This window comes from Pseudoalteromonas spongiae UST010723-006 (assembly GCF_000238255.3).
GTDB classification, from domain to species: Bacteria; Pseudomonadota; Gammaproteobacteria; order Enterobacterales; family Alteromonadaceae; genus Pseudoalteromonas; species Pseudoalteromonas spongiae.
The window spans coordinates 2,253,496-2,311,166 of sequence record NZ_CP011039.1 but is presented as its reverse complement, the minus strand read 5'-3'; the positions used below and the strand labels follow the sequence as shown (position 1 = coordinate 2,311,166).

Genomic DNA, 57,671 nt, shown 5'->3' with positions numbered 1-57,671 from the left:
TGTGCGTCGTTATTTCGATGCGGCAAAACAAGGTGTACTAGAAGCAAAACAAGCGGGTGCAACAAATCCTGCAATTTTAGTACTAGGCCAATTAGATAAGCGTTATCAGCAAGCGACAACAGTAGCGTATTTAGGTGCTTGCCAAGCATTATGGCAACCGCTAGAAGCACGTGAATTCCACGGTGCGGCAATTGAACCAATTCAATCTATTACTGTTATTGGCGAATTTGATAGCCATTATGCAAATGCTATTGCACAAGGTCAGTACGCTGCGCGCGACCTTTGCGGTACTGAGCCTGAGCGTATGGCACCTCCTAAATTTGCAGAATACTGTGAAAGCTTATTCGCTAACAGCGCAGTATCGGTAGAGGTGATTTCCGATACTCAATTTATTGATAAAAATTACCCGATGCTTAGCACTGTAGCGCGCGCATCATACGCGGTAGAGCGTCATCACCCGCGTGTTGTTAAGCTTGAATATGTGCCTGAAGGCGATATTGAACGTACGCTATTATTTGTTGGTAAAGGCCTTGTTTACGATACAGGTGGTGCAGACTTAAAAGTAGGTGGTGCAATGGCGGGCATGAGCCGTGATAAAGGTGGCGCTGCATCAGTTGCTGGCTTTATGAAGAGTATTGCAGAGCATCAACCTAAAGGGGTTAAAGTAGTAGCCTACTTAGCAGTTGTTCGTAATTCAATTGGCTCTGACTGTTTTGTACCAGATGAAATTATCACAAGCCGTGAAGGCGTGCGCGTACGTATTGGTAATACTGATGCGGAAGGGCGCTTGGCAATGGGCGATCTCTTAAGTGAAATTAAAGATGTCGCTAAGGGTGAAGTTAACCCTGTTGTATTTACCGTTGCAACATTAACAGGACACGCTGCACGAGCAATGGGCCCTTATACTGCGCTTGTTGAAAATGGTGCATCAAGAGCGCTTAACTTATCGCACAATATCGCAATGCAAGGTGACTTATGGGCTGATGGTTCTGAAGTATCGCGCGAACGCCGCGAAGACTATAGCTTTATCGCACCTAAAACGTTAGCAGACGATGTATTGTCGAGTAACAATGCGCCATCAGCAATTACCGCCCGTGGTCACCAGTTCCCAATGGCATTTTTGGCTGTGGCATCAGGCCTTGATAAGCACGGCGCAAACTCAGAGCTGCCAATTCCGTACATTCATGTTGACATTGCTGGTAGTGGTGTTGAGGGCGGCGACTGGCAACACGGCAAACCAACTGCAGCATCACTTGCAAGTATTTACGCGACATTTTGTAAATAATCTTAGATGTAAAGTTACTGCTTGTCAGAGCCTGAGGTTAACCTATCTCAACTCGTGGTAAGACGGTAGCAATTGCACTTAGCGATAAAAAGGCCGAACACCTGTTCGGCCTTTTTCGTTGTATCAATAAACTCTAGGGTCTGTTGATCTTTGCTGTTCTATTTTTGTTCTGTTTGGGCGTGCTTTTATCGCGGCGCTCGATGTATGGCCTAGTAATCTAAGCGAATATCGAGCAAAGCTTCCGCGTCCTGCTCACGCCCCTTACCTACATCCATGTAGGCAACAATGAGAAAAGTGCGCTCAAAAGAACCGTTCGGCAGCGCTTGATTGGCTTTTCTACTGTGTTATCGGCTGGCTCACATAGAATAACTATGCCAAGCAGCCTCTGCCTTGTATAAAACCCCAATCAAACTGCTGCAAAAACGAACTTGAAAGGTCAACAGACCCTAGTATTACTCCAATTTAAAACGATTCACTACGGCATTCATTTGTTCACTGCTGGCTATCAGCTCATTGCTTGCGCTATTTAATTGATGGGTATTATTTAGTGACTCATCTGCCATGCCTGCTAATTCATTGATGCGCATATTTGCTTCGCTAGCTGCTTGGCTTTGCTCTTCTGTTGCACGGGCAATTTGGCTATTCATTTCAGAAATCACATTCATTAACTCATCGATTTGATTGAGCACCTCATCGGCTTGACTGGCCTGAGTGACAGTGTCGCGAGAGGTTGACTGCGACGCACTTACCGCAGACACCGCTTCTTGTGCGCCTTGTTGTAACTTTTGGATCATTTGTTGAATTTCTTCCGTGCTTTGCCCTGTACGACTAGCAAGTGTTCTTACTTCATCTGCAACTACTGCAAAACCACGCCCTTGTTCACCTGCGCGTGCGGCTTCAATAGCTGCATTTAATGCAAGTAAGTTGGTTTGTTCTGCAATGCCTCTAATTACATCCAGTACAGCGCCAATATTGTCACTTTCCGCGGCAAGTGACGCAACGACGTCACTTACATGGTCAATGTTATTAGATAGCGACTCTATTTGACTGATCGTTTTAGTGACGACTTCTTTACCTGCTTGCGTGTTTTCTCTAGCCTGATTTGCCGCTTGCTCTGCAGCATTTGCGTTATCACTTACTTCTCTTATTTGCGCGGTCATTTGCTCCATTGCTGTTGCCACTTGCGTAGTGTTATCAGACTGCATTTGAATATATTCTTGGCTGTTATCACTGGTCTTTGATACTGTGTTTGCTTGCACCAGAACTTGCTCTGAGGCACTTGCGACTTGTTTTAATGAATCGCGTATTTTGTCTGAGTATTGATTGAAGTAGCCAGAAAGTCGCGCAATTTCGTCATTACCATCGGTGGTGAGTTTTCGCGTCAAGTCGCCTTCTCCTTGCGCAACATCTTTCATAAGTTTCGTTGCTTCAATAGTTGGAGAGATAATACTTTTACCAATTAAATACGCCGCTGCGCCGACAACAAAAATAATCAATAATGTTTTAATTAATAACGCAGTTGCCTGTTGCACAAATAATTTGTTGAGATTATCTAGATAAATGCCAGAACCGATAACCCAACCCCATGGCTTAAAGCCTTTTACATACGAAATTTTATCAACCGGTTCATCTGCACCTGGCATTGGCCACTGATAAGGCACAAAGCCCTCACCTTGTTGTCTGACGATATTGGCCATATCGACAAATAATCGCACGCCATTGGGATCTTTCACGTTACTGAGTGATTTGCCATTAAGCTCAGGTTTAATCGGGTGCATGATCATGTTTGGTGTTGTGTCGTTGATCCAATAGTAATTATTGCCCTCGTATCGTAATTTACTAATGGTTGCTTTGGCTGCGTCTTTTGCTTGCTGCTCGCTTAGCTCACCGCTAATTTGTTTTGTGTGGTATGCTGTGATTACGCTATGGGCGGCTTCAACGACGCTTTTGGTTTTTTGGTAGGATTCGTTTTTAAGTAGATTGTATTGGGAATTTAATGTAGCGGCACTTAGCAAGGCAAGGCCGAGTACGATTAGGCCCACCAATATGGCCAATCTTTGTTGGATGCTTATGCGGCGAAGTGTTGTCATAATGCCACCTTCAGATTAAGTTTATTGTTTTAATATTAGACTATAAATTTCGAAATATAATTTGACCTAAGACATTATTTTTATAAAAGAAATAGAAAAAGCGGGCAAGCCCGCTTTTCGTTTATAAGACTAATTGTGTAGCCGTTACTGTTTGAAGTGACGGTTAAAAAAGTCGGTGATCGTTTGATGTAGGTGAGTTTGTACTTTCTTACCTCGCAAGCTGTGCTTTGAGCCAGGGTAAGTCATCATTTCAAACTGCTGTGCATTGTCTTGTAGCTGCTTAAATAACTTAGTTGCGTGAGTAAATAGTACGTTGTCGTCGGCCATGCCGTGATAGATCATCAGTGGGCCAGAGAGTCCTTCGGCATACGGGAAAACTGCACTTTGTTCATAACCTTTAGCATTGGTTTGTGGGTGACCTAAATAACGCTCTGTGTAGTGAGTATCGTAAAGCGCCCAGTCGGTTACCGGTGCACCTGATACGCCAGCTTTAAAGTAGTCGCCCGCTTTAAACATTGTCATTAACGCCATATAACCGCCGTAACTGTGGCCATAAATACCAATCCTCTCAGGGTCAACAAAATCTAAAGTACGTAAGAACTCGACACCTTTGATCTGATCTTGTACTTCAATTTCACCTAAGTGTTTGTAGATTGGATCTTCAAACTTTTTACCCCGGTTATATGAACCACGGTTATCCAATTGGAACACAATGTAACCTTGCTGCACCATGTATTGGAAGTAGAGGTTTTTACTGCGCCAACTATTAGTAACACGCTGCGCATGTGGACCACCATAAACGTTAACCATTACAGGGTATTTCTTACCAGCCTCAAGCGCTTTTGGCTTAAACAAACGATAATGCATTTGTTGGCCGTCATCAGCTTTTAATGTGCCGTATTCTGGTTCAACTAGGTCGTTTAAATACGGTGTAAGAGGGTGGTTGTTATCAAGGCGATTCGGTTCTAACCAAGTAATAAAATTACCTAGGTTGTCACGTAGCGATACTTGTGCTGGTTGGTTTACACTTGAGCTACGGTCAATAAAGGTTTTGTTATCTTTCGCCATAACGACCGAGTGGAATTTACCTGTGTCGGTTAAACGGCGAGGTTTTGATTTTTCAAATAGCTTTGCCGAGTAAAGGTGGCTCTCAAGTGGGGTGTCAGCACGGCCTGAAAAGTAAATAAGGCCATTTTTTTCGTCAATGCTCTTAATGCTTTCAACAATCCAATCACCTTGTGTGATTTGACGCACTAAGGTGCCATCTACTTTATAAAGATATAGATGTTTAAAACCATCGCGCTCAGATGCCCAAACAAAATGCTTTTTATCGTTTAAAAAACGTAAATCGAAATGCAAGTTAATCCAAGTATCGCTGGTTTCAGTGAGTGCAACGTTTTGTTTTTTGCTTTCACTGTTATAAAAACGCAATTCTAAACGTTGTTGAGAGCGGTTTTGCCATTGGTATGAGAGTGTCTTGTCGTCATTTAACCATTTAGCGCGTGCAAGATAGATATCTTTATCTTCGCCCATATCAACCCAGTCAATCTGCTGCGAGTTAAGGCTAACTACACCTAGTTGAATATCGACGTTATTAGTACCTGTAAATGGGTAACGTTGGTTAAATAGTTTTACTTCATCAGCGTAAATTTCGTTACGAATAGCTTCAGCAACAGGTGATTCATCAATACGGGTGAATGCGATTTTCGCTTCATCGCCGCTCCACCAATAACCTGTCATTCGGCTCATTTCTTCTTGTGCAACAAACTCGGCCATACCGTTTTTAATGGTATCTGCACCGTCGGTTGTTAGCTGAACTTCTTTACCCGTTGTTAGGTTTTGTACATATAAATTCTGTGCACGAATATAAGATACAAAATTGCCTTTTGGTGAAATTTTTGCATCGGTTTCGAACTCGGGTGTATCGGTAAGTTTGCGTGATTGCTGTTTAGCTAAATCGTAATAATAAATATCACCATTTAGTGGAAATAAAAGCGCTTTGCCGTCTTTAGACCAAATGTACTCCATAATGCCTTTACCGAATACGCGCATACGTTCACGACGTGCTTTTTCTTCATCTGATAAAGTTTCTGGACCTGAAAAAATACTGTTTGAATCAACTAATAGTCGATTGGTTTTATCTTTTAGGTTGTATTCCCATAAGTCGTAACGGTTGTAGTCTTCTTTTTTGCCTTGCAGATAGGTTACACGGCTACCATCAGGTGAAAATTTTAATTTTACCGGTGCTTTTCCTGCCAAACTTGGATCAGAAAAAATGCGCTCAAGAGACAGTGGCTGAGCCAGTGCACTCGTGCTGATTAAGCTTGCACTTGCCAAAGCAATCAATCTTTTATTCATTATTTACTCTTAGTTGCTGTTATGTGTGATAACCAGATGGTATGAAGATATAGAATTAATGGCAACAAATTGCTATAAACGACGTAAACAAATTATAAGGTAATGTGATGTTTGAATTAGCAAAAGAGCTAAAACGCGATTGTATAGAGATTGCCGATTGGTCACTTTGTAAAGTGCTGTTGATGAATGATAGCCAATACCCTTGGTTTATTTTGGTACCTAAAGTAGAGGGTGCGCGGGATATTATTGATTTAACAGAGCAGCAGCAGAATCAATTACAACTTGAGTCACGTCAATTACAGCACTTAATTCGTGAGGTATTCTCGCCTTATAAATTAAATGTGGCAGCGCTTGGTAATGTAGTGGAGCAATTACATATTCATCACATTGCGCGTTACCAAAACGATATTGCATGGCCACAACCTGTATGGGGAGCTTTCCCAGTGAAACCATATAGTAACGAACAATTACTACAATTAATTGAGCAATTTAACTTAACTGAATAAATTGTTTAGCGCAGCAAAATTTATAGGCTAAGCTTAGTTTAAAGCGCTTTGAAATATAACATAAAACTACTTGAATATGCTGGTAAAGACCTGTTGGTTAATCGGTGCAACGAGTTCGCTCGAGCAAATAGAAAACTATAAAAAGGACGATCTTTATATGTCGACAGAAAACGCATTACTTACCATTTTGGTTGAAAAAATTAATAATGATACCCTGGTATTACCAACCCTTCCGGAAGTTGCAGTAAAGGTAAGAGAAGCTGCTGACAATCCAGAGGTTAATTTAATGGACATGGGAGATGTTATTGCTCATGATCCGGCACTTTCTGCGCGTATGATTAAAGTAGCCAATAGTGCATTTTTAGGACGTGCCGTTAAAGTATCAACACTTAATCAAGCTGTAACACGAATTGGTTTAAGGCAAATTAAAAACATTGCTACAGCAATGGCAATGGAACAACTGTTTGTTTCAAAAAACAAAGTGGTAAAAGAGTATTTATCCAAAAGTTGGCAAAAAACAGTTGATGTCGCGTCATCGGCAATTACGCTGTTAAGTCTGCATTTAAAAGACAACAAGCACAGCTCGCTTAACATCGACACCATTACCTTGGCATCATTAGTTTATAATATTGGAATTTTACCAATTTTAACTGAAGCAGAGCGCCACCAAGAAGTATTTGCTAATCCGCAGTTTTTAGCGCAAGCGATTCAAAAACTCGGTGGTCGTATCGGTGGTCATATTATGCGTGCGTGGGATTTTACTGACGAATTTGTGGAAGTGGCAGAACTTTGGGCAAACCCAGAATATAAGCCTGAAAACCCATGCTATGTTGATTTTATTCGCATGGCGGCGATTAGTGAAGGTCTGCTTAATGTTGCAGACAAAGAAAAGTCGTTGCAAGCCTATGTAGATAAAGGTGTGCTTAGTGATGTAAGTGTTTTAGAGAGTGATGAATACTCAGAACTACTCAATGATGTAAAATCAATGTTTGCCTAACAACTAACAACTAACAACTAACAACTAACAACATCACATAGTATTTTATGTGGTGTTGCTATTCCGCCGTAGTTTGATTTGCGAGTTGCATCGGCTTATCACCGATTAGCTCTGACACAGGCACCAGTTCAATACCTTGTTCTTTTAATGCAGTAATCGCATTGGGTAGGAATTTAATGGTTTCAGGGTAGGGGTGAGCAATTGCGATACCGCTTCCTGACTTTTTAGCAATATGAATTAATTGCTTTAAGCGAAACATCATCTGTTTTTCATTCGGAATATTATCTAAAAATACCTGACGCGATGCATTAGCAACGCCAAACAGCTTAGCCATATTCTGCGCTTGACTGTCTTTGGTGGTTTTACTATCAATAAAAAACAGTGAGCGCTCACGAAGGACCTCCATGGTCCACGCCATAGGCACTACCTTTTGCGTTAAAAATGAGCCCATATGATTATTAATGCCGATCACATCGGGGTAATCATTTAACGCCTCTACCAATTGGGTTTGCAGTGCCTGTTTGTCCATATCTGACGTAAGCGCGCCAGGTCCTAGTGCTTTGCCACTAATTGCTTCCATTGGCACATGCAGAATTACATCGCGCGATAATTGTGATGCTCTGGTTGAAAAAGGCTTAGCGTAAGGGGTATAAGGCAAAATTGCGTATGACAATTCACCTGAGATATCTAATGCCGTTAAGTCGTTAGCGTGGTTACCAATGTCATCAATTAAAATCGCCACACGAGCGGCTAAACAATTGCTGCTGAAAAAGGTTGCTGCTAGTAGAAACAAACAAGTAATTGAACGCACAGGTATTCTTATTATTCTTTTTAATTATTATACCAATTCACCTAAGTGGCTAAATATCTTAGCGGATATCTTCGAAACTCAGACGCTTAACAAACGGGTATTTAGTCAAGGCTCATCCTGAACCTTTCTCGAAACTCTACTAATAATGACCTATTTTTCTAGTAATTGCCACGCTTTTTCAAGTTGTAGATCATGGACTTTGGCATTAATGAATGTCTCTGTTTGTGGCTGTGTAAAATCGCCATTATGGGCAAAGTTATGCTGTAAAACAGGGTAGTCAGGTAGTATGCCAGAACCTTCGATTGAGCGACCGCTAGGGGTGTAATATTTAGCTGTCGTAAGCTTTAAAGCAGTTTGCCCATCGCCTAGTGGAATCAGTGATTGCACAGAGCCTTTGCCATATGAACGTGTGCCAACTAATTGTGCACGTTGATTATCTTGCAGCGCACCGGCAAGAATTTCTGCAGCAGATGCAGACCCTTCGTTAATTAACACAATAATCGGCGCGCCGCCTAGTACGTCACCCTCTTGTGCATAATATTCTTGATTGGCTTCAGCAAAGCGCCCTTTAGTGCTTACTATGACGCCGCTTTCTAAAAATAAATCAGAGACTTCAATTGCACTATCAAGAATGCCACCAGGGTTGTCTCGTAAATCGATAATTAGTCCGTTAATTTCACCGGCGACAATTTGCGAAAGATGGGCAAGCTCTTTGGCAACATCATACAAAGTATGATTGTTGAAATTGATAATGCGTAAGTAGGCGATACCTTGGCTGTTAATATTACCTTTTACGCTTTTGAGGTCGATTTTTTTACGTTCCACCTCGAAAAGTAATGGTTGTTCATGGCCATTTCGTGCAATGGTGAGTTTAACGTGTGGTTTTTGCTGTTGGTTAATTAATTTAGAGACTTGCTTGATTGGTTGGTTGATAACTGAAATATCGTTTACTTTCAGTAGAATATCACCTTTTGTTAAGCCCGCTGTTTGAGCTGGTGAGTTTTCAATCGCAGCAACAATTACAATGTGCTTCTCACGCTGCTCTACCTCTATACCTAATCCGGTGTAGCGGCCATTTGCAACATTAAACAAGGCTTCAAGTTCAGTTTGGTCAAGAAACTCAGAATGGGGATCGAGTTGTTTGAAAATGGATTCGATAGCATATTGGTTAAGTTTGTTTGCGTCGATATCATCAACGTAAAAATGCTCGATATTGGCGAGCACTTCAGCCATCGAAATATGAGATGTAGTCTTCGCGTCAGCTGATACAGCTGACACCCAGAATAAACATGCTAAAGCACAGATTTTTAAACTATTAAGAAAAAAAGTCATTGGCTCACTCCTCAAATGAGGTGTAGCCAATTATGAATCCTAAATTCGTCTACACCATTTAATAGGGTTTACCGCTCTTCCCTTATGCCGTATTTCAAAGTATAGACTAGGATTTGATTGTCCACCGCTTTGTCCCACTAAAGCAATTTGTTCTCCGGCTCTTACTTTATCGCCAACTTCCTTCAAAAGCGCTTGGCTATGGCCGTACAGGCTCATAAACCCTTTACCGTGATCAATTACAATTACCCAGCCAAATCCTTTTAACCAATCGGCAAATAATACTTGTCCGTCGGCAATTGTTTTTACCGGCGCACCTTCTTTACCGTTCATTAAAACGCCTTTCCAGCGCAGGCTACCGTGTTTTTTCTGGCCGAACCTATGAGCTAATTTTCCGTGTGACGGCCAATCGAGTTTGCCTTTTTGTTTTTGTAGACCAACTAGCTTAACTTCGCTTTCTATGAGTTCTTGATTGAGTTGTTCAAGGGTTTGCTTTAATACTTGTTCGTTTTGCTTTAAATACACAAGTTGAGATTGGGTTTTTTGTAAGGTGCTTTTCAGCGATTGGTAATTCGCTTTTTGCTCTTTTTTTGCAACCACTAGTTTTTCTTGCTGCTGCTGTTGCGTATTTAGCAGCTCTTCAAGTTGGGTTTGGTTTTGTGCCAGTAATTGTCGGCTATTTTCTAATTCAATTAGTGTTGTTTTTAATTTTTCGAGTTCTTTTATGCGCGCGTTATTTAAATATTGATAGTAATTTAATGTGCGCTCAACATTCTGAACCTGATCTTGGCTTAAGAGCAACTTGCCATAATCATGGTTGCCGGTCATAAAAGCACTGCGCAGTTGCGCGGCAAGTGCTGATTGCTGATTTTTCTTGTCGATTTCGAGCGATTTTATTTTATCTTTCAGCGTTGCCTGTTCCGTTAGATTTAATTCAACATCAAACTTTAGCTGTTTTAGTTTTTTAGAGCTTTCGGCAATGGCAAGATCGGCTTTTTTAAGGTCTTTTTCAGTTTTATCTAGCAGTGCTTGCTGCTCTTTAAAGGTTTTATTAGTGTTCTTAAGTTGTTCTTGAACTTGGTTAAGATCATCTTTAGTACGTTCGGTATTAGCTTGCGAAGCGCAAGCTAATACTAATAAAACAACAAATAAATAACAGCGACGCATGGCTTAGTTTAACTTCATAATTGTTTCGCCAGTCATTTCGCTTGGCTGCTCCATGCCCATCAAGTGAAGCATTGTAGGTGCTACATCGCTTAACTTTTTACCTTGTAACGGTGTTGCATTGCGGCCAACATAAATAAATGGCACTGGCTCACTGGTGTGTGCCGTGTGTGCTTGACCCGTTGTTGGGTTAACCATTTGCTCGGCGTTACCGTGGTCGGCTGTAATAAGTGCTTCTGCCCCTGTTTTTTCTAACGCTTCGACAACACGACCGATGCAGCTATCAACCGCTTCGCACGCTTTTACCGCGGCATCAAATACCCCAGAGTGGCCAACCATATCGCCGTTCGGGTAGTTACAAATAATTGCATCGTATTTGCCGGATTCAATGGCTTCAACTAATTTGTCGGTTAGCATTGCTGAATTCATTTCTGGTTGAAGGTCATACGTTGCTACTTGCGGTGATGGAATTAGTATGCGCTCTTCGCCTTCAAACTCGGCTTCACGGCCGCCACTAAAGAAGAAAGTTACGTGCGCATATTTCTCTGTTTCAGAAATACGAAGTTGGGTTTTGTTGTGTTTTTCTAACCATTCACCAAACACGTTTGCTAGTTTCTCTGGTGGGAAAGCCACGGTCGTTTTGATGTCTGCTGCGTACTCAGTCAACATCACAAAATCAGCAAGTTGTGGTGATTTTTGTTTAGTAAACCCAGTGAAATCAGCATCCACAAATGCACGTGTCATTTGACGCGCGCGGTCAGCACGGAAGTTCATAAATAACACAGCATCGCCATCATTAATGGTAGCGGGGCTGTTGTTATCAAGAATTGCGGATGCTGAAATAAATTCATCATTTTCGTCGCGTGAATAGGCTGCATTTAGCGCCTCTAACGGACACGTATAAGAATGTTCTGCAGTACCTAATGTCATTAGGTTATATGCGCTTTCTACGCGTTCCCAGCGGTTATCGCGGTCCATTGCAAAGTAACGGCCAACTAGGCTTGCAATACGGCCTACACCGAGCTCTTCGCACTTTTGTAAAACATCTTTAATTGGTTGTTCTGCGCTTCTTGGTGCGGTATCACGACCATCTAAAAAGCCGTGTACATAGATTTTTTTCGCGCCACGTTTTGCAGCTACTTCAATGGCAGCGATAATATGTTCATGGTGAGAATGTACGCCGCCTGGACTTAAAAGACCCATTAAGTGAACGGCTTTATCGTAGGCAATCGCTTTATCAATTGCGTTTACAATTGCTGGGTTTTCAGCAAATTCACCGTCATCAATCGCTTTGGTAATGCGTGTGAAATCTTGGTATACGATGCGGCCAGCGCCTAAATTAACGTGACCTACTTCAGAGTTGCCCATTTGGCCATGAGGTAAGCCAACATCTAAACCTGAACCTGAAATAAGGGTACTTGGGTATTCTTGCCACAAACGGTCCATAACCGGTGTGTTAGCCGCTAAAATAGCATTGCTTTCTGTTTTTTCACTGTATCCCCAACCATCTAAGATAATCAGTACCAAAGGTTTTTTCTGTAACGACATTCTCATTCCTCATCCAAATAGAATTGCGCGTATCAGCACGGCGCACAAAATAGCGCGACATTTATACCATTTTTTAACCACAGATTCAGCAGTTAAGGTATTCACATTTAAAATTTTCAACTGAAACTCTAGCAGAGCTAGAATTTATTCATATCATCCGTGTATACTTGGCCACTTTTAATGTAAAGAAAAATTGAGAAAGTGATGGCACAATTTGTCGAATTTGTAACTAACAACCTGATTTTATGTTTAATTTGGGTTGGCTTATTAGGCGCCATTGTACTTGGGTGGTTTAAATCTCGCTTTTCAGCGGTAAAACAGGTTAATCCTCAACAATTGACACATTTAGTCAACCGTGAGAACGGTTTAGTTGTTGATATTCGTGCCTTAAAAGACTTTAATCAAGGTCATATTGCAGGCAGCATTCACTTAGCTGCTGAAAAAGCCAAGCAAGGTGAATTTGTAGGCCTTGAAAAGTCAAAGAACGACCCAATTATCTTGGTATGTGTTTCAGGCATGACTGCGCAGTCTATTGCAAATGGGCTGGTTAAAGCAGGCTATGAACAGGTTAATGTACTATCGGGTGGTATTACTGCGTGGCAAAACGCTAACTTACCGCTGACTACAGGAAAATAATCATGGCAAATATTGTTATTTATACGAAACCAACATGTCCTTTTTGTGTGCGAGCAAAAATGCTGTTAGCGCAAAAAGGTGTTGAGTACACGGAAATTGATATTGCCGCTCAGCCTGAACTTCGCGATGAAATGATTGCTAAAGCAAACGGTGGATACACAGTGCCGCAAATTTTTATTAACGACCAACATATTGGTGGTTGTGATGATATGTTTGCACTAGAACAGTCTGGTCGTTTAGACAGTTTGCTTGTTTAAAACAAAATTTAGGAAAATAAAATGACAGAAGAGAATCAAAACTTAGGCGCAGAACAACAAGCAGAAGGTCCTCAGTTTGCAGTTCAACGTATTTACGTGAAAGACGTTTCTTTCGAAACACCAAACTCACCAACTATTTTCCAAAAGGAATGGACACCAGAAGTTAAACTTGACTTAGATACACGTTCTAACAAGTTAGAAGACGGCGTATTTGAAGTAGTACTTTCAGTAACAGTTCATGCGACACTTGGTGAAGAAACAGCATTTTTATGTGAAGTTCAACAAGCTGGTATTTTTGCAATTGGTGTTGCAAACGAAGGTCAACTAGCGCATATGCTAGGTGCTTTCTGCCCGAACGTATTATTCCCATATGCACGTGAAACTGTTTCAAACATGGTTAACCGTGGTACTTTCCCACAGTTAAACCTAGCGCCAGTTAACTTTGATGCGCTATTTGCACAATACGTGCAACAACAAGCCGCTCAAGCTGCTGACGCTTAATTAATTATGACTACTTCAGCAGATAATGCTGTTGCAGTACTAGGGGCGGGCTCTTACGGGACCGCCCTTGCTATTTGTTTTGCACGAAATGGTCACAATGTCGTCCTGTGGGGTCGCAATAAAGATCATATTGAAGCATTAGCAACAGCACGTGAAAACCAGCAATACTTGCCTGGTGCACAGTTTCCTGAATCACTGTCATTAAATGATGATTTAGCTGCGACAGTGGCATCGTCTGATGTAGTGCTGGTGGTTGTGCCAAGTCACGCATTTTCCGAAACGCTTAAAGCAATCAAACCGCACTTAACAGCGGGAGCAAGAGTGCTATGGGCAACCAAAGGGCTGGAGCCAAATACTGGGCGCTTGTTACAGCAACTTGCTGCCGAAGTGTTAGGTGATGATGTGAGCCTAGGTGTGTTATCGGGGCCTACATTTGCGAAAGAAATGGCTATTGGTTTACCGACCGCTATTTCACTGTCATCAACGGATACCAAATTAGTTGATGATGTATCTGAGATGCTTCACTGTGGCCGTTCATTCCGTGTTTATTCGAACGATGACTTGGTTGGTGTGCAGCTTGGTGGTGCGATTAAAAATGTGATCGCAATCGGAGCAGGTATTTCTGACGGTTTTGGTTTTGGTGCGAATGCACGTACTGCGTTAATCACCCGTGGATTGGCTGAAATGTCGCGCTTAGGCGTTGCTCTTGGTGCTAAACCAGAGACTTTCATGGGAATGGCTGGTTTAGGTGACTTAATCTTAACCTGTACCGACAATCAATCGCGTAATCGCCGTTTTGGTTTAGCGCTTGGTAAAGGTCAGTCAGTTGAGCAAGCACAACAAGAAATTGGCCAAGTGGTTGAAGGTTATCGCAATACTAAAGAAGTGTTTTTACTTGCTGAGCGCAGTGGTATTGAAATGCCAATTTGTGAGCAAATTTACAATGTGCTTTATAAAGGGCAAGACGTAAAGCTTGCTGCAATGAACTTACTTGGCAGGCAGAAAAAAGCGGAAGCTTAGTTCTAATTTCAAAAATAGCTATATCTGTTTAAAAAGGCTTTACCGCTTAAGTGTGGTAAAGCCTTTATTCTTATTAGCCTTGTATATCTTTTGATAAAGTAGCTCTATTCAATTGGTTTACACAGCGCCTTCAAAATCAAACTGACGCCACGCTTCGTAAATAAATACGGCAACGGCATTGGATAAATTCATGCTGCGGCTATCTGGCATCATTGGAATACGCAGCCTTTGCTCTGTTGGCAGTGACTCAATCACTTCATTTGGTAAGCCACGAGTTTCAGGACCAAACATTAAACAGTCGCCGCGTTCGAATTTAGCTTTATGGTAATGGCCTGAGCCTTTTGTAGTGCATGCAAAAACGCGCTTTGGTTGTACTTTAGCAAAAAAGGCATCTAAATTTGCGTGACGTTCAACGTGGCTAAACTCATGGTAATCTAGTCCAGCTCTACGCACTCTTTTGTCGTCCCATTCAAAGCCTAATGGCTCAATAAGGTGAAGGTTAAAACCAGAATTAGCGCACAGGCGAATAATATTTCCGGTGTTGGGTGGGATTTCTGGTTGATAGAGTACAATGTCTAACATGGGAAGTCTCAAATTTATAGTTTCTCTTAGTTTAACAAAGCTTTCAGGTTAGATACTATATGTTTTGAGCGTGATGTAGGTAAGGTTTGCCATTTTAGAAATGAAAGAAAAAGATTATGCATATTGGGTTAAGCTATCGAGCAGTTTAACCCTTGTTTTAGCAAGCACCATGGTTGCAGCAAAGTTTTGGGCGTGGATGAGCACCGGCTCTACCACTATGTTGGGTTCGTTAACTGATTCTTTGCTTGATATTACGGCATCTGCTATTAATTTTTGGGTGCTTCGAATTGCACTTGTACCAGCAGATGATGACCACCGCTTTGGTCACGGTAAAGCTGAATCGTTAGTAGGGCTTGGGCAAGCAGCATTTATTGCTGGTAGCGCGTGCTTGCTGGCGTTTTATGGTGTAGAGCGATTATTTAACCCGGTAAAAAGCGAAGCCGTATTTACCGGCGTTGTTGTTAGTATTTATGCTGTGGTGTGTACCTTGTTAATTATCGCAATTCAGCATTGGGCATTAAAGCAAACTAAATCGGTAGCGATAAAGGCTGATTCAGTGCATTACAAAGGCGATTTACTGCTAAATTTAAGCGTTATTGTTGCCCTTGTACTGGCGAACATTGGTTGGGTATACAGTGATGGTGTATTTACCTTGCTGATTGCGGGTTATTTATTTTACAACGCTTATGATGTTGCAAAAGAATCAACTGATTATTTAATGGATAAAGAGTTAGCTGACGACATTAAGTTGCAAATTGAACAGGCGGTGTTATCTCACTCTGAGGTGCTTGGTTTTCATGAGTTACGCACTCGTCAAAGCGGGCCTACCAAATTTATTCAATTACATTTAGAGCTTGATAGTAACCTTACTTTAGCAAATGCTCACCGTATTTCGGTTGAGGTGGAAGAGGCCATTCACAGTATCATGGATGGCGAAGTGGATGTGCTTATTCACAAAGATCCGTTTTAAAAAATTGAAAAATATCATTTAGAGCAAGATCGCGAATAGCATCTTGCTCAAATAAAATCTCATGCAAACTGCCGTGATAACATTTCTTTTGCATTGTTTTATTGCGTGCTACAACCTGATCTTGCCACGCGTTGGCAACTATCGTATCGCGCTCAGCCTGCATCAATAAAATAGGTAATTCTGTCGAGGTGGATTGGATCTGGTCAATTGCCTGAAATGCTTGTTTGAGCCAACCTACAGTTACCCCGCCGAGCTGCAGTGTTGGGTTCTCTTTATACAAAGTGCGAAATGCATTGTAGCGCGTTTCACATTGCATCAGTGGATTGTCCTGAAATGGCTTTTCTAGGTATCCAGATTGGCCAAAAAAGTAATGTGTATTTAAGCCAAGTAAACTGAGTATAATTACGATTAATTTTGCTACAGGGTATGGAAAGCCAGGTGTTGGAATGCCGAACATAGGGGCACTGAGCACAGCTTTTTCAAATGGGTGTGTACGATTTGCCAAGTACAAATAGCTAATTGCAGCGCCCATCGAGTGCGCCAGTAAATAGTGCTCACCTTGCCAATTTTGCTTTACTACCTGCTCAACAAAGAGTGAGAGCCCTTGTATATAGTCTTCGAAGCTATGAATGTAGCCCTTATCTGCAACGGGTAATAAACGGCTCGACACACCTTGCCCAAGATGGTCGCACATAAAAACGGCAAATCCTTTGCTATAAAAATCATAGGCGAGCTCTTGGTATTTTAAATAGCTTTCACAGCGACCATTTACTATGGTCACAGCCGCTTTGGCGTTATTCGGTATTATAAACGCGTAGCCAAGTTGATTGCCATGAAACGCTAATTTAGCGTGAGTGACGGTTGACCAAAATTGTTCGATGTTATGTTGTTTAGTCATGATTTAGTGTAATGGTTACTTTTAAGCCTGAATTGTGTTGATTTTCGAGTGTAATGGTACCTTTGTGTATTTCTACAGCATGTTTAGTTATTGCTAGGCCTAATCCAGTGCCGCCGCTATTGCGCTCTCGCGATTGTGAAATGCGGTAAAAAGGTTCAAGTAGCATAGGTAGTTCTGACGCTTCTACACCTTCACCATCATCGCTAATTGTTACAATTACGGCTTTATCGCAATCTGTAATATCGCAGTGAATCGTTGTTTTGGCATATCTAATGGCGTTACGCAAAATATTTTCAAATGCGCTGGCGATAAGTGCAGCATCTAACTCGAGTTGTTTGTTGGTAGAGCCTGTTACCTTGAGCTGTTTATGCTGTTGCTCCGATTCAAATTCCGCATCTTTGAGCACTTGCTGCAGAATTGATTGCAATGGCTGAAGGTCTTTTTGAATATATTGATTATTCGCTTCTAACCTAGATAGCTTTAATACATCAGAGATCATTTGATCAAGATTGTTTGCCTCTTTTTCGATGCGTGATAAATAACTTTCTTGCTCGCTTGATTGTTTAAGTTGTGCAAGCCCTGTCGCCATTTGTAAGCGTGTTAAGGGAGAGCGTAACTCGTGTGATACATCGGCCATTAGGCGCTTTTGGCTGGTGACTAAAGATTCTAGGCGCTGCGCCATAACATTAAAGTCGCTTGCTAGCATTGTGAGCTCATCGCCTGATTTACGATTCATTTCAATACGGGTATCAAGTTGTCCATTGGCAAGTTGTGTTGTTGCGCGTTTAATTTTATTTATCGGTTTTATTAGTGTTCGACTAAACAATAAACTTAACAGTAAGGTTGCACCAATCACGACCAGCGTTTTTAGCCATGCTGGCATTAAAATAATACGCAAACCAAGTGGTGGAGTACGCCAAGGTTCAATTTCATACATTAGGAATGTTTGTTGTTGATACGATACTTTAACTGGCCCTAACGCGCGATATTTATCTGTGGTGATAATTTGTGGCTCTAGCTGTTGGGTAAATGCGAGTAAACTTACATCAGGCTGTTGCGTATTTTGCTGGTTAAAAAACGCCAGATTGGAATCGCTTTGCGTAAAATACAACAAACGATGACGGGCAATGCGTGGATGTGACGCCAGTTGCTCCAGCGTTTTATCGGGCTTTTTATGTTGTGCACGTTCGAGACTATTTGCTAAACGTTTTAGGTTGATAAGCTTTGGGCCATGAAGTTTATGACTATCAACATTAGACTCAGTAAGCTGACTAAAAACAAAAAGCACAGTTAAAGTGAATAAAATGGTTAACCAAAACCAACTAAACACTTTAAAAAATAGGTAATTTCTTGGGTTAAATTTATTTAGCATCAGTTAATTTCCAAGCAAAATATAGCCTGCACCACGCACGGTTTTAATTTTTTCTTGCTCGATGTGCTCTGCTATTTTTTTACGAATATTACTGACATGCATGTCGATAGAGCGGTCAAAGGCGGCAAGCTTTCGACCTAGCACTTGCTCGCTAATTGTCTCTTTGCTAACGATTTCACCTTGGTTATTTAACAGTAAAAACAAAATTTCAAATTCAGTACCAGTAAGCTCAATTTTTTGCTCTGCAGCAAATGCTTCGCGGGTATGCGGCGTTAGCCTAATGCCATTTTCTTCAATAATGGCGTTGCTGTGCATTTGCTGAATATTTTCGATTCGGCGTGTGATTGCTTTCACCCTGGCTAATAATTCGCGGTGATTAAATGGCTTAGCTAAATAATCATCAGCGCCAAGTTCTAAGCCAAATATACGGTCAAAATCTTCACCTTTTGCGGTTAGCATAATAACAGGAGTAAGTTTGCTTTGGCGCAGCTGTTTTAATACTTCGAACCCGTCAAGGCCAGGTAGCATCACATCAAGTAAAATAACATCATAGTTTTGTGCAAGCGCTTGCTCTAAGCCCGTATCCCCGCGGTGACACGCTGTGATATTAAACTCATGGGAAGAAAGGTACTCGGTAAGTAACTCGCTAAGTTCTATGTCATCATCAATTAGAAGTACGTTCATTTCTTTGCCTTGCAATACAACTGATACGCTTATTTTAAGGAGAATTTATGCAGCCAAAAAGCAATTTACACAACCTTTACATTGCTTTGCGTTGCTTTTCATTGAGCTTGCTAAAGTAACCATAACACCAAATAAGACCCAACTGGAGAATGTTATGAAATTTAAAATGTTAGTTTCGGCAGCAGTATTATCAATTGCAGCACTTTCAAGCAGCGTAGTTATGGCAAAACCTCATAAAGAGGGCTTTAACATGTACCGAATGTTACTTTCAGAGCGCGGTATTTCACGTTTAGATTTAACTAAGGTGCAACAAGATAAAATAAAAAGTATTGCTGATGCAGAAAAAGCGGCGCTAAAAGCATTTAAAGAGCGCAATCCGAATTCGCGCGCCGATGTTAAGGCACTTGTGCATGCTGAAGTATTTGACGAAGTGGCATTTAGGCAAATGCTTGCCAAACAGCAAACTGAACGCACCGAGCTTGCTGTTATGAAAGCGAAAAATAAAAATGCAGTTTGGAATACGTTAACGGCGGAGCAGCAGGAAAAGCTTAAAAAAGTAATGAAACGTAAAAATAAGCAAAAGCGCTCAAAGCAACATGCAGAAAAGTAGCTAACAGATAGTGTAACTAACCAAATATACTGTTTGTGTTTGGTTAGTGCATCTTTTTATTTATGTTTGTGAATTTTTGTACAGTTTTTATTGTTTGAGGTGTACGAATTTTATTCATTTAATCACAAAGTTAAACACTTTTTTCTAGCCCAAGGCGCTAATGTAATTTCAGGTCAATAAGGAAATTACATTATGAATAATATAAAGAACAAAATAGGAACGGCATTTGTTGTGCCAGCATTATGTGTACTGTCTGTTGCGTGTGATAGTGACTCGCATCAATATCGAGATACATCTCAACCGGTCGTTATTGACTTTAATGCCGACCATCATGATTTTTCAGCGTTATTCTCGGACTACCCGCAAGGGCAGGAGGATTTTTTCGAACTGGCATCGTCTTATCAACAGCTACCAACACCTTATGAAGATAAGCATGGCTATCGTCTGTATGGCAGTAACCGTTCAGATGATTTATTTATGGGGCTTTATGGCAAAATTGATAATTTAAGGCCAGCAAAGCGCTATAACCTGTCGTTTAAAGCCACTATAGTTACTAATATTCAATCAAATTGTGCAGGCATTGGCGGGCCACCAGGTGAATCTGTTTATATCAAAGTCGCAACTCATTCAGAACAGCCTAAAAATAGCCTTAAAGATGGAATGTATCGCCTTAATTGGGATGTAGGCACACAAGGCGAACGGGGGGAGCATAGTCAGGTAGTAGGGGATATTAGTAATGGTATCGATTGTATGGCTGAAAATCGTTATATTGCGAAAGAGATGACCTCCGAGGTAAGTATTCCTGTAACGGCTAATGATAATGGCGATGTATGGATTATGGTTGGCAGCGATTCGGGTTTTGAAGGGCCATCTGAATTACTTATTTCACATATTTCAGTGGCCTTTACTAATTAACCCGAGTTCAGGCTAATTAATCTTTAAAAAAGCCTTCTTGGTTTGCAGCAAGCATTGCTTCGATGTCTTCGATAGACTCAGGAGTAAATGCTTGCTCAGGCGTTAGAGGTGTGGAAATCGTGTGATTTTCTTCTGACCATTCGCCTAGATCAATAAGTTGACAGCGTTTAGAACAAAAAGGGCGAAATTTTGCGCTTTCTTGCCAGATAACCTCGTTTTGGCAAGTAGGGCACTTTACTGTTGTTGGCATAAAAATAACTTCAATTACGTTGATTGTGCAAATGTTAGAGAATAACTATGTTTGAGTAAAGCGCTTGGTTTAAATCAGTCGTTCAATACTGCCTAGGCAATGCGGATATGGTTCATAGTTATTCAACCCAAAGTTCATTGCGTAACGTAAACCCTTAATTCAAGCGTTTAGTAACTGGTAACACGGTTTATCTCGGCAAGACTAGTCACCCCTGACGCAGCTTTTTCTAGCCCTGAAAGTCGCAAACTATTAAATCCACTCGCTAATGATGCTTTGGCGATATCCAAAGAATTTCCGCCCGACATAATGATTTGTGATATTTCAGAGGTAATTCGCATTACTTCATAGATACCGACTCGACCTTTATAACCTTCTGTACAATGTTCGCACCCAACGGCTTTAAATAACGTAATATTGCCAATTTGCTGGTCAGAGAAGCCCTGCGACTTGAGTTCCTCGATCGGTAAGGTTTCAGGTGTTTTACAATTATTGCAAAGGCGTCGAGCAAGGCGTTGTGCAATGATTAAGCTAATAGAACTTGCAACATTGTACGCGGGTACGCCCATATTGAGTAAGCGAGTAAGAGTTTCGGGTGCTGAGTTTGTGTGTAGCGTACTTAACACCAAGTGACCTGTTTGCGCTGCTTTTATTGCGATTTCAGCGGTCTCCAAATCACGTATCTCACCAACCATAACAATGTCGGGATCTTGGCGAAGGAAAGCGCGTAATGCGTTTGCAAATGTCATATCTGCTTTGGGGTTTATTTGTACTTGGTTAACACCGACAAGGTTTATCTCGACTGGGTCTTCGGCTGTGGAAATATTAACCTCAGCTTTGTTTAAAATATTTAAGCCGGTGTAGAGTGATACTGTTTTACCTGAGCCGGTGGGGCCTGTAACTAAAATCATACCTTGAGGTTGTGAAAGTGCATCTAAATACATGGCTTTTTGTGCAGGCTCATAACCAAGCACATCAATACCGAGCATAGCACTACTCGAATCCAAAATACGCATTACAATTTTTTCTCCCCACAAGGTAGGTAGGGTGGAGACACGAAAATCGATACTTTTCTTTGCTGTAATTTTTAATTTGATACGACCATCTTGTGGTTTACGTTTTTCTGCAATATCTAAACGAGACATTACTTTGACACGGGCTGAAATGCGTGACGATAGCATTTGTGGCGGTGATGCTACCTCATGCAAAATACCATCAATGCGAAAACGGATACGATAGGACTTTTCATAAGGTTCAAAATGTAAATCTGATGCGCCTTTACGTATCGCGTCCATCAAAATTTTATTGATATAGACAATGATAGGGGCATCGTCTTTATCTGGTGCGCTGTCTTCAGATAAGTTAGCTTCTGTATCAGTTACTTCAATATCGCCAAATTGCTCAAACTCTTCATCTGATATTGCCAAGTCATCAGTTTTATTAAATATTGTTTCAATAAGTTGCTCGAGCGCATTGAAGTCAACAACTATAGCTTCAGTTTGAAGGCCTGTGTTGAATTCGAAGTCTTCGAAGGCATCAAAATTAGTTGGGTCAGATGTGGCTAAGAATAAAGTTCTTCCACACTTTGATAAGGGTAACAAATGGTGTTTTTTAACTAGCTCTTCGCTGATATCATCAAGCGGTATACTGCTAGGCTCTACCGTGGCAATATCTAGGACGGGTAAGTTAAACCAAGAAGAACAGTATCCTGCTAATTGCTTTGATGAAAGTTTACTGTTGTTTAAGATAAACTCGCTAATATGTGTGGTTGAACTCGCGGCTGAGATTACTTGTTCATGCGCGATAAACCCCATTGCAACACATTTACGAATAAGCGGAGAGTTTACATTCATCACTTGCCTCCAAATCAATCTACTTTAAGTGTTGTTGAGATTACTTGGATTGCAAGTTTTACGAAAAATCAGGAAATTATAATGTTTTAGGGTGTGAAGTTTTACTTTGCGAGCAAACTATGAATTCGCTACTGATTGTTTACGATATGAATACAGAGATTTTATCTGTTTGATAGCTTTTGATGAATTGCCATTACTTGAGCATATGTGTTATCCAATGATAATGCGTTATCAATAACGTAATCTGCTTTTTTTAATTTTATACTCCTAGGCATTTGAGCTGCAATAATCTGTTTTATTTGTTCTTGATTGACACCGTCACGCTCACTACCTCGTATAATTTGCAGTTCCTCGGGAATGTCCACTACTAGTGTTTTTTCACATAACTTATCAAGGTTATTTTCGAATAACAGAGGCGCGTCCAAAATAACGTAGGGCCCTCTTGCTGCATTTAATTGTTTTAAGATTTCTTGGCGAATAATTGGGTGCAGTAAGTTATTAAGCCATAGTTTTTCGGATTCGTTGGCGAAGATAAGCTTTCTGAGTTCGGCTCGATTGAGTTCGCCATTATTTAAAAGAATCCGAGAACCAAAGTGTACTTTAATTTTTTCAAGGCTGGATGAGTTCGGTGCAACAACTTGCTTTGCTATCGCATCCGCATCAACAATAGTGATACCGAGTTTTTTGAAATAGTTTGATACAGTGGACTTTCCGGTGGAAATGCCACCGGTTAATCCGATTACTGGAACTGGCATATTATAATGTTAAGAAATTAAAATAAGCGGTTTGGATTTGTTCACCCCAAATCAGGGAAATCCAGCCAGCTATTGCAATATAAGGCCCAAATGGAATCGGTGTTGCTTTGTCTTTCCCTTGAATCGAAAGAAGCGTAACCCCAATTACCGCGCCCACAAGGCTCGACATTAACACTATCATGGGTAAATACTGCCAGCCTAAAAGAGCACCAAAAACAGCCATTAGCTTAAAGTCACCATAGCCCATACCCTCTTTGCCGGTAAGTAATTTAAATACCCAATATACTGACCAAAAAACGAGGTAGCCTGCAGCTGCACCAATAATAGCTTGTGATGGTTCAATCGTAAGTCCCATAACTGACGCTATTAATACCAACCACAGTAATGGCAAAGTAATTTGGTCTGGCAATAACATATGGTCTATATCAATGAAAATAAGTGATATTAGTGCGTATGTCAGTATTAAGTACAAAGCGGCTTGCTCAGTTATGCCAAAATAATACGCTATCACAAGGCCAGACAGACCAGTTAAAAGCTCAATGCTTGGGTAGCGAACTGAAATCTTGTTACCACAGCAGGCCGCTTTACCACGCAAAAATAACCAACCAAATACCGGCAAATTAAACCAAGGTTTAATTTGTGTATTACAGTGAGGACAGGTTGAACTAGGCGTAATTAAATTGAATGCCTTTGTGCTTGCCTCGTAAGGTGTTTTGAGATTGTCAGCAAGTAGCAAACTGCATTCAGCCTTCCACTCATTTTCCATCATTTTTGGTAAACGATAGATAACAACGTTCAGAAAGCTGCCGATGCATATGCTTACTAGAAAAACAGTTACGCAGTATAGCCAAGGTGCTAATGTAAATGCTTCAACAATATAATTCATTAATATTTAACCAATTACTTGACCTAATTGGAAGATAGGTAAGTACATACCGACAATTAAACCACCAACTAGTACACCTAAAACAACCATAATGAGGGGTTCAAGAAGGCTAGAAAGTGCATCTACAGCATCATCTACTTCCTGTTCATAAATACTAGCAACTTTTCCAAGCATATCGTCGATTGCGCCAGACTCTTCACCAATTGCTACCATTTGGATAACCATATCAGGAAAGACGCCGGTGTTCTTCATGGCGAAGTTCATTTGGTTACCAGAGCTGACTTCATTTTTAATTTCTAGTATTGCATCTCGATATACAGCATTTCCTGAAGCTCCGGCTGCAGATTGCAGCGCGTCAACCAATGGGACACCTGCCGCAAATGTGGTTGATAAAGTGCGCGCATAACGCGCTACTGCAGCTTTGTTTAGGATCATGCCAACAATTGGAAGCTTCAATATTGCTCTATCTGTATTGTCTCGAACTTGTTTGTTTGATTGATGGGCTTTTTTAAACAGAAAAAAGCTTATTCCAATAATGCCAAACACCACCCACCAATAGGCCTGCATAAACTCAGATATACTCACAATCATTTGTGTAAAAGCTGGTAATTCAGCTCCGAAACCGGCAAATACTTGCTCAAATTGTGGTACAACGAATATTAATAAAATCACCGTTACGATAAATGCAACCGTAAGAACCGCTATTGGATAAAACATTGCCTTTTTTATTTTTGACTTAAGGGCTTCTGCTTTTTCTTTATATAGCGCTACCCTATCGAATATATGATCTAGTGCACCTGATTGTTCGCCTGATTCAACAAGGTCGCAGTAAAGTTCATCAAAATACTTAGGGTTGGCTCGTAGTGCTTTACTTAAAGGATCACCGGCTTTAACTTCATCAGCTATTTTAACTACTAACTTTTGTAAAGATTTATTTTCGGACCCATTAGCTATCATATCCAAGGCCTGAATTAGTGATACGCCTGCGGTTAACATTGTTGCTATCTGTCTTGTTAATACAGCGATGTCTCTAGGGGTTATCTTAGGAGCAGAGCTCATTCCAAAGGTTTGAGATTTTCTCTTAACTTTGGACGGGGTGATTCCTTGTTTACGGAGTTGAGCCTTTACGATTGCGATACTGGGGCCATTTAATTCTCCCTCCATGCGCTTTCCGCGTGCGTTGACCCCTACCCATGAAAATGTAGTTAGGCCTTTATTGTTCTCTTTTTTTGCCATTTTTTATCCTTAATCTCAAATCATTAAAGGCTCTATTAGTTTAGTGTTATCTAGTTTATCTTTCTAGGCTTTAATAGCTCGTTACGCGATTTATCTCTGTAATACTTGTCACACCTGAAGCTGCTTTCACTAATCCAGATTTTCGCAAATTATTAATACCTTCTTGCTCTGCAATTGCTGCAATTTCCAAAGAGTTACCACCTCGCATAATAATCTCTGCAATTTTTGGTGTAATTGGCATTACTTCATATATACCAACACGGCCCTTATAACCTTCTGTGCATTTATCGCAACCTACAGCCTTAAATAGTTGTAGGTTAGATATTTGTTCACTTGTGAATCCAAGTTTTAATAGCTCTTCTTCAGGAAGAGTTTCAGGTTCTTTACAAACTGGACAAAGACGCCTTGCTAGACGCTGAGCAATGATTAAGCTTACAGAGCTTGCGATATTGTATGAGGGGACCCCCATATTCATTAAACGCGTTAGCGTTTCAGGTGCGGAGTTAGTATGTAAAGTACTTAAAACTAAGTGACCAGTTTGTGCTGCTTTGATAGATATTTCAGCGGTTTCTAAATCACGGATCTCACCTACCATTACGATATCCGGATCTTGACGCAGGAAGGCCCTAAGCGCATTGGCAAAGGTCATGTCTGCCTTAGCATTTATTTGAACCTGGTTAATACCAACTAAATTTATTTCTACAGGATCTTCTGCGGTACTAATATTCCTTTCCGGTTTGTTAAGAATGTTTAGACCTGTATAAAGAGAAACTGTTTTACCTGAGCCTGTAGGGCCTGTAACAAGAATCATGCCTTGTGGTTGTGCAAGTGCATTTAAATAAAGCTCTTTTTGTTCGGGTTCGTACCCTAATACATCAATGCCAAGCATAGCACTCGATGAATCAAGAATACGCATTACAATTTTTTCACCCCAAAGCGTTGGTAAAGTCGATACACGAAAATCAATGCTTTTTTTAGCCGTTATTTTTAATTTAATACGGCCATCTTGTGGCTTTCGCTTTTCTGCTAAATCAAGTTGAGACATTACTTTGATACGTGCTGAAATTCGACTCTCTAAGCCTATAGGAGGATTAGCAACTTCATGTAACACGCCGTCAACACGAAATCGAATTCTGTAAACGTGTTCATAGGGCTCAAAGTGTAAATCTGAAGCTCCGCGCTTAATTGCATCCATTAAAATTTTGTTAATGTAAACAATAATTGGAGCGTCATCTTCTTTTGCATTTACATCACTTTCTTCGTCAGCTTTGTTATCTATATCCGAAGTTACGCCACTCAACTCATTGAGCTGATCATCGCTTAGCTCTATTCCATCACTCTTTTCAAACAATGAATCTATTGCGGTGTTGAGTTCATCGTATGCAACCACCACCACTTCAGTTTGTAAACCTGTATTAAACTCATAGTCTTCAAACGCATCAAAATTTGTAGGGTCCGCACTAGCTAAATAGAGAGTTTTGCCTTTTAATGCGATTGGGAGCACTTTATGCTTTTTTATAAGCTTTTCGTTTCTTTCTTTCCCGTCAGGAACAAAATCGAGGTCAAAATTATTCAACTCAAGTAAAGGTGCTGAAAACAAGCTAGCAGCTTTAAACGCCAGTTCTTTCGCTGATAACTGTGTCGCATTACAAAGGCGTTCAATAAGAGGGGTATCGGGATGATTATTTGCTAAAGTTGAGCGGTCAAGATACCCAAAGCTTTCAAGTTTTCGAATTAGAGGAGAAGATAGTTGCATTGAGTTATTTTTTTAGCTGCATATTGCGATTATTTCACAAAATAATTACTTCTTAGTCAAGGAGTAAATAAATTAATAGACATTATCATTAGAAATGAGTTTTAACTCACTGTATATTTTTTTCAGAATGATCAAAAAGCTAGATGTGCTAAATAATCGATGGTTATGTGGGTGGTTTAAATGCAGAAGAATGATTAAGTGATTTTTCGGGTCAATTAAAAGTAATGTTTCTAAACCTGGTAGATTTCCTTTGTGTTGAAAAACTTTATTGTTAAATACGTTTTGAACATAAAAACCATTGCAGTATGTATCAAAAACACAGTCGTCGAAATCAACAGGATACTCTTTGCACTCTTTATTGGCACACTTTATAAAATTTTCAGCAAAACGAAATAGGCCTACAGGCGAAGTAAGCATATTTCCAACAGAATCAAACGATGGAGGTAAAGGGTATTTAGACGCACGACTCGGCAAGATTTTTGTCTTTGTCCAGTTTGACCAAGCGCTTTGACGTAAATATTTAAAGTCTTTACCAGTTACACATTCCATCTCTTTACCAATTAGTAAATAATTCAAGTTTGAATAATTAACTCGATAGGTATTAAAAGGCTTACTAACTAGTGCTTTCTTATATTGGGCTTCTATGGCTTGCTCATCAAATATATTATTAGTCAATTGTGGATATTGAGATGTGTGATCAAGCAATATGAGAGGGTTATAGCTTTGCTTATACAGGCAGCTTCTGAAAGCTGCTAGAGAGACTGTATCTTTAGTTATATGATAGGTAAACAATCTATAAGTAATTGGCTTTGCAATGGAAGCCCATTGGTAAACATTATTTATCGATTCACCATTAATTTTATCATCGTTAAATTTGTACCAAATTTTAAGTTGATGTTCCGCAAGCACTGAAATTGGAGATAAAAGTAATGCAAAGGCTACATATTTTATAAGCATTTTATTGGCACTTTCTTTAGGTATTGGCGATAGGCTGGGTATTGTGCTAAATGCATTTCCTCCGTTTTCGCTCGCAAGTAATATATACCATTCCAGAATAGAATAACTAAAACTGCGATTATGGTATCTAGGATACTGGTTGTAACAACAAAAGGAACTGACATTAACCACCAGTAAATATTTTTAGCCAAGTAAGCTGGATGAGCGCAATAGCGATATGGCCCCCAGTGAATAAGTCGCCGATAAGTTAAATTAGAAAATGTATTGCCGAATGAAATAGTAGCCCAAAAATAAATGGTCCAAGTAACAGTTATTAAACATCCCCAAAACCAATACAAAAGCGTGTTTTTTTCGAGCCAGTGTGTCCATACAAACTTATCAGGGGCTTTCACAAAATCTGAAACTAAATCATTTATAGGGGGGTAGCATAAAAAACAAACAACAATACCCGTTAAATAAGGATTAAAACTCTTTATGCTATTTTTAAAGTATTTAGCAGCGAATATATATCCGATCAACGCAATACTGACATCAATAAGTAAGCCTAATTGAATTAGGGAGTTAAACCAATTTACGTTACTTTTATTTAATATATCAGTTAAAGAAAGTGCTTGTATAAGTTCTACTTGTATGTCGAATAAAAAACACGCAAAAAATACTTTGATGAAGAGTGATAAAACAAAATATCGCCAATTAATATCGCTTGATTTATCAGCAATGAGCTTTTCACCAAACTTTTCTAAATAAGTATCACGAGATAAGCCTTCAAATAATAGTAGAGAAATTAGAAATAAGGGAATGTAATAGGTTCGATTTTCAAGAAAGTAATAACCACTTGAGTTTATTAAAAAGATTATATTAACAACAACAATAACCCCTACACTTACAAAGAAAATACCTATTAGTTTCTTAGTATCTATATTGAATCTTTTTATCTTAAAAAAATTTAAACTTAGAATAAAAGCGATGCAAAAATTAAAAATAACAGCTATAAATTCAGCATTGATTACTGGCGTTTCACTTTTGGGAATAGTTATTAATAATAGCCAAACGACACTGATAAAAAGAGCGGCGCTAACACCTGAAAAATATAATTTGTTCATAAATAAAAAAGAGGAGCGATAAAGCTCCTCTCAACATAATTTAATTTTGATTAAACTATTATAAAGAACCACCACCAGTAGAACCACCACCGCTTGATGATGATGCAGCTTGTTCAGTTACAGTACCAGCTGTCATATCGATTACATAAGTTTTATCACCAGGGCTTACAGCGACCATTGTAACGCCTGTGCTTGAAAGTGTTAGTGGAGTTGTGATGCTCGGTGTACACGCATTACCAGCGTAAGCACGTGCAGCTTCTGCTGCGTGTAGCTTGATTGCGCTTTCTGTCATCCATTGCTTTGCGTCAGTAGAACAAGCGTTGTTTGCACCACGGATAGTGTAGTTTTGATACTGTGGAATCGCTACTGCTGCAAGAATACCGATGATTGCAACAACGATCATTAATTCGATTAGTGTGAAACCCTTTTGGGCTGTTTGTTTCATGTTTTTCATAATGTACCTCTAACGAGTGTTTATGGGGCTAAGTTATTAAAAAGAGCTGCCTGTTAAACAGAGCATACTCATTCCATTAATTAGTATAGTTAAACTTCTCTAATGAGAAAGTAAGTATTAGTAACTTTTCCCTAAGCGATTAATACCAAACCATAAAAAATTATTAATTTGTCTCTAAAAACCACCTAAAGGTACTACTAAGTTGGCTTACTAGGAACAAAACTAATTCCTTATTACTAGCCTGTACTTCCTGTACTCGCTATTTCTAATGAGATGCTAGCACGACATTTATGACTTGTGTAGCATCTTTTTTTACAATTAGCTTACATGTTCCTAAATTAATACAAAAGGATTACTCTTTCTGTATGAAAAAAGTTAAAGTTCACTAATTAGTCGCCATTATTTTCAAAACGCATTGATAAATCAAGCGCTTTTACATGTTTTGTTAAAGCACCTGAAGAAATAAAGTCGACACCTGCTTGAGAATAGGTGCGTAAAGTCTCTAATGTCATATTCCCCGACACTTCCAGTTTGGCGCGTTTGTTAGTGATTGTTACCGCCTTGTTAATCATCTCAACTGTGAAATTATCAAGCATGATAATGTCTGCACCAGCATCAAGAGCCAACTGTAGTTCTGCTAAGTTTTCTACTTCTACTTCTACTTTTTTGTCTGGATGATTTGTTTTCGCTTGTGCTACCGCATTCTCAATGCCACCACAGGCAGCAATGTGGTTTTCTTTAATTAGAAAGGCGTCAAATAATCCGATGCGATGATTTTCGCCACCACCGCATTTCACTGCGTATTTTTGTAATAAGCGTAATCCCGGAATTGTTTTTCGAGTGTCGAGCAGTTGTGTTCCTGTACCAACTAACTCTTTTACATAGTGGGCGGTAATCGTTGCTGTGCCTGAAAGTGTTTGAACAAAGTTAAGCGCGGTGCGCTCAGCAGTTAAAATAGCGCGTGCATTACCAACCGCGGTAAATAACGTTTGGTTTTCTTCAATGGTATTGCCATCATCAACTAATACATTCACTATTACACTTGGATCTACCTGTTCAAACACTTCTAAAATAAGTTGCTTGCCACAAAAAACACCCGCTTCGCGTGTGATTACTTTTGCGTTTGCTTGTTGTGTTGCCGGAATAAGCTGTGCGGTAATATCGCCGTCAGCACTTTGGTAGTTTAAGTCTTCGTCGAGTGCAGATTTAACGAGTTGAGAAATTAATTGTTGAGAGAGAGCCATAGTGAAATTACAGATAATGAACGTTGTTATAATTTTATCGTGTTGATTATAAGTTGGCTATGATTTTATTGGATTTCAGATTTCAGATTTCAGATTTCAGATTTCAGATTTCAGATTTCTTTCGGCAAGTGTTAATCTGAGATCTAATTTCTGCAGACTACTTCGAAACATGCAAATAGAACAACACGTATTACAAGGTATTTGCTTTTTACCTTCTCCTCATTTTAACGAACGGCAAGATGAAGAAGATATCTCCCTGATTGTACTTCACAATATTTCGTTGCCGGCAGGTCAGTTTGGTTTACCGTATATTTCTGATTTATTTTTAGGCTGTTTGGATTGCAAGGCCGACCCAAGTTTTGCTGATTTAGAAGGGCTTGAAGTATCAGCGCATTGTTTAATTCGCCGCGATGGCGAAGTTATTCAGTACGTACCATTTAACAAACGGGCGTGGCATGCTGGTGTGTCTGAGTATAAAGGTAGGCAGGGATGTAATGACTTTAGTATTGGTATTGAATTAGAGGGGAGCGATCATGTTCCTTTCACAAATGAGCAGTATGCTAGCCTTGAAGAACTGGTCAAAATGCTTTTAAAACATTATCCTAAGTTAAATTCAAAAGGGATCACGGGTCATAGTGATATCGCACCAGGTCGGAAAACTGATCCTGGTCCACACTTTGATTGGGCCCGCTTTCATGCCTCATTAACGTAGCAGAGAACAAGATGATTTTAATTTCAGTAATCTTAGCACTTATTATTGAAAGACTTGCCGCAAAAGAAGATGCTTGGCAGCTTAATACCTATGTTAAGCATTTTATTAGTGTAAGTGAGTCAAACGGCTTATTTAGTAAGATTTACTCGCGACGAGTGGATTTCTTTATTTGGCTATTACTTCCTGTGCTACTACTCTTTGCCGTGAGTGAAACATTTGATTTTGTTTTGCTTGAATTAGCGATTAACGTGGTTGTGTTACTAGTGTGTTTTGGTTGTGCTTACTTGCGTGAGAAATACAAAGGGTATTTAAACGCATTGCAGCGAGATGATGCAGAAGCTGCAACACTGTATGCGCTTCAATTAGGTCAAAAACGTACAGAACAGGATGGTGGTGAAACGCTCGGCCAAACAATCGCATGGATTAACTTCCGTTATTATGGCGCGGTTATTTTTTGGTTTGTTATCTTTGGTGTGTGTGGCGCACTTGGTTATGCGTTAATTCGAAATTTTGCAGACCTGACCCGTAATGATCCTGAATCAGCCTTTCGAAAACACAAAAAGGTGCTTCATAAAACCCTTTATTGGCTTGATTGGTTACCGGCACGCATTGTCAGCTTTGGTTATTTAATTATTGGTAACTTTAGCCAAGGCACGGCAACTTATTTAAAATATGTCTTTAACTTTTCAGTACCAAATCGACGAGTCATCGGTGACATTGCCCATGCTGCTGAACGTGTAGAACAAGAGTTTATCGGCTGCAGTTTTGAAGCTAAATGTATGGTGCGGTTAGTAAAGCGAAACATGCTGTTAATGCTAGCGGCAATTGCAATTCTTACTTTACTGGGGTCGGTTGGTTAAAAAAGAATTGAGATTTCAGAGTTTAGGTTTCAGAATTTTTGCTGAACCCTGAACCCTGAACCCTGAACCCTGAACCCTGAACCCTGAACCCTGTCTGGTCTGACCATTTTACTTTTTCACCAATTAAATAATTATTCTGTTATTTTTTGTCTACCTTTAATGGTGTTTGATTTCTTATCTCGCACGTAACCTGAGGTTTAGTGCATCGTTGCCAAACTATTTTTAGGCAAAAAACACTGCATTGAATAGTTATGCCATTAATCTTGATAATTTTGACTATTCACCGTATTTCTGATAATTTAAGCGCTAATTTTTGGTATGACCAATTTACCTTTTGCGAATTTGACACACTATTTGCTTGATTAGGAACGGAAAACAGAAGGTTACTTCAAAAGCCTATGTCATTTAAGATAAAAGCCGCTAAGCTGTCGGATGTGATTTTAGAACAACTTGAGAATATGATTCTTGAGGGCTCGTTGGCGCCCGGCGAAAAACTACCGCCGGAGCGCGAGCTGGCGAAACAATTTGAAGTGTCACGTCCTTCATTACGTGAAGCGATTCAAAAATTGGAAGCCAGAGGGCTGGTAACACGTCGCCAAGGTGGCGGTACTTATGTTAAAAACCAGCTTGAAGGGGGGATGACAGATCCACTGTTTGATTTGATTTCCAAACACCCTGAATCACAATTCGACTTACTTGAATTCCGTCATGCCTTAGAAGGTATCGCAGCCTACTATGCGGCACTTCGTGGTACCGATACAGATTTTGAATATATTTCCAAGTGTTTTGATGCCATTGCAACTGCAAATGATATTGAAACCCAAGCTCAAATGATCAATGCCTTTCATTTTGCCGTAGCAGAAGCATCGCACAACGTAGTGTTGCTGCACTTAATTCGCGGTATGAAATCATTACTTGAGCAAAATATTCAGCAGAATTTAATGGTATTAGTGCAAAAATCAGATGTTAAAACGCAACTAGCTGAACACAGAAAATTCCTGTTTGATGCAGTAATTACAGGACAACCAGATAAAGCACGTGACGCAAGTAATGCGCACTTAGCCTTTATTGAAGAAGCTTTATTGCAAGCGGGTAAAGAGCACTCTCGTATTGAGCGCAGTTTACGTCGTTCGCAAAAAAATTAAACGATTTGAAACATAACTCGATTTATCTGTTAGGGATAAATTTGAATTTAAACATAAGGGACACTCCATATGTCTGAAGTCAATAAAATTGACGTTGACGCGTTAGAAACCCAAGAGTGGTTGCAAGCGCTTGAGTCAGTAGTAAAAGAAGAAGGCGTTGAACGCGCGCAGTTTTTACTTGAACAAGTACTAGAGCAAGCACGTCTTGACGGCGTAGATATGCCAACTGGTATCACAACTAACTATGTGAATACTATCCCAGCAGATCAAGAGCCTGCATACCCAGGTGACACAACAATTGAGCGTCGTATTCGTTCAATCGTGCGTTGGAATGCGATTATGATCGTTTTACGTGCATCTAAGAAAGACTTAGAGCTAGGCGGCCACATGGCGTCTTACCAGTCGTCTGCTGCATTCTACGAAATGTGTTTTAACCACTTCTTCCGTGCACCAAACGAGAAAGACGGTGGTGATTTAGTTTATTACCAAGGTCACATTTCACCGGGTATCTATGCACGTGCTTTCTTAGAAGGCCGTTTGACAGAAGAGCAACTTGATAACTTCCGTCAAGAAGTAGACGGTAAAGGTATCTCTTCATACCCACACCCTAAGTTGATGCCTGAATTCTGGCAGTTCCCAACGGTATCTATGGGTCTAGGTCCAATTGCATCTATTTACCAAGCTCGTTTCCTTAAATACCTAGAAGGTCGTGGTCTGAAAGAGACGAACGAGCAGCGCGTTTATGCGTTCTTAGGTGATGGTGAGATGGATGAGCCAGAATCACGTGGTGCAATTTCTTTCGCTGCGCGTGAGAAGCTAGATAACCTATGTTACCTAATTAACTGTAACCTACAGCGCCTAGATGGCCCAGTAATGGGTAACGGTAAGATCATTCAAGAACTTGAAGGTCTATTTAAAGGTGCTGGCTGGAACGTAATTAAAGTAGTTTGGGGTTCTGGTTGGGATCTACTACTTGCGAAAGATACGTCTGGTAAACTTTTACAGCTTATGAACGAAACTATCGATGGTGATTACCAGACTTATAAGTCAAAAGATGGCGCATACGTGCGTGAGCACTTCTTCGGTCGTTATCCAGAAACTGCAGCACTTGTTGCAGATATGACTGATGACGAGATCTTCGCGCTTAAGCGTGGTGGTCACGATACATCAAAGCTTTTCGCAGCTTACAAAGCAGCGCAAGAGACAAAAGGCCGTCCTACTGTAATCTTAGCTAAAACTGTTAAAGGTTACGGCATGGGGGAAGCAGCTGAAGGTAAAAATATTGCGCACCAAGTTAAGAAAATGGACATGACGCACGTTGAACACCTTCGTTCACGTCTTGGCCTTGAAGACTTGGTATCTGATGAGCAAATCAAAGACTTACCATACTTGAAGCTTGAAGAAGGCTCTGCAGAGTACGAATACTTACATGCGCGTCGTAAAGCACTACACGGTTACACGCCACAGCGTTTACCTAACTTCACGCAAGCACTAGAAATTCCAACGCTAGAGCAATTTAAGCCACTTCTAGAAGAGCAAAAGCGTGATATCTCTACGACTATGGGTTATGTACGTGCGCTAAATATCTTATTAAAAGATAAAGGCGTAGGTAAAAACATCGTACCTATCATTGCGGATGAAGCACGTACCTTTGGTATGGAAGGTTTATTCCGTCAAATCGGTATTTACAACCCGCATGGCCAGAATTACACACCTCAAGACCGTGACATCGTTTCTTACTACAAAGAAGCAACATCAGGTCAGGTACTTCAAGAAGGTATCAACGAGCTAGGTGCAATGTCTTCATGGGTTGCTGCTGCAACGTCATACTCGACAAATGACCTACCTATGATCCCATTCTACATCTACTACTCTATGTTCGGCTTCCAACGTGTTGGCGACATGGCGTGGATGGCGGGTGACCAACAAGCGCGTGGTTTCTTACTAGGTGCAACGGCTGGTCGTACAACCCTTAACGGTGAAGGTCTACAGCACGAAGATGGTCACTCGCACATTCAAGCGGGTACTATTCCTAACTGTATTTCTTATGACCCAACATTCGTATTTGAAGTAGCGGTAATCCTGCAAGACGGTATCCGTCGCATGTACGGTCCTGATCAAGAAAATGTGTTCTACTACCTAACGCTAATGAACGAGAACTACGCACAACCTGCAATGCCAGAAGGTGCGGAAGAAGGTATTCGTAAGGGTATCTACAAGCTTGAAGAAAATGCAGGCGACAAAGCACACGTTCAGCTAATGGGTTCAGGTACTATCTTAAACGAAGTACGTAAAGCAGGTCAGATCCTAAGCGAAGAGTACGGTATTGGTTCTGACGTATTCTCAGTAACTTCATTTAATGAACTTGCGCGTGATGGTCAAGACGTTGAGCGTTTCAACATGCTTAACCCAACAAGCGATGCAAAAGTACCTTACATCACATCTGTATTAGGTGAGTCTCCGGCAATTGCGGCAACTGACTACATGAAGAACTATGCAGAACAAGTACGTGCTTACATGCCAAGCGCATCTTATAAAGTACTTGGTACTGATGGTTACGGTCGTTCAGACAGCCGTGAAAACTTACGTCGTCACTTCGAAGTAAATGCAGGTTACGTAGTAGTCGCTGCACTTACAGAGCTTGTTAAGCAAGGTAAAGTTGACGCATCAGTTGTGGCAGACGCTATCAAGAAATTTGATATCGACACAACGAAAACTAACCCACTATACGCATAAGAGGCAGATAGAATGGCAATCGAAATTCATGTTCCAGACATTGGTGCAGATGAGGTTGAAGTAACTGAGATCCTAGTTAACGTAGGTGATACAGTTGAAGTTGATCAATCTCTTATTTCAGTTGAAGGTGATAAAGCTTCAATGGAAGTGCCAGCTGCACAAGCGGGTACAGTGAAAGAAATTAAAGTAGCAGAAGGCGACACTGTTGCAACTGGTTCTTTAATTATGATTTTTGATGCTGCGGGTGATGCACCTGCAGCAGCCGAGCCTGAAGCAACAGCAGCCCCTGCGGCTGCACCTGCTCCAGTAGCGGCGTCTGAATTAGTTGAGGTTCACGTACCAGACATCGGTGGTGACGAAGTTGAAGTTACCGAAATCATGGTTGCCATAGGCGACGTGGTTGAAGCTGACCAATCAATCTTAAATGTAGAAGGCGACAAGGCTTCTATGGAAGTACCAGCACCATTTGGCGGTACAGTGAAAGAAGTGAAGGTTGAAGTTGGCGGCAAAGTATCAACGGGCTCGCTAGTATTCGTATTTGAAACGGGTGCATCTGCGCCGGCAGCTGTTGAAGCGGCTCCTGCGGCAGCGCCTGCTCCAGCAGATGCGGCTGAACTTAAAGAAGTTCACGTACCAGATATCGGCGGTGACGAAGTTGAAGTAACTGAAGTCATGGTTGCAGTAGGCGATGTGGTTGAAGCTGACCAATCAATCTTAAACGTAGAAGGCGACAAGGCCTCTATGGAAGTACCAGCACCGTTTGCTGGTACTGTTAAAGAAGTTAAGGTTGAAGTTGGCGGTAAAGTGTCGACTGGTTCATTGGTATTTGTATTTGAAACGCAAGGCTCTGCACCAGCTCCTGCAGCGGCGCCAGCACCAACACAAGCGGCTCCGGCAGCATCTGCGGCAAAACCAGCGCCAGCAGCGGCACCTGCAGCTTCAGCACAAAAAGATGAATTTGTAGCGAACGACCAATACGCACATGCATCACCTGTAGTTCGTCGTCTAGCGCGTGAGTTTGGTGTAAACCTAGCGCGCGTTAAAGGTACGGGTCGCAAGAACCGTGTACTTAAAGAAGACGTACAAAACTACGTGAAAGAGTTAGTGAAGCAAGTTGAATCAGGTCAGCTATCTAAAGGTGGCAACACTGGCGGTGGCGAGCTAAACCTAATTCCTTGGCCAAAAGTAGACTTCAGCAAATTTGGTGAAGTTGAAGAGAAGAAACTTTCTCGTATTCAAAAGCTTTCTGGTGCAAACCTTCACCGTAACTGGGTACAGATCCCGCATGTTACGCAATTTGACGAAGCAGACATCACGACGCTAGAAGCATTCCGTAAAGAGCAGAATGTAATGGCTGAGAAGAAGAAAATGGGCGTGAAGATCACTCCATTAGTATTCGTAATGAAAGCCGCGGCAAAAGCTCTTGAAGAGTTCCCAACGTTTAACTCATCACTATCTGAAGATGGCGAAAGCTTAATTCTTAAAAAGTATGTAAACATTGGTATTGCAGTAGATACACCAAATGGTCTAGTTGTTCCTGTTGTACGTGACGTGAACAAAAAAGGCATTATTGAGTTATCTCGTGAATTGATGGAAATCTCTGGCAAAGCACGTGAAGGTAAACTAACTGCATCTGATATGCAGGGCGGTTGTTTCACGATTTCTAGCCTAGGTGGCATTGGTGGTACTGCGTTTACACCAATCGTAAATGCACCAGAAGTTGCTATCTTAGGTGTGTCTAAGTCTGACATGAAGCCTAAGTGGAATGGTAAAGATTTTGAGCCGCGCCTAATGGTGCCGCTAAGCTGTTCATACGACCACCGTGTAATTGACGGTGCGTTAGCAGCACGCTTTACTGCAACACTTGCAGCTTACCTGAGCGACATTCGCCAGTTAGTAATGTAAGAAAAGAGCTTAACGCATAACTTCGGTTATGCGTTTTGTTTATAGCAAATAGTATTAATTGAACGAAATCTGTTGAAAATTGCACGACATATGTAAACGGCAATGCTAGAATTTCGCGCAATATTAATTTATCTGCCCAAAGTCTTGTTAATTGAGATAAATAGGCAGGAGTTTGGGTGATACAATTCTCGTATTATCCCGTTCGAATAACAGTTAAGGTAATAACATGAGCAACGAAATCAAAACTCAAGTTGTTGTACTAGGCGGTGGTCCTGGTGGTTACTCTGCAGCATTCCGTGCTGCTGATTTAGGTTTAGATGTAACATTAATCGAATCACGCAATACTTTAGGTGGTGTGTGCTTAAACGTAGGTTGTATTCCTTCAAAAGCACTTTTACACGTAGCTAAAGTAATTGATGACGCAGCTGAAATGGCGTCTCACGGTGTTACTTTCGGTGCTCCTCAAATCGACCTAGACAAAATCCGTTCATGGAAAGAGTCTGTAATTGGTCAACTTACTGGCGGCCTAGACGGCATGGCTAAAATGCGTAAAGTTAACGTAGTTAACGGTTACGGCAAATTCACAGGTTCTAACACCATTGCTGTTGAAGGCGAAAACGGTACAACTACTGTTACTTTCGATAATGCAATTATCGCTGCGGGTTCTCAACCTGTAAACCTACCTTTCATCCCTGAAGATGATCGTGTAATTGACTCAACAGGCGCGCTTGAACTTAAAGACGTTCCTGAAAAGCTACTTGTATTAGGTGGTGGTATCATCGGTTTAGAGATGGGTACTGTTTACCGTGCACTAGGTTCACAAATCGACGTAGTTGAATTTGCTGATCAACTAGTACCAGCAGCTGATAAAGACGTTATCAAGATTTACCAAAAGTACGTTAAGAACAAGTTCAACGTAATGCTTTCTACTAAAGTGGTTGCTGTTGAAGCGAAAGAAGACGGTCTATACGTTTCATTTGAAGGTAAAAACGCACCAGCTGAAGCTGTTCGTTACGACAAAGTACTTGTTGCTGTTGGCCGTACTCCGAATGGTAAACTACTTGACGCTGAAAAAGCAGGCGTTGCAGTTGATGAGCGTGGCTTTATCAACACTGACAAGCAAATGAAGACAAACGTAAACCACATCTTTGCGATTGGTGATATCGTTGGTCAACCAATGCTTGCACACAAAGCGGTTCATGAAGCACACGTTGCTGCTGAAGTTATCTCTGGTAAGAAGCATTACTTCGATCCTAAGTGTATTCCTTCAATCGCATACACAGATCCAGAAATCGCATGGGTAGGTGTAACTGAGAAAGAAGCAAAAGAGCAAGGCCTTAAAATTGAAACTGCGGTATTCCCGTGGGCAGCATCTGGCCGTGCAATCGCTTCAGCACGTACTGAAGGTTCAACAAAGCTTATCTTCGATAAAGACTCAGGTCGCGTTATCGGTGGTGCTATGGTTGGTATCAACGCAGGTGAAATGCTTGGCGAAATCGGCCTAGCAGTTGAAATGGGCGCAGATGGTGAAGACTTAGCGTTAACAATTCACGCTCACCCAACACTGAACGAATCAATCGGTCTAGCTGCTGAAATTTTCGAAGGTTCAATCACTGACCTTCCAAACAAAAAAGCAGTTAAAAAGAAGTAATCTAGTGCTTCTTTAGAAAAACCCAGCCAATGTGCTGGGTTTTTTATTGTCTGGATTTTGTACATCGGCTTAGTATTAGCTCAAAGCGCCAAAAAACGTTAGAATACGCCGCTTGTTTGGGAGAGGTCGATTGAAAAATTCAGTATTAGCACTTAGGCAACAACAGATCGCTGCAGCAAAGCGTGAATATAAAGCGCGCGGTTCAAAATTATCGCGCTGTGAGCATTGTTTGTTATCTGAAACCTTATGTATTTGTGATGGTATCGAAGAGGCAAATTGTGATGCTGCAGTTTGTTTGCTGATGTATCACAATGAGAGTTTTAAGCCCTCAAATACAGGACGTTTAATTGCTGATATTGTGCCTGACAATTATGCGTTTCGTTGGGATAGAACGGAACCTGATAAAGCGCTTTTAGATTTATTACAAAGTGATAAATACCAGCCCTTTATTGTGTTTCCTGAAGATAATATGCCAGTAGACCGGGTTGTTAAACAGGTCAGTCGTATTGCAGGTAAAAAACCGTTATTTGTATTTTTAGATGGTACTTGGCGTGAAGCGAAGAAAATGATTCGCAAAAGCCCTTATCTGGACGGTTTCCCGATTTTATCTATTAGCCCTGAAAAGCTCTCTGAATATCATTTACGTGTTGCCGCATTTGAGCACCAATTGGGTACCGCTGAAGTGGCCATTATGGTGTTGGAGCTTGCAGGAGAGCTTGATGCGTCTCAAAAGTTAGAGCGTCACTTTATTGATTTTAGAAATGCTTACCTAAAGGGTAAGCGCAGTAAATTAGTGCCGTAATAACGGGATTAAAATTTGAAGTTTGGCATTGCTGTTTTTAGAAATGAGCAATTTCCTAAAGCTAAAGGGTAAACGCATTAAATTAGTGGCTTAAAGCGCATATTCAAAACGTGATAAGTGAATTTTAGGCAAATAAAAAGCGCAGCTTAAAGCTGCGCCTTAACGGAATCTTATTAGCGTCCTGCTATGCACATATCGTTGTTTGATTAGTGCAATCCTTGATATCCCTATTTTGACATGACTCGTCAATGAGCTAAATCCGTGCTCAATCCATCTATCCTATTTACAATCCTGTAAGAAAATCCGTTTAAGGTCCACATCCTGTAAACCATCAATTCCCTTGGCATCCTAGCCCAAAATCCATCTAGTAAATCCTACCAGCTCCTGCCGCTTACTAATCCTAAGTAAGGTCAATTCAGTCCATTTCCTTTTGACAGTGTTAATTCTAGAGCAGTGGTTGTTGAATAAAACTATATAAAATGGCTTGGTAAATTTGTTTTATTGCTGAAATATAGAGTTTGACGTGGTTATATATTTATAAAACAAAGTGTTAACTATTTTGGGTGCGTGTGTGCACCTAGTTTTTTGAGATAAGTAGGAGTGTTCTGTGAGATATATCCTACAGTTAAATTCGCTAATGTCTTTTGCTCTTCTAACTGAAAATTGTTTTCATTTAATTAAATTGAGTGCATTTAACGCTGTACATTCAATATCAGATAGATACAATTCAAGTGATAATACTTCTTATTAATGGTTCTAGAATATGAAAAAAGCAATCGCATTACTCGCACTGCTAGCAGCTGGTGAAGTTGCAGCAAAAGATGTTGTTAATATTTACTCTTATCGTCAGGGCTTTTTAATTGAACCTATTCTGCAAGAGTTCACAAAAGAGACAGGTATTGAAACAAAAGTTGTTTTTGCCAAAAAAGGTTTAATTGAAAAACTTAAAAAAGAAGGTAAATACACGAAAGCCGATATGGTGCTTACGTCTAACTTTAGTGCGCTGTTACAGCTTGAAGATGAAGGCTTAGTGCAACCGATTAAAAGTAACGTAATCGAAAAAAATGTACCAAAGCAATTTCGTGATGACGAAGGAAATTGGGTTGCACTGACTAAACGTGTACGTAATGTTTACTCGTCTAAAGAGCGTGTTGGTAAGTTAGACACGTTAACCTATGAAGATCTCGCTAAACCTGAATACAAAGGCAAAATTTGTATGCGTTCAGGTAAGCACCCTTATAACTTGGGCTTAGTTGCTTCTATGATTGCGCATCATGGCGAAGCAGAAGCGCGAGCGTGGTTAAAGGGCTTAAAAGCAAACCTAGCACGTAAGCCACAAGGTAACGACCGTGCACAAGTAAAAGCAGTAAAAGAGGGCTTGTGTGATGTAGCGCTCGGTAACAGTTATTACTTTGGTAAAATGCTGAACGATCCAAAGCAAGTGCCTTGGGCTGAGTCTGTGTACATTAACTTCCCAAATCAGCAAGATCGTGGCTCACATATCAATGTATCTGGTGCAGTTTTAACCAAGCATGGTAAAAATACGACTAACGCATTAAAATTAATCGAATTTATGACTGACAACAAAGCTCAGAGTATGTATGCTTCAGTGAATATGGAATATCCGGTAAAGACGGATGTTGAAGTGTCTGAGTTAGTGGCGTCTTGGGGCAAATTTAAGGAAGATGCACTGCCATTAACAAAGGTAAGTGAATACCGTCCATTGGCATTGAAGCTAATCGACGAGGTAAAATTTGATCTTTAATGCGCCTTAATTTTTCACTGTCTAAATGGCAGTTTATTGCTTTCGCGACAGGCTTTTGCCTGTCGCTTCCGTTATTGTTCCTGATTTTTGAATCCTTCCAGCCTGATAAGGAAGTCTTTGAACACTTAAAACAAACAGTATTGTGGGATTACACCTTTAATACCATAGTGTTGATTTTTGGCGTCTGCTTGCTCAGTTGTGTGATTGCGTTGCCACTAGCATGGCTTTGTGCCTACAGTGACTTTCCCGGTAAAAAGCATTTTGAGTGGGCATTGATGCTACCACTTGCAATGCCAACTTATATTATCGCCTATATTTATACCGACTTATTTGATTATGCGGGCCCCATTCAGTCATGGTTGCGCGCGGTTTTTGGCTGGCAATCACCGAGTGATTATTGGTTTTTTGATATTCGCACGCTCGGCGGTGCAATCGTAATGATTGCATTAGTGCTATATCCATATTTATTTTTGATTTTTAAAACCGCACTTAAAGAGCAATCTTATAAATTAGTTCAGGCCAGCCAAGTAATGGGTTACTCGCCTGTTAAAAGCTTTTTTAAAGTATCGATTCCGTTAGGGCGTGGCGCAATTGCTGCGGCATTAGCACTTATCAGCATGGAATCAATGGCTGATTTTGCAACGGTAAATTATTTTGCAGTAAGTACCCTGACAACGGCAGTATACGATACCTGGCTTGGTTACTATTCACTCACGGCGGCAGCGAAAATCTCCGGCATTATGTTACTGTTTTTGTTTGTCGTGATAGGCGTAGAGAAATTTAGCCGACGCAACCAAGCGGTATTTGAACGTGGTGCAAGCGAAAATAACGGACCGCTTTATTACCTATCGGGAAAATCAGCATGGTTAGCAACAGCCTATTGTGCATTAATACTTTTTGCTGGGTTTGTGCTGCCAATTCTTATTTTGATGAGCTACGCAGTGAGCTATTTTAGTGAAGCGTTCAATAGCGATGCGTTTTTATATGCTTGGCAGAGCTTAAAAATAGCGCTAATCGTTAGTTTCGTTTGCGTTGCTTTAAGTGTGCTGGTGAATTTCTATCAACGTTCAAGCTTATCGCGCTGGGCAGGTGTGCCAGGCAAAGTTGCCAGTACTGGTTATGCATTGCCTGGCACCGTATTAGCAATAGCAGTGCTACTGCCGCTCACCGCACTTGATCAACAGCTCAATATTTTTGCCGAATCAACACAGTGGTTTGCCGAACCAGGATTGTTGTTTAGTGGTTCTATTTTTGCCTTAATGTTTGCTTACGTAGTGCGCTTTTATGCGATTTCACAAGGTGCCATTGAATCTAGCTATGCGCGTATTTCACCATCGCTCGATATGGCAAGTCATTCAATGGGCGTAAGTGCAGGCAATACCTTGCGCCGAGTGCATATGCCACTGCTTAAGCGCGGTATGCTTACTGCTGGTTTAATTGTATTTATTGAATGTATGAAAGAGTTACCTGCGGCACTGTTATTACGCCCTTTTGACTTTGAAACGCTGGCAACCTATGTTTTCCAATACGTCAGTGATGAGCAACTTGAGCTTGCCTCAGTGTCGGCGTTATTTATCGTACTTGTCGGTTTAATCCCTTTATATTTAGTTAATAACACTATGGAAGCTAAAGCATCTCATGAGTAATTTGTCGATTAACAATTTAGAATATAGCTACAATGGCAAACCGATCTTAAAAGATTTGTCATTGCAGGTAAAAGACAATGAAATTGTGTGTTTACTCGGTGCAAGTGGCTGTGGCAAAACCACCACGTTAAAAGCAATTGCTGGCTTGTTGAAACCTAGCAAAGGCGATATTTCGATTGCGCAAGTTGCGGTTAACGGTGATTCGCTTTATGTGCCGCCACAAGAGCGCAATATCGGTATGATGTTTCAAGACTATGCGTTGTTTCCTCATTTAACCGTTGAGCAAAACATTGCGTTTGGCTTACACAAAGAATCCTCGAGTGTACGCAACGAGCGTGTTAAAGAAATGCTGTCACTGATTAAGCTAGAGGCATTTGCCGAGCGATATCCTCACCAATTATCTGGTGGTCAGCAACAGCGCGTGGCCATTGCTCGCGCACTGGCATATAAACCGAGTTTATTATTGCTTGATGAACCATTTTCCAATATCGATCACCAAGTACGCTTTCAATTAATTGATGATATTCGCCGTATTATTAAAGATCAGCAAGTTTCCGCTATTTTTGTAACCCATTCCAAAGAGGAAGCTTTTGCCTTTGCTGATAAATTGGCGATCATGGAAGAGGGCAAAATTGCACAATTGGGCACAGCAGAAGCACTTTATCGCAAACCTGCGACAAAAGGTGTTGCGGCATTTTTAAGTGCTGGTATTTTTATCGATGCAGAAGCGACATCGAGCACTGAATTTAAAACTGAGTTTGGTACCATTACTTCACTTGAACCTGTTACCAATGACCAAAATGAAGTGTCAGGAAAAGGCTGTATATACTTAAAGCCTCAATATTTAACTTTAAGCGAAAACGAACAAGGAGTAGGCGAGTTTGTTGCGAGCCGTTTTGTTGGTAACCGCTATTTATGTCGTGTAAAACTAGGGCAACAAGAACTTGAAATTCCATGCGCGCAACATCAGCGCTATGCTTATGGTCAGCGATTAGCTATTGATGTTCGTCCGCATTTGGTTAATTATTTCGCTTATACTAATAACAATTAAGTAGGAAACCCGCTATGCCACAAGCGCAATCAGGAGTTTGTGCTGAAGCCAATTTACATGGTGTGCATTTATTTTTAAATGTATTAGATGGCCAAGAACTCAGCTTGTCGAAAAAATTGGCAAGTATTATTGATATGCAAGAGCGGTTTGATCACGAATTTTCAGAAGCGCTTGTGTCGTGTGTTGTGGCGATAGGTTCGCAATTCTGGCCACATATTTACCCCAGTAAAATGCCAAAAACCTTGGCAGGCTTTCCACAATTTGAACATATTGAGCATGCTACGCCGTCACGTCCAATAGATTTAATGATTCAAATTAGGGCAGATCGTCTTGATGTAGTTCATTTGTTTGTGATGGAAGTGATTGAATTACTGAGTGGTGATATTGAGCTGATTGACCAAGTTAAGTGTTTTCATTATTTAGATGGTCGTGACCTAAATGGCTTTATTTATGGTGTTGCCAATCCCCATGGTCGCAAAAAGCAGCTTGTTGCTTTAGTGGGGGATGAAGACGTTGCATTTTCTGCAGGCAGTTATATTCATGTGCAGCGTTATCGTTATGATTTAAAGGCATGGCAAGAAATCTCAAAAGCTGAACAAGAAATTGTAATGGGTCGAATGGCTAATTCTAACCAAGCGGTTAGCTGCGCTCCGGAAAACAGTCATAGTGCTCGTACAGAACTTTACGATGACCATGGCAATGCATTATTTTTAAATCAAGGCATGCCATTTGCTGATATTAACCAACAGGGCTTTTTATTTATTAGCTGTGCAAACAATGGCTATGCGTTTCAAACGCTTCTCAAACACCGTTTAGGCTACATTGATGATAATGGCCCAGATATGTGGCTAGAGTTTGCGAAAAGTGATTTTGGTGCGGCATTTTTTGCACCATCAGTGAATATGCTAAGGGAATTAGCTAGGTAGCAGAGAGTTCATCAATGAGGATGAACTCTCAAAAATAGAGTTACACGTTTTCAAATAAGTTTTTTACGCGTTCAAGCGTGACATCAATTTCTGAAATTTTTGCTGGCGCAATAAAAATCGTGTCATCACCGGCAATGGTGCCTAACACACCGTCTGCTTTGCCAAGTGAATCAAGCAAACGTGCAATTAGTTGTGCAGCACCTGGGCTGGTACGAATGATGATCATCATTTCGTTATGCATAATATCAATTACCAGTTGGCGCAGCGGACTTTTCGCTGTCGGTACACCCATTTCTGCAGGTAAACAATACACCATCTCTTGTTTTGCATTACGTGTGCGTACAGCACCAAATTTACTTAACATGCGAGACACTTTGCTCTGACTAATATTGTCAAAACCCATATCTTTTAAGGCATCAACAATCTCGCCTTGTGAACCAAAGTTTTCTTCTTTTAAAAGGGCTTTGAACGCTTTAACCAGCGCTTCTTGTTTATCTTGTATTTGCATGTGAACGGGCTGTTTAACCAATTGATGGACGTTACCTTAAATTTTACACAAGTTAGGGTTAAATGCATTAATAAAATCGTCATCTTAATTCAATTAGAGTTGAATTAATCTCAATGAAAACGCGATTTTTTTAATTGATAGCGTTGTCAACTAATCTAGTCGGATAAAGTTTACAACTATGGTCGAGATTTATATAAAAAATACCTGTTTTATTTGTTTTTATGCGCACTTTTCATTATCTTTATGGCACTTTTTTAAATACCTACCTCTAATCACGGAGAATTCACATGAAAGTTGCAGTTTTAGGCGCAGCTGGTGGTATCGGCCAGGCCCTTTCTTTATTACTTAAAACACAATTACCAGCTGGTTCTGAGCTATCGTTATATGATGTAGCGCCAGTTGTTCCAGGTGTTGCTGTTGACCTATCACATATCCCAACTGCAGTTAAAGTTGAAGGTTTTGGTAAAGACGATTTAGATGCAGCACTTGCTGGCGCAGATATCGTAATTATTCCAGCAGGTATGCCGCGTAAGCCGGGTATGGACCGTGCAGACTTATTCAATGTTAATGCAAGCATTGTTAAAACACTTGCTGAAGGCATTGTTAAAAACTGTCCTAAGGCGCTTGTAGGTGTTATCACTAACCCTGTAAACGGCACTGTACCAATCGTTGCTGAAGTATTCAAAAAAGCAGGTACTTACGAAGCTAACCGTGTATTCGGTGTAACAACACTAGACGTTATCCGTTCAGAAGCGTTCATCGCTGAACTTAAAGGCGTAGACGTTGCTTCTGTTAAAGTACCAGTAATCGGTGGTCACTCAGGTACAACTATTCTTCCACTTCTTTCACAAGTTGAAGGTGTTGAGTTCACAGCAGAAGAAGTTGAAGCACTTACTCCACGTATTCAAAACGCAGGTACTGAAGTTGTTAACGCAAAAGCGGGTGGCGGTTCAGCGACACTTTCAATGGGCGCAGCAGCTGCACGTTTCACTCAGTCTTTAGTTAAAGGCTTACAAGGTGAAGAAGGTGTTATCGACTACGCATACGTTGCAATCGACGGTGGTGACGCTGCATACTTCGCACACCCAGTACGTTTAGGCAAAAACGGTGTTGAAGAAATCCTTTCTTACGGTGAGCTTAGCGCATTCGAAGAGAAAGCAAAGAACGACATGCTTGAAACGCTTAACAAAGACATTCAAGAAGGTATCGACTTCATCAACGGTTAATTCCGAGATAAGTTGTTACAGTAAAGAAGGCCGCAATTGCGGCCTTTTTTGTATCTTAATTGATAAAAAATAAAAGGCGCTTTATACGCCTTTTATTTTTTAATGCTTATTAACCTTGTTTGCTTGCAACCCAATCGTTTACAAAGCCTTCAAGAGTATTAAGCGGCACTGGACCGCTCTTAAGCACTACATCGTGGAATTCACGAATATCGAACTTTTCACCAAGTTGCTTTTTCGCGCTTTCACGTAATTCTACAATCTTGATCATACCGATTTTGTACGCCGTTGCTTGTGATGGCATTACAATGTGACGCTCTACCATCTTAACGCCGTCTGAGGTTGCATTTGGCGTGTTATTTACGTAGTAGTCGATACCTTGTTGGCGCGTCCACTTCATCGCGTGAATACCTGTATCTACTACTAAGCGACATGCACGCCATAACTCCATCGCTAAGCGACCAAAGTCTGAGTAGGGGTCTTCGTATAAGCCCATTTCTTTAGGCACCATTTCAGAGTATAAACCCCAGCCTTCAACGTATGCTGTGTAACCGCCAAATTTACGGAATTTAGGAACGCCTTCAAGCTCTTGCGCGATAGCAATTTGCATGTGGTGGCCTGGAATACCTTCATGGTAAGCAAGCGCTTCCATTTGGTAAGTTGGCATCGCTTCCATATCGTACAGGTTGGCATAGTAAATACCAGGGCGTGAGCCATCTGGCGCAGGTTGCTGGTAAAATGCTTTACCTGCTGCTTTTTCACGAAATGCTTCAACACGTTTTACAATCATGTCGGCTTTTGGCTTAACGATAAATAACTCATCAAGGCGCGACTTCATGTTATCGATCATTGCTGTCGCATCAGCAAGGTATTTTGCTTTACCTTCTTCCGTGTTTGGCAAGTAGAACTGCTTGTCGGTTTTCATGAATTCCATGAATGCTTTTAAGTCGCCTTTAAAGCCAACTTTATCTTTGATTTCACGCATTTCATCATGAATACGTGCAACTTCAGCTAAACCAATCGCGTGAATTTCTTTTGCCGTAAGATCGGTTGTTGTCGTGCGTGCTAATGCATTGTTGTAGTAAGCTTCACCTTGCGGGAACTTCCAAGCACCATCGCGGTTATCAGCGCGAGATTCTAAACCAATTAAGTAGCTGATAAGCGATTCATAGGCAGGACCAACTGCAGTTTTAAGCGCATTTGTTGCATCAGTGATAAGAGCGTCTTTTTCAGCTTGTGCGATTTCTAACTTTGCCACTTTGCGTTTAAAGTCAGCAAGCAGGGTTGAATCTTCACCAGTAGTGAAAGGCGCACCTTTCAAAATGTTTTTGCTTGAATCAATTACATGTGGGAACACGAATTTAGGCGCGATAATGCCTTTTTCAGCACGAGTTTCTAAATCTTTTTCAAGTTGTTCAAATACGGTTGGTACACCATTTAAACGAGAAATATACGCTTTTGCATCACTTAAATCGGCAATTTGATGTTGGTTAATCAAAAATGCAGGGATCATTGAGTGTGTGCCATACATTTGATTTACTGGATACGTGTGGTAGCGCCATTTAAAGTCATCAATGCTTTGTACTAAACGCTGTTCCATTAAGTCATAGCTAACTTGTGTCGTGCTATCTAGCTTGCTGCGGTCAAATGCGCGCAGCGTTTCAAGGTCTTTTTTCGCAAGCGCTAAATCTTCTAACGCACGTGCTTCAGAACCGTCGTCCCATTTGTCATAGTCTTTTTTGATGCCCATGTAGGTTTGGTAAACAGGGCTGCGCATTACGCCGCGCATAAAAACTTCTTCAAAGAACGCGTTTGCACGTTCGCTTTCTGATTGTTGTTTAACGACTTCAGCAGTTGTATCTTGTGTTGTTGCTGGTGTTTGACAACCAACTAAAAAAACAGAGCTGATTGCTGCTGCAATTAATGAGCGCTTAAGCATTTTGTTTTACCTTTATAGTTATGACTTTATAACGAAGTATTTACTCAACGTTACTGTTTTACAGGGGTCGCTACAAACGACGTTACACAAATAATTGTAACAAGTCATTTAAAAAGCGGTGTCCTTTTGCGGTAACTTGCCAGATATTGTCGTTTTTTTGCATTAATCCTGCAGTAACCGCGTGATTTAAATTAGTTTCAACGTGTTCAAGTGGCAGCCCAGTAAACTCAACAAACTCGTTGATGTTGAATGATTCATGTAGGCGCAAGCGGTTCATGAAATATTCAAAAGGCAGTTCATCATTTGCTACGTGCCAGCTATCAAATAGGTATGGTCTGGTTAAGTTCATATAGCCTTTAGGATGTTTTACCTTAACAGTGCGTACCAGTTTTTGTGTTGTTAAATCGGTGATTTTGCCATGGGCGCCACAGCCAATACCCAAGTAATCACCAAAACGCCAGTAATTTAAATTATGCTGACATTGAAAGCCCGATTTGGCGTAGCCTGATATTTCATATTGCTCGTAACCTGCATCTGTTAACAGCTGGTGGCCTTGTTCTTGAATCTGCCACAAGGTTTCATCTTCAGGCAGTACAGGCGGTTTTGACGCAAATTGGGTATTAGGCTCAATGGTGAGTTGATACCACGAAATATGGGGCGGATTGAGCGCGATAACTTGTTTAAGATCATTCAGTGCATCATCGATGGATTGTTCTGGCAATCCATGCATTAAGTCCATATTAAAACTGTTTAAACCTATGGTCTTTGCCAATTTTGCTGCATTAATTGCTTCATCGGCATTATGAATACGGCCAAGGCTTTTTAGTTTGTCTTGTTGCAGCGATTGAACACCAATCGAAATACGATTAACGCCAGCTGCGCGGTAGCCAATAAAGCGCTCAGCTTCAACGGTACCTGGGTTAGCTTCAAGGGTAATTTCTATATCATTTGCAAATGGTATAAGGCGCTCAACACCTTGCAATAAAGTAGCTATAGCTTTTTCACTAAACAGGCTCGGTGTACCGCCACCGATAAATATACTAGTGAGTTTGCGGCCTTGCACATAAGCAAGGTCGGTTTTTAAATCATCTAGCAAGTGCTGTACGTAAGCTGATTCAGGAATATCTGACTTTACGCCATGACTATTAAAGTCACAGTAGGGGCACTTTTGCACACACCAAGGTATGTGTATATAAAGACTTAATGGTGGCAGTTTCATTAATTAGCCTTGAGCATGTCGAGCAGTTGATTAAGCGCCTTTCCGCGGTGGCTTAGGCTATTTTTAGTTGCTTTATCCAGCATTGCCGCGCTGCAATTTTTTTCATGACTAAAGAATATTGGGTCGTACCCAAAACCTTGTTCACCTTGACGCTCAGGTAAAATTTCACCTTGCCACACGCCTTGGCAAATTAAAGGGGTAGGGTCATCAGCGTGGCGCATTAATACTAATACACACCAGAAACGGGCTGTACGATTCGGATTATCGCCCAGTTCACTTAATAGCTTATCAATATTATCTGAGTCGTTGGCATTAACCCCTGCAAATCGTGCTGAGTAAATGCCCGGAGCACCGCCTAGGGCTTCAACTTCAAGACCGGAATCGTCGGCGATTGCCGGTAAGCCAGTAATCTTTGCCGCATGCCTTGCTTTGATTATGGCATTTTCAATAAATGTGGTGCCGGTTTCAGCAACTTCTGGCACATCAAACTCTGATTGTGCGACTACTTCAATATTCAAACTAGCGAGTTTATCCGCAAGCTCAGCAACTTTACCTTGGTTACCCGTTGCCAAAACGATTTTTTCAAATGACATAAAACGAAATTTCTAAAGGAATGATGTTAGTTATTATATCAAGAGCGCACGGGTATTGCTTTGTGGATTTTATGAAATGTTATATTGTTACTTTTCAATGGGTTAGGGTCTGAGTGATTATTCTAAATGCCATAAATATGAAATCTTAGTTTAACAATAGATAAGTAGGCTATCGCAAATTTTAAATCATACGGGTACAAAATAATGAAAAAAACATGTGTCGCCCTAGCAGTTGCTAGCTTACTTATGACGGGTTGTGGTTCTGACGATAAAGAAATCGTAGAAGTAATTAAAGAAGTTGAAGTGATTAAAGAGGTGGAAGTACCACCAGTAGCTGTTACTGAAGTTAAAAACGTGATTTTAATGATTGGTGACGGTATGGGCCCTCAGCAAGTTGGCTTACTTGAAGAGTATGCGCGCCGCGCACCTAATTCAACGTACAGTGCTAAAAATGGTGTGACTGCGTTATCTAACTTTGCCAATCAAGGTGTAATGGGCTTGTCTCTTAATGCACCGCATGGTGATAATGGTAAGTTGGTTGTTGACTCAGCGTGTTCTGCAACACAATTAGCAACAGGCTTAGCGGCAGGTTCTGAAATGATTGGCCTTGATGACCAAGGTAATATCGTTGAAACCATTTTAGAAAAGGCGAAAAAAGCAGGTAAAGCAACAGGCTTAGTATCAGATACTCGCATTACCCATGCAACACCAGCGGCATTTGCCGCGCACCAACCACATCGTTCGTTAGAACCCGCGATTGCTGAAGAGCTAATCGAAAGTGGTAATGTTGATGTATTACTTTCAGGTGGTGCTCGCGTATTCTTACCGTCTGATATTAAAACGGATGCAGCAGATCGTGACGTTATGAGTGCACTTGGCGCACCTGAGTCGGTGTATAAAAAATCAAAGCGTAGCGACAACCGTAACTTAGTCGTTGAAGCGAAAGAGCAGTTTGGTTATGAACTAGCGTTTGATAAAGCGCAGCTAGCTGCAACAGAAACAACTAAACTACTTGGTTTGTTCGCAAACTCGGGTATGGCTGACGGTATTGCCTACTCAGCATGTAAAGAAGCAAATAACTGTTCTCAACCATCGCTTAAAGAAATGACTAAAAAGGCACTTGATGTGCTTTCTAAAGATGAAGATGGCTTCTTCCTAATGATTGAAGGTGGTCAGATTGACTGGGCAGGACACGCGAACGATGCGGGTTGGATGCTACATGAACTATTAAAGTTTGATGAAGCGGTAGAAGCGGTTTACGAATGGGTAAAAGATCGTAACGATACGCTGGTTGTTGTAACAGCTGACCATGAAACTGGTAGCTTTGGTTTTAGTTACTCACGTTACAATATGCCTGAAGCAACAACACTTCCAGGCGATGGCATGCAAGGTCGCGACTACAAGCCTAACTTCAACTTTGGTGATTTAAGCCACTTAGAAATGTTGTATAAGCAGTCGGGTACTTTCTACAACATGCTTGATATGGCAAACGCAGATTGGAACTTCGACGCTGCAACAGCAAACGATTGGATGACTGCAATCAATAACTACAGCGCGTATAAAGTGACACTAGAGGAAGCTGAGAAAGTAGGTGAGCGTGAAAACAACCCTTACTATGACCCAGATCACTCTTATCAAAGTGCTGATGTAACGCCAAAGTTTGACGACTTTAATGAGTTTTATGTATACGCAGACGAAGACCACACTGCAAAAATTGGTCGTGCACTTGCTCGTCACCAAAATGTTGTTTGGGGTACAGGTACACATACAGCCGCACCTGTTCCAGTTTATGCTTTTGGTCCTGAAGGTGTAACTAAACAGTTCTCAACCATGCAACACCATGTTGATATTGGTCAGAAAATGATGGCAGCGCTTGGCTTGTAAACTCGCTTTAAGAGTAACACTAGCCAATAACAAAAAAGCGCCGTAAGGCGCTTTTTTAATGTGTAGATTAATTTGTTTAAGAAAAAATATTAGGGTCTGTTGATCTTTGCTGTTCTATTTTTGTTCTGTTTGAGCGTGCTTTTATCGCGGCGCTCGATGTGTGGCCTAGTAATCTAAGCGAATATCGAGCAACAATGAGAAAAGTGCGCTCAAAAGAACCGTTCGGCAGCGCTTGATTGGCTTTTCTACTGTGTTATCGGCTGGCTCACATAGAATAACTATGCCACGCAGCCTCTGCCTTGTATAAAACCCAATCAAACTGCTGCAAAAACGAACTTGAAAGGTCAGCAGACCCTAATCAACATAAAATTTTTGTTGAAAGCTGAGTACTTCGCTTTTATTTTGCCCTTTAATATCAAGCTTAAAGCGATACAGCTCTTCATTACTGTAGCCTAGTTCTGCAATATAGTAAATTGCATCACCATCGATGATTTCTTTAAATGCGAGCGTTTCATTGTGACCAAGTAAGTTTTTGGCAGTGCCTGAAATAGCGACTTTTTGTGCTTTTTTCGTTGCTTTATCCAATACTGAAATATTGATAACCGCATTGTAGTTACTGCGCTCAATACCATAGTGTTGCGCTATTTTTGGTTGCAATACAGTTGATGGAAAAGCAATGTAATGCACTTGCCAGTTACCAAGCTCTTTGTATTGACCACCTTGCTCGGTATTCGCTAAAACGCTTGTAGCCATAAATGCACAAAATGCTAAACAAAGTGAAATTAGGGTTTTCATAATCCGCCCCTTAAATTAAGTATTAATATTAGTATAGATGACAAAAAAGCCGCATTCTGCGGCTTTTTTATTCTACCTGAATTTATTCGCTTTTATCTAAATAAATCAAGGAATAAGATTTGCAGAAACTGTAATCCAATAATCAGCACTAAGATTGATAAATCTAACCCGCCAATTGGTGGAATGATTTTTCTAATCGGGCGTAACATTGGCTCAGTGAGTTGATGGAAAATCGCTTCGATTGGGTTATGTCCTTGGCTTACCCAGCTTAAAATTGCTCGGATAATTAGTACCCAAAAGGCCAAGTTTAAACCTTCTTTGATCACAGTAATCAAACTGCCAACCAATACAGTAACAGGTTCAATTCCACCAAAGAAAAGCAGTGAAATGGTCACTATTTTGAGCGCTGCGACAATCAGCGCAAGCACTAATGAGGCAAGATCAAAACCGCCAAGTCCAGGAATTACCTTGCGAATTGGGTTAAGTAAAGGGCTGGTGGCTTTTACTACAAACTGGCTGAGCGGATTATAGAAATCAGCACGCGCGGATTGTAGCCAAAAGCGCAGTAATACAACCATCAAGTACAAGTCAAAAACGACTTCAACTAAAAATCGAAACGCGTCATTCATTAAAATTCTTGCTCCATTTGTTGTGCGCGTGCGATACACGCATCCATCGCATCGGCGACAGTTTGCGTTAAGTTTTGCTGCTCTAAATGAGCAATTGCCGCGGCAGTTGTACCGCCTTTTGAAGTAACATTAGCACGTAACTGACTGATTGATAAGTCAGGCGATTTTGCCACCATATCGCTGGCACCTACAGCCACTTGCTGTACCAGCTCTCTTGCTTGTTCAGCGTTAAAACCGAGCTCTTTTGCTTTTTGTTCAATCGCTTCTAAGAACAAAAATACATACGCAGGAGATGAACCCGTTACCGCAATAATATCGTTAATTTGGTCTTCTTCTGAAAGCCACGTAACAATACCTGTTGCGCTAAATACCTCTGTAGCAAATTGTTTTTCTTGCTCACTGGTATTATTGCTGAACAAGCCGCTTACGCCTTTGCTTTGTAAGCTCGGGGTATTTGGCATGCAGCGGATCATCTTAACCGGGTGGTCTAGCATTTCTTGTAAACGCGCCACTTTAATGCCCGCCGCAACGGAAATAAACACTTTGTCTTGGTAGGCGATACCTGAATCTTTAATGGTTTGGCATAGGTCTGCCATCATTTGCGGTTTAACCGAGAGTACAACGTAATCGGCCTGTTCGATTGCTTTTATGTTGTCGTTAGTTACTTGAATACCAAAGTCATTGCCAACTTTGGCAAGTTTTTCTGCATTGCGGTTGGTTGCGATAATATTGTTTGGGGCAAAACCGCCATTGATTAATCCGCCAATAATGGCGTAACTCATATTACCGGTACCAATAAATGCAATGGTGTTTTGTGACATAGGAACTCTCTTTTTGGTTAATCGTTAGTTTCTTGGGCCAAAGATATCGGTGCCAATACGCACCATAGTGCTGCCTTGACTTATTGCTGCTTCAACATCGTTACTCATGCCCATTGAAAGCGTATCTATACTATCATATTGGGATTTCAATTGATTAAAACAAGTTTGCAGTTTGGCAAAGCTGTGTTGTTGCTCGTTTAGTGAATCGCTTTTTTTAGGAATGGCCATAACACCACGCAATACCAAGTTGTCAGATGTTGCAATGTACTGAGCTAACGCATCGACTTCTGATAGCGAACAGCCAGACTTGCTCTGCTCATCATCTATATTCACTTGTATAAGCACATTTAATTTAGCGCGTTCAGAGGGGCGTTGATCATTTAGGCGTCTGGCTATTTTAATGCGGTCGACACTTTGCACCCAGTTAAAATGAGCTGCTACTTGCGCGCTTTTATTCGATTGAATAGGACCGATAAAGTGCCATTCAATGTCGCTTAAATCGGATAATTCAGCGATTTTATCGACCGCTTCTTGTACGTAAGATTCGCCAAATTGACGTTGGCCAGCTTGGTAGGCCTCTCGTATTAAAGTGCTAGGCTTTGTTTTGCTGACCGCCAATAAAGCCACTTTTTGCCCTAAAATGTGAGAATTTTTTATCGCTTTTGCGATTCTGTCATAGGCTATTTTAAGTCGTTCTGCTATTGTAATCATATAATTATTCAAATAAGTAACTTAGTGGAGCAATCCAATGGACATTACTGAATTACTGGCATTCAGTGTGCAACATAATGCATCAGATTTACACTTATCATCAGGTGTTTCACCTATGATCCGCGTTGATGGCGACGTTCGAAGAATCAATATCCCCGCACTTGGACCAAAAGACGTAAACGGCTTAGTGTATGATATTATGAATGATAAGCAGCGAAAAGAATACGAAGAAAACTTAGAATGTGACTTTTCTTTCGAAGTGCCAAACCTAGCGCGTTTCCGTGTTAATGCCTTTAATTCTAACCGTGGTCCAGCCGCGGTATTTCGTACCATCCCAAGCACCGTTTTAACCCTTGATGACTTAGGCTGTCCTGAAATATTCAAAGATATTTCCAATAACCCACGTGGCTTAGTGTTGGTAACGGGACCGACAGGTTCGGGTAAATCAACAACGCTTGCCGCGATGATTGATTATATTAATTCGCATAAGCACCACCACGTACTTACCATTGAAGATCCTATCGAATTCGTACACGACAATAAGCAAAGCTTAATTAACCAACGTGAAGTACACCGTGATACGCACAGCTTTAATAACGCACTTCGCTCGGCGCTTCGTGAAGATCCAGATGTTATTCTGGTCGGTGAATTACGTGATTTAGAGACCATTCGCCTTGCAATGACCGCGGCAGAAACCGGTCACTTAGTATTTGGCACCTTGCACACCACCTCAGCACCAAAAACCATTGACCGTATTATCGACGTATTCCCAGGTGAAGAAAAAGACATGGTACGTTCAATGCTATCTGAATCGTTACGTGCTGTAATTTCACAAACACTCGTGAAAAAAGTAGGTGGCGGACGAATCGCAGCACACGAAATCATGATAGGTACCCCTGCTATTCGTAACCTTATTCGTGAAGATAAAATTGCGCAAATGTATTCATCGCTACAAACCGGTGCATCGCACGGCATGCAGACGATGGATCAGTGTTTAGGTAACTTGCTAAATCGCGGCTTAATTACACAGCAAGATGCATATGCAAAAGCCCACGATAAGAGCAACTTTGGCGCAGCAGGCGCACGATCTTACTAGGGGTAAATTATGCACGGCTTAGATCATTTT

The 57,671-nt window shown here is 40.9% G+C and carries 52 protein-coding genes and 1 pseudogene (2 of these 53 only partly in view); 25 read left to right on the top strand and 28 right to left on the bottom strand.

What is annotated here, in order from left to right; translation table 11 throughout:
* On the top strand, positions 1–1,285 hold the 3' portion of the coding sequence (locus PSPO_RS10720; protein WP_010561770.1) for a M17 family metallopeptidase. It extends 242 nt beyond the left edge of the window; only the last 1,285 of its 1,527 coding nucleotides appear in the window; its start codon lies beyond the left edge, outside the window; the stop codon is at positions 1,283–1,285.
* A 452-nt stretch (positions 1,286–1,737) separates the two neighbouring features.
* Here PSPO_RS10720 and PSPO_RS10715 read toward each other — a convergent pair whose 3' ends face one another.
* Both PSPO_RS10715 and PSPO_RS10710 read right to left on the bottom strand, forming a co-directional pair.
* A complete protein-coding gene (locus tag PSPO_RS10715; RefSeq protein WP_010561769.1) occupies positions 1,738–3,375 on the bottom strand; it encodes a methyl-accepting chemotaxis protein in 1,638 nt (545 codons plus the stop codon).
* 144 nt (positions 3,376–3,519) lie between these two features.
* The gene (locus PSPO_RS10710) at positions 3,520–5,733 is read right to left on the bottom strand and encodes a S9 family peptidase (protein ID WP_010561768.1); all 2,214 of its coding nucleotides are present in this window, start codon (positions 5,731–5,733) and stop codon (positions 3,520–3,522) included.
* Between the two features lie 107 nt (positions 5,734–5,840).
* Here PSPO_RS10710 and PSPO_RS10705 point away from each other — a divergent pair, with 107 nt between their 5' ends.
* Positions 5,841–6,239: an HIT domain-containing protein gene (locus PSPO_RS10705; RefSeq protein WP_010561767.1), complete on the top strand. Its 399-nt coding sequence runs from the start codon at positions 5,841–5,843 to the stop codon at positions 6,237–6,239.
* Between the two features lie 157 nt (positions 6,240–6,396).
* Complete coding sequence (locus tag PSPO_RS10700) at positions 6,397–7,236, top strand: HDOD domain-containing protein (RefSeq protein WP_010561766.1); 840 nt, start codon at positions 6,397–6,399, stop codon at positions 7,234–7,236.
* A 58-nt stretch (positions 7,237–7,294) separates the two neighbouring features.
* On the opposite strand, the gene PSPO_RS10695 is transcribed toward PSPO_RS10700, so the two are convergent.
* From PSPO_RS10695 to gpmM, 4 genes are all read right to left on the bottom strand, one after another.
* A complete protein-coding gene (locus tag PSPO_RS10695; protein WP_010561765.1) occupies positions 7,295–8,047 on the bottom strand; it encodes a divergent polysaccharide deacetylase family protein in 753 nt (250 codons plus the stop codon).
* Positions 8,048–8,197: 150 nt separating this feature from the next.
* On the bottom strand, positions 8,198–9,379 hold the full coding sequence (locus PSPO_RS10690; protein WP_010561764.1) for a S41 family peptidase: 1,182 nt from the start codon (positions 9,377–9,379) through the stop codon (positions 8,198–8,200).
* Positions 9,380–9,418: 39 nt separating this feature from the next.
* Positions 9,419–10,543, bottom strand: coding sequence for a murein hydrolase activator EnvC family protein (locus tag PSPO_RS10685; RefSeq protein ID WP_010561763.1), 1,125 nt, complete (start codon positions 10,541–10,543; stop codon positions 9,419–9,421).
* Between the two features lie 3 nt (positions 10,544–10,546).
* Complete coding sequence (gene gpmM / locus PSPO_RS10680; protein WP_010561762.1) at positions 10,547–12,088, bottom strand: 2,3-bisphosphoglycerate-independent phosphoglycerate mutase; 1,542 nt, start codon at positions 12,086–12,088, stop codon at positions 10,547–10,549.
* Positions 12,089–12,292: 204 nt separating this feature from the next.
* On the opposite strand from gpmM, the gene PSPO_RS10675 reads away from it, so the two are divergent.
* The 4 genes from PSPO_RS10675 to gpsA are packed head-to-tail and all read left to right on the top strand — an operon-like array spanning position 12,293 to position 14,502.
* Positions 12,293–12,724, top strand: a complete 432-nt coding sequence (locus tag PSPO_RS10675; RefSeq protein WP_010561761.1) for a rhodanese-like domain-containing protein — start codon at positions 12,293–12,295, stop codon at positions 12,722–12,724.
* A gap of 2 nt (positions 12,725–12,726) precedes the next feature.
* Positions 12,727–12,981, top strand: coding sequence for a glutaredoxin 3 (grxC, locus tag PSPO_RS10670; RefSeq protein ID WP_010561760.1), 255 nt, complete (start codon positions 12,727–12,729; stop codon positions 12,979–12,981).
* 21 nt (positions 12,982–13,002) lie between these two features.
* Complete coding sequence (gene secB / locus PSPO_RS10665; RefSeq protein ID WP_010561759.1) at positions 13,003–13,482, top strand: protein-export chaperone SecB; 480 nt, start codon at positions 13,003–13,005, stop codon at positions 13,480–13,482.
* Between the two features lie 6 nt (positions 13,483–13,488).
* Complete coding sequence (gpsA, locus tag PSPO_RS10660; protein ID WP_010561758.1) at positions 13,489–14,502, top strand: NAD(P)H-dependent glycerol-3-phosphate dehydrogenase; 1,014 nt, start codon at positions 13,489–13,491, stop codon at positions 14,500–14,502.
* 117 nt (positions 14,503–14,619) lie between these two features.
* Here the strand turns inward: gpsA and trmL are convergent, their stop codons facing one another.
* Entirely contained in the window at positions 14,620–15,084 is a 465-nt protein-coding gene (trmL, locus tag PSPO_RS10655; RefSeq protein ID WP_010561757.1) for a tRNA (uridine(34)/cytosine(34)/5-carboxymethylaminomethyluridine(34)-2'-O)-methyltransferase TrmL, read from the bottom strand.
* A 100-nt stretch (positions 15,085–15,184) separates the two neighbouring features.
* On the opposite strand from trmL, the gene PSPO_RS10650 reads away from it, so the two are divergent.
* Positions 15,185–16,054 carry a cation diffusion facilitator family transporter gene (locus PSPO_RS10650; protein ID WP_010561756.1) on the top strand — a complete coding sequence of 290 codons (870 nt, stop codon included), beginning with the start codon at positions 15,185–15,187 and terminating at the stop codon, positions 16,052–16,054.
* Here the strand turns inward: PSPO_RS10650 and PSPO_RS10645 are convergent.
* From PSPO_RS10645 to PSPO_RS10635, 3 genes are read right to left on the bottom strand one after another with little or no spacing between them, the layout of a single operon-like run.
* On the bottom strand, positions 16,032–16,952 hold the full coding sequence (locus tag PSPO_RS10645; RefSeq protein WP_010561755.1) for an alpha/beta fold hydrolase: 921 nt from the start codon (positions 16,950–16,952) through the stop codon (positions 16,032–16,034). The two genes, PSPO_RS10650 and PSPO_RS10645, sit on opposite strands and share 23 nt — an antisense overlap.
* Positions 16,945–18,324, bottom strand: coding sequence for an ATP-binding protein (locus tag PSPO_RS10640; protein ID WP_010561754.1), 1,380 nt, complete (start codon positions 18,322–18,324; stop codon positions 16,945–16,947). The genes PSPO_RS10645 and PSPO_RS10640 overlap by 8 nt, the downstream gene beginning before the upstream one ends.
* A gap of 3 nt (positions 18,325–18,327) precedes the next feature.
* Positions 18,328–19,008, bottom strand: a complete 681-nt coding sequence (locus PSPO_RS10635) for a response regulator transcription factor (protein ID WP_010561753.1) — start codon at positions 19,006–19,008, stop codon at positions 18,328–18,330.
* A 154-nt stretch (positions 19,009–19,162) separates the two neighbouring features.
* On the opposite strand from PSPO_RS10635, the gene PSPO_RS10630 reads away from it, so the two are divergent.
* A complete protein-coding gene (locus tag PSPO_RS10630) occupies positions 19,163–19,618 on the top strand; it encodes a Spy/CpxP family protein refolding chaperone (RefSeq protein ID WP_010561752.1) in 456 nt (151 codons plus the stop codon).
* A 192-nt stretch (positions 19,619–19,810) separates the two neighbouring features.
* Positions 19,811–20,533 (top strand): hypothetical protein, encoded by a 723-nt coding sequence (locus PSPO_RS10625; protein WP_010561751.1) that lies wholly within the window; start codon positions 19,811–19,813, stop codon positions 20,531–20,533.
* A 16-nt stretch (positions 20,534–20,549) separates the two neighbouring features.
* Here PSPO_RS10625 and yacG read toward each other — a convergent pair whose 3' ends face one another.
* The 10 genes from yacG to nadC all read right to left on the bottom strand — a co-directional run bounded on the left by yacG (position 20,550) and on the right by nadC (position 31,024).
* Entirely contained in the window at positions 20,550–20,783 is a 234-nt protein-coding gene (gene yacG, locus PSPO_RS10620) for a DNA gyrase inhibitor YacG (RefSeq protein ID WP_010561750.1), read from the bottom strand.
* Between the two features lie 167 nt (positions 20,784–20,950).
* The gene (pilB, locus tag PSPO_RS10615; protein ID WP_010561749.1) at positions 20,951–22,633 is read right to left on the bottom strand and encodes a type IV-A pilus assembly ATPase PilB; all 1,683 of its coding nucleotides are present in this window, start codon (positions 22,631–22,633) and stop codon (positions 20,951–20,953) included.
* 161 nt (positions 22,634–22,794) lie between these two features.
* Positions 22,795–23,388, bottom strand: a complete 594-nt coding sequence (gene coaE, locus PSPO_RS10610) for a dephospho-CoA kinase (RefSeq protein WP_010561748.1) — start codon at positions 23,386–23,388, stop codon at positions 22,795–22,797.
* A gap of 1 nt (position 23,389) precedes the next feature.
* A complete protein-coding gene (locus PSPO_RS10605; protein ID WP_010561747.1) occupies positions 23,390–24,274 on the bottom strand; it encodes a prepilin peptidase in 885 nt (294 codons plus the stop codon).
* 6 nt (positions 24,275–24,280) lie between these two features.
* Positions 24,281–25,510: a type II secretion system F family protein gene (locus PSPO_RS10600; protein WP_010561746.1), complete on the bottom strand. Its 1,230-nt coding sequence runs from the start codon at positions 25,508–25,510 to the stop codon at positions 24,281–24,283.
* A gap of 70 nt (positions 25,511–25,580) precedes the next feature.
* Positions 25,581–27,266 carry a type IV-A pilus assembly ATPase PilB gene (gene pilB / locus PSPO_RS10595; protein ID WP_010561745.1) on the bottom strand — a complete coding sequence of 562 codons (1,686 nt, stop codon included), beginning with the start codon at positions 27,264–27,266 and terminating at the stop codon, positions 25,581–25,583.
* Between the two features lie 72 nt (positions 27,267–27,338).
* Positions 27,339–28,223, bottom strand: a complete 885-nt coding sequence (locus tag PSPO_RS10590; RefSeq protein WP_010561744.1) for a serine hydrolase domain-containing protein — start codon at positions 28,221–28,223, stop codon at positions 27,339–27,341.
* Complete coding sequence (locus tag PSPO_RS10585; protein ID WP_010561743.1) at positions 28,214–29,326, bottom strand: methyltransferase family protein; 1,113 nt, start codon at positions 29,324–29,326, stop codon at positions 28,214–28,216. The genes PSPO_RS10590 and PSPO_RS10585 overlap by 10 nt, the downstream gene beginning before the upstream one ends.
* 58 nt (positions 29,327–29,384) lie before the next feature.
* A complete protein-coding gene (locus tag PSPO_RS22010; protein WP_010561742.1) occupies positions 29,385–29,780 on the bottom strand; it encodes a type IV pilin protein in 396 nt (131 codons plus the stop codon).
* Between the two features lie 389 nt (positions 29,781–30,169).
* A complete protein-coding gene (nadC, locus tag PSPO_RS10575) occupies positions 30,170–31,024 on the bottom strand; it encodes a carboxylating nicotinate-nucleotide diphosphorylase (RefSeq protein ID WP_010561741.1) in 855 nt (284 codons plus the stop codon).
* Between the two features lie 169 nt (positions 31,025–31,193).
* On the opposite strand from nadC, the gene ampD reads away from it, so the two are divergent.
* The 11 genes from ampD to PSPO_RS10520 all read left to right on the top strand — a co-directional run bounded on the left by ampD (position 31,194) and on the right by PSPO_RS10520 (position 46,223).
* Positions 31,194–31,736, top strand: coding sequence for a 1,6-anhydro-N-acetylmuramyl-L-alanine amidase AmpD (gene ampD, locus PSPO_RS10570; protein ID WP_010561740.1), 543 nt, complete (start codon positions 31,194–31,196; stop codon positions 31,734–31,736).
* A gap of 11 nt (positions 31,737–31,747) precedes the next feature.
* Complete coding sequence (gene ampE / locus PSPO_RS10565; RefSeq protein ID WP_010561739.1) at positions 31,748–32,596, top strand: beta-lactamase regulator AmpE; 849 nt, start codon at positions 31,748–31,750, stop codon at positions 32,594–32,596.
* A gap of 398 nt (positions 32,597–32,994) precedes the next feature.
* Positions 32,995–33,741, top strand: coding sequence for a pyruvate dehydrogenase complex transcriptional repressor PdhR (pdhR, locus tag PSPO_RS10560; protein ID WP_010561738.1), 747 nt, complete (start codon positions 32,995–32,997; stop codon positions 33,739–33,741).
* 69 nt (positions 33,742–33,810) lie between these two features.
* Positions 33,811–36,477, top strand: a complete 2,667-nt coding sequence (gene aceE / locus PSPO_RS10555) for a pyruvate dehydrogenase (acetyl-transferring), homodimeric type (RefSeq protein WP_010561737.1) — start codon at positions 33,811–33,813, stop codon at positions 36,475–36,477.
* A gap of 12 nt (positions 36,478–36,489) precedes the next feature.
* Positions 36,490–38,382 (top strand): pyruvate dehydrogenase complex dihydrolipoyllysine-residue acetyltransferase, encoded by a 1,893-nt coding sequence (gene aceF, locus PSPO_RS10550; RefSeq protein ID WP_010561736.1) that lies wholly within the window; start codon positions 36,490–36,492, stop codon positions 38,380–38,382.
* 226 nt (positions 38,383–38,608) lie between these two features.
* Positions 38,609–40,033: a dihydrolipoyl dehydrogenase gene (gene lpdA / locus PSPO_RS10545; protein WP_010561735.1), complete on the top strand. Its 1,425-nt coding sequence runs from the start codon at positions 38,609–38,611 to the stop codon at positions 40,031–40,033.
* A 130-nt stretch (positions 40,034–40,163) separates the two neighbouring features.
* Positions 40,164–40,835 carry a tRNA-uridine aminocarboxypropyltransferase gene (locus PSPO_RS10540; protein WP_010561734.1) on the top strand — a complete coding sequence of 224 codons (672 nt, stop codon included), beginning with the start codon at positions 40,164–40,166 and terminating at the stop codon, positions 40,833–40,835.
* A 763-nt stretch (positions 40,836–41,598) separates the two neighbouring features.
* Positions 41,599–42,600 carry a Fe(3+) ABC transporter substrate-binding protein gene (locus tag PSPO_RS10535; protein WP_010561733.1) on the top strand — a complete coding sequence of 334 codons (1,002 nt, stop codon included), beginning with the start codon at positions 41,599–41,601 and terminating at the stop codon, positions 42,598–42,600.
* Entirely contained in the window at positions 42,600–44,246 is a 1,647-nt protein-coding gene (locus PSPO_RS10530) for an ABC transporter permease (protein WP_010561732.1), read from the top strand. Before PSPO_RS10535 ends, PSPO_RS10530 begins: the two co-directional genes overlap by 1 nt.
* On the top strand, positions 44,239–45,297 hold the full coding sequence (locus tag PSPO_RS10525) for an ABC transporter ATP-binding protein (protein ID WP_010561731.1): 1,059 nt from the start codon (positions 44,239–44,241) through the stop codon (positions 45,295–45,297). Before PSPO_RS10530 ends, PSPO_RS10525 begins: the two co-directional genes overlap by 8 nt.
* Before the next feature lie 14 nt (positions 45,298–45,311).
* Positions 45,312–46,223: a Dyp-type peroxidase gene (locus tag PSPO_RS10520; protein ID WP_010561730.1), complete on the top strand. Its 912-nt coding sequence runs from the start codon at positions 45,312–45,314 to the stop codon at positions 46,221–46,223.
* Positions 46,224–46,263: 40 nt separating this feature from the next.
* Here the strand turns inward: PSPO_RS10520 and argR are convergent, their stop codons facing one another.
* On the bottom strand, positions 46,264–46,731 hold the full coding sequence (gene argR, locus PSPO_RS10515; RefSeq protein WP_010561729.1) for a transcriptional regulator ArgR: 468 nt from the start codon (positions 46,729–46,731) through the stop codon (positions 46,264–46,266).
* A gap of 287 nt (positions 46,732–47,018) precedes the next feature.
* Here argR and mdh point away from each other — a divergent pair, with 287 nt between their 5' ends.
* Entirely contained in the window at positions 47,019–47,957 is a 939-nt protein-coding gene (gene mdh / locus PSPO_RS10510; protein WP_010561728.1) for a malate dehydrogenase, read from the top strand.
* Between the two features lie 109 nt (positions 47,958–48,066).
* On the opposite strand, the gene PSPO_RS10505 is transcribed toward mdh, so the two are convergent.
* The 3 genes from PSPO_RS10505 to rdgB all read right to left on the bottom strand — a co-directional run bounded on the left by PSPO_RS10505 (position 48,067) and on the right by rdgB (position 51,705).
* Positions 48,067–49,893, bottom strand: a complete 1,827-nt coding sequence (locus PSPO_RS10505) for a DUF885 domain-containing protein (protein ID WP_010561727.1) — start codon at positions 49,891–49,893, stop codon at positions 48,067–48,069.
* An 82-nt stretch (positions 49,894–49,975) separates the two neighbouring features.
* Positions 49,976–51,112 carry a radical SAM family heme chaperone HemW gene (hemW, locus tag PSPO_RS10500; protein WP_010561726.1) on the bottom strand — a complete coding sequence of 379 codons (1,137 nt, stop codon included), beginning with the start codon at positions 51,110–51,112 and terminating at the stop codon, positions 49,976–49,978.
* Positions 51,112–51,705 carry an RdgB/HAM1 family non-canonical purine NTP pyrophosphatase gene (gene rdgB / locus PSPO_RS10495; protein WP_010561725.1) on the bottom strand — a complete coding sequence of 198 codons (594 nt, stop codon included), beginning with the start codon at positions 51,703–51,705 and terminating at the stop codon, positions 51,112–51,114. Before rdgB ends, hemW begins: the two co-directional genes overlap by 1 nt.
* Positions 51,706–51,909: 204 nt before the next feature.
* Between rdgB and PSPO_RS10490 the strand changes: the two genes are divergently transcribed.
* On the top strand, positions 51,910–53,589 hold the full coding sequence (locus PSPO_RS10490; protein WP_010561724.1) for an alkaline phosphatase: 1,680 nt from the start codon (positions 51,910–51,912) through the stop codon (positions 53,587–53,589).
* Positions 53,590–53,943: 354 nt separating this feature from the next.
* Here the strand turns inward: PSPO_RS10490 and PSPO_RS10485 are convergent, their stop codons facing one another.
* The 4 genes and pseudogenes from PSPO_RS10485 to PSPO_RS10470 all read right to left on the bottom strand — a co-directional run bounded on the left by PSPO_RS10485 (position 53,944) and on the right by PSPO_RS10470 (position 56,545).
* Complete coding sequence (locus tag PSPO_RS10485) at positions 53,944–54,384, bottom strand: DUF4426 domain-containing protein (protein ID WP_010561723.1); 441 nt, start codon at positions 54,382–54,384, stop codon at positions 53,944–53,946.
* 92 nt (positions 54,385–54,476) lie between these two features.
* On the bottom strand, positions 54,477–55,013 hold the full coding sequence (locus tag PSPO_RS10480; RefSeq protein ID WP_010561722.1) for a YggT family protein: 537 nt from the start codon (positions 55,011–55,013) through the stop codon (positions 54,477–54,479).
* Positions 55,013–55,843 (bottom strand): annotated as a pseudogene (gene proC / locus PSPO_RS10475) (pyrroline-5-carboxylate reductase); the annotation flags it as partial. The pseudogene proC and the gene PSPO_RS10480, both read right to left, overlap by 1 nt.
* Positions 55,844–55,858: 15 nt before the next feature.
* Positions 55,859–56,545, bottom strand: coding sequence for a YggS family pyridoxal phosphate-dependent enzyme (locus PSPO_RS10470; protein WP_010561720.1), 687 nt, complete (start codon positions 56,543–56,545; stop codon positions 55,859–55,861).
* A gap of 37 nt (positions 56,546–56,582) precedes the next feature.
* Between PSPO_RS10470 and PSPO_RS10465 the strand changes: the two genes are divergently transcribed.
* Together PSPO_RS10465 and PSPO_RS10460 are read left to right on the top strand one after the other, a co-directional pair.
* Positions 56,583–57,641 (top strand): type IV pilus twitching motility protein PilT, encoded by a 1,059-nt coding sequence (locus PSPO_RS10465; protein ID WP_010561719.1) that lies wholly within the window; start codon positions 56,583–56,585, stop codon positions 57,639–57,641.
* A 9-nt stretch (positions 57,642–57,650) separates the two neighbouring features.
* Positions 57,651–57,671: the 5' portion of a PilT/PilU family type 4a pilus ATPase gene (locus tag PSPO_RS10460; protein WP_010561718.1), read on the top strand. The gene runs 1,110 nt beyond the window's last position; the window shows 21 of its 1,131 coding nt (coding positions 1–21); the start codon lies at positions 57,651–57,653; its stop codon lies off the right edge, out of view.

Coding starts and splice junctions, on each gene's coding strand:
- PSPO_RS10715 (WP_010561769.1), bottom strand. CDS start 3,375: ATGACAACACTTCGCCGCATAAGCATCCAACAAAGATTGGCCATATTG.
- PSPO_RS10710 (WP_010561768.1), bottom strand. CDS start 5,733: ATGAATAAAAGATTGATTGCTTTGGCAAGTGCAAGCTTAATCAGCACG.
- PSPO_RS10705 (WP_010561767.1), top strand. CDS start 5,841: ATGTTTGAATTAGCAAAAGAGCTAAAACGCGATTGTATAGAGATTGCC.
- PSPO_RS10700 (WP_010561766.1), top strand. CDS start 6,397: ATGTCGACAGAAAACGCATTACTTACCATTTTGGTTGAAAAAATTAAT.
- PSPO_RS10690 (WP_010561764.1), bottom strand. CDS start 9,379: ATGACTTTTTTTCTTAATAGTTTAAAAATCTGTGCTTTAGCATGTTTA.
- PSPO_RS10685 (WP_010561763.1), bottom strand. CDS start 10,543: ATGCGTCGCTGTTATTTATTTGTTGTTTTATTAGTATTAGCTTGCGCT.
- gpmM (WP_010561762.1), bottom strand. CDS start 12,088: ATGTCGTTACAGAAAAAACCTTTGGTACTGATTATCTTAGATGGTTGG.
- PSPO_RS10675 (WP_010561761.1), top strand. CDS start 12,293: ATGGCACAATTTGTCGAATTTGTAACTAACAACCTGATTTTATGTTTA.
- grxC (WP_010561760.1), top strand. CDS start 12,727: ATGGCAAATATTGTTATTTATACGAAACCAACATGTCCTTTTTGTGTG.
- secB (WP_010561759.1), top strand. CDS start 13,003: ATGACAGAAGAGAATCAAAACTTAGGCGCAGAACAACAAGCAGAAGGT.
- gpsA (WP_010561758.1), top strand. CDS start 13,489: ATGACTACTTCAGCAGATAATGCTGTTGCAGTACTAGGGGCGGGCTCT.
- trmL (WP_010561757.1), bottom strand. CDS start 15,084: ATGTTAGACATTGTACTCTATCAACCAGAAATCCCACCCAACACCGGA.
- PSPO_RS10650 (WP_010561756.1), top strand. CDS start 15,185: ATGAAAGAAAAAGATTATGCATATTGGGTTAAGCTATCGAGCAGTTTA.
- PSPO_RS10645 (WP_010561755.1), bottom strand. CDS start 16,952: ATGACTAAACAACATAACATCGAACAATTTTGGTCAACCGTCACTCAC.
- PSPO_RS10640 (WP_010561754.1), bottom strand. CDS start 18,324: ATGCTAAATAAATTTAACCCAAGAAATTACCTATTTTTTAAAGTGTTT.
- PSPO_RS10635 (WP_010561753.1), bottom strand. CDS start 19,008: ATGAACGTACTTCTAATTGATGATGACATAGAACTTAGCGAGTTACTT.
- PSPO_RS10630 (WP_010561752.1), top strand. CDS start 19,163: ATGAAATTTAAAATGTTAGTTTCGGCAGCAGTATTATCAATTGCAGCA.
- PSPO_RS10625 (WP_010561751.1), top strand. CDS start 19,811: ATGAATAATATAAAGAACAAAATAGGAACGGCATTTGTTGTGCCAGCA.
- yacG (WP_010561750.1), bottom strand. CDS start 20,783: ATGCCAACAACAGTAAAGTGCCCTACTTGCCAAAACGAGGTTATCTGG.
- pilB (WP_010561749.1), bottom strand. CDS start 22,633: ATGAATGTAAACTCTCCGCTTATTCGTAAATGTGTTGCAATGGGGTTT.
- coaE (WP_010561748.1), bottom strand. CDS start 23,388: ATGCCAGTTCCAGTAATCGGATTAACCGGTGGCATTTCCACCGGAAAG.
- PSPO_RS10605 (WP_010561747.1), bottom strand. CDS start 24,274: ATGAATTATATTGTTGAAGCATTTACATTAGCACCTTGGCTATACTGC.
- PSPO_RS10600 (WP_010561746.1), bottom strand. CDS start 25,510: ATGGCAAAAAAAGAGAACAATAAAGGCCTAACTACATTTTCATGGGTA.
- pilB (WP_010561745.1), bottom strand. CDS start 27,266: ATGCAACTATCTTCTCCTCTAATTCGAAAACTTGAAAGCTTTGGGTAT.
- PSPO_RS10590 (WP_010561744.1), bottom strand. CDS start 28,223: ATGCTTATAAAATATGTAGCCTTTGCATTACTTTTATCTCCAATTTCA.
- PSPO_RS10585 (WP_010561743.1), bottom strand. CDS start 29,326: ATGAACAAATTATATTTTTCAGGTGTTAGCGCCGCTCTTTTTATCAGT.
- PSPO_RS22010 (WP_010561742.1), bottom strand. CDS start 29,780: ATGAAAAACATGAAACAAACAGCCCAAAAGGGTTTCACACTAATCGAA.
- nadC (WP_010561741.1), bottom strand. CDS start 31,024: ATGGCTCTCTCTCAACAATTAATTTCTCAACTCGTTAAATCTGCACTC.
- ampD (WP_010561740.1), top strand. CDS start 31,194: ATGCAAATAGAACAACACGTATTACAAGGTATTTGCTTTTTACCTTCT.
- ampE (WP_010561739.1), top strand. CDS start 31,748: ATGATTTTAATTTCAGTAATCTTAGCACTTATTATTGAAAGACTTGCC.
- pdhR (WP_010561738.1), top strand. CDS start 32,995: ATGTCATTTAAGATAAAAGCCGCTAAGCTGTCGGATGTGATTTTAGAA.
- aceE (WP_010561737.1), top strand. CDS start 33,811: ATGTCTGAAGTCAATAAAATTGACGTTGACGCGTTAGAAACCCAAGAG.
- aceF (WP_010561736.1), top strand. CDS start 36,490: ATGGCAATCGAAATTCATGTTCCAGACATTGGTGCAGATGAGGTTGAA.
- lpdA (WP_010561735.1), top strand. CDS start 38,609: ATGAGCAACGAAATCAAAACTCAAGTTGTTGTACTAGGCGGTGGTCCT.
- PSPO_RS10535 (WP_010561733.1), top strand. CDS start 41,599: ATGAAAAAAGCAATCGCATTACTCGCACTGCTAGCAGCTGGTGAAGTT.
- PSPO_RS10530 (WP_010561732.1), top strand. CDS start 42,600: ATGCGCCTTAATTTTTCACTGTCTAAATGGCAGTTTATTGCTTTCGCG.
- PSPO_RS10525 (WP_010561731.1), top strand. CDS start 44,239: ATGAGTAATTTGTCGATTAACAATTTAGAATATAGCTACAATGGCAAA.
- PSPO_RS10520 (WP_010561730.1), top strand. CDS start 45,312: ATGCCACAAGCGCAATCAGGAGTTTGTGCTGAAGCCAATTTACATGGT.
- argR (WP_010561729.1), bottom strand. CDS start 46,731: ATGCAAATACAAGATAAACAAGAAGCGCTGGTTAAAGCGTTCAAAGCC.
- mdh (WP_010561728.1), top strand. CDS start 47,019: ATGAAAGTTGCAGTTTTAGGCGCAGCTGGTGGTATCGGCCAGGCCCTT.
- PSPO_RS10505 (WP_010561727.1), bottom strand. CDS start 49,893: ATGCTTAAGCGCTCATTAATTGCAGCAGCAATCAGCTCTGTTTTTTTA.
- hemW (WP_010561726.1), bottom strand. CDS start 51,112: ATGAAACTGCCACCATTAAGTCTTTATATACACATACCTTGGTGTGTG.
- rdgB (WP_010561725.1), bottom strand. CDS start 51,705: ATGTCATTTGAAAAAATCGTTTTGGCAACGGGTAACCAAGGTAAAGTT.
- PSPO_RS10490 (WP_010561724.1), top strand. CDS start 51,910: ATGAAAAAAACATGTGTCGCCCTAGCAGTTGCTAGCTTACTTATGACG.
- PSPO_RS10485 (WP_010561723.1), bottom strand. CDS start 54,384: ATGAAAACCCTAATTTCACTTTGTTTAGCATTTTGTGCATTTATGGCT.
- PSPO_RS10480 (WP_010561722.1), bottom strand. CDS start 55,013: ATGAATGACGCGTTTCGATTTTTAGTTGAAGTCGTTTTTGACTTGTAC.
- PSPO_RS10470 (WP_010561720.1), bottom strand. CDS start 56,545: ATGATTACAATAGCAGAACGACTTAAAATAGCCTATGACAGAATCGCA.
- PSPO_RS10465 (WP_010561719.1), top strand. CDS start 56,583: ATGGACATTACTGAATTACTGGCATTCAGTGTGCAACATAATGCATCA.